At 67.1% G+C, this 57671-nt stretch carries 47 protein-coding genes (1 of these 47 only partly in view); 25 read left to right on the top strand and 22 right to left on the bottom strand.

The window, feature by feature from the left end; translation table 11 throughout:
- Positions 1 to 760, bottom strand: the 5' portion of a protein-coding gene (locus A9975_RS16705) for an alpha/beta fold hydrolase (protein ID WP_183033804.1). Its footprint begins 176 nt before the window's first position; the window shows 760 of its 936 coding nt (coding positions 1–760); the start codon lies at positions 758 to 760; the stop codon falls past the left edge of the window.
- A 240-nt stretch (positions 761 to 1000) separates the two neighbouring features.
- Between A9975_RS16705 and A9975_RS16700 the strand changes: the two genes are divergently transcribed.
- The 7 genes from A9975_RS16700 to A9975_RS16670 all read left to right on the top strand — a co-directional run bounded on the left by A9975_RS16700 (position 1001) and on the right by A9975_RS16670 (position 9508).
- Complete coding sequence (locus tag A9975_RS16700; protein WP_183033803.1) at positions 1001 to 2179, top strand: acyl-CoA dehydrogenase family protein; 1179 nt, start codon at positions 1001 to 1003, stop codon at positions 2177 to 2179.
- A 49-nt stretch (positions 2180 to 2228) separates the two neighbouring features.
- Entirely contained in the window at positions 2229 to 3368 is a 1140-nt protein-coding gene (locus tag A9975_RS16695; RefSeq protein WP_183033802.1) for an acyl-CoA dehydrogenase family protein, read from the top strand.
- A gap of 433 nt (positions 3369 to 3801) precedes the next feature.
- On the top strand, positions 3802 to 4758 hold the full coding sequence (locus A9975_RS16690) for an ABC transporter permease (RefSeq protein WP_183033801.1): 957 nt from the start codon (positions 3802 to 3804) through the stop codon (positions 4756 to 4758).
- Positions 4758 to 5693, top strand: a complete 936-nt coding sequence (locus A9975_RS16685) for an ABC transporter permease (RefSeq protein ID WP_183033800.1) — start codon at positions 4758 to 4760, stop codon at positions 5691 to 5693. Before A9975_RS16690 ends, A9975_RS16685 begins: the two co-directional genes overlap by 1 nt.
- Positions 5694 to 5706: 13 nt before the next feature.
- Positions 5707 to 7416 (top strand): ABC transporter substrate-binding protein, encoded by a 1710-nt coding sequence (locus A9975_RS16680; RefSeq protein WP_370564792.1) that lies wholly within the window; start codon positions 5707 to 5709, stop codon positions 7414 to 7416.
- Between the two features lie 81 nt (positions 7417 to 7497).
- Entirely contained in the window at positions 7498 to 8481 is a 984-nt protein-coding gene (locus A9975_RS16675) for an ABC transporter ATP-binding protein (protein ID WP_183033798.1), read from the top strand.
- On the top strand, positions 8462 to 9508 hold the full coding sequence (locus A9975_RS16670; protein WP_183033797.1) for an ABC transporter ATP-binding protein: 1047 nt from the start codon (positions 8462 to 8464) through the stop codon (positions 9506 to 9508). The genes A9975_RS16675 and A9975_RS16670 overlap by 20 nt, the downstream gene beginning before the upstream one ends.
- 80 nt (positions 9509 to 9588) lie before the next feature.
- Here the strand turns inward: A9975_RS16670 and A9975_RS16665 are convergent, their stop codons facing one another.
- The 11 genes from A9975_RS16665 to A9975_RS16615 all read right to left on the bottom strand — a co-directional run bounded on the left by A9975_RS16665 (position 9589) and on the right by A9975_RS16615 (position 20469).
- The gene (locus A9975_RS16665) at positions 9589 to 10818 is read right to left on the bottom strand and encodes a TetR/AcrR family transcriptional regulator (protein ID WP_183033796.1); all 1230 of its coding nucleotides are present in this window, start codon (positions 10816 to 10818) and stop codon (positions 9589 to 9591) included.
- A 108-nt stretch (positions 10819 to 10926) separates the two neighbouring features.
- Positions 10927 to 12372, bottom strand: coding sequence for an amidase (locus tag A9975_RS16660; RefSeq protein ID WP_183033795.1), 1446 nt, complete (start codon positions 12370 to 12372; stop codon positions 10927 to 10929).
- Positions 12373 to 12379: 7 nt separating this feature from the next.
- Positions 12380 to 12598, bottom strand: a complete 219-nt coding sequence (locus A9975_RS16655; protein ID WP_183033794.1) for a hypothetical protein — start codon at positions 12596 to 12598, stop codon at positions 12380 to 12382.
- Positions 12591 to 13286, bottom strand: coding sequence for an RraA family protein (locus A9975_RS16650; protein WP_255503265.1), 696 nt, complete (start codon positions 13284 to 13286; stop codon positions 12591 to 12593). Before A9975_RS16650 ends, A9975_RS16655 begins: the two co-directional genes overlap by 8 nt.
- Positions 13287 to 13312: 26 nt before the next feature.
- Positions 13313 to 14098 carry an SDR family oxidoreductase gene (locus A9975_RS16645; RefSeq protein WP_183033793.1) on the bottom strand — a complete coding sequence of 262 codons (786 nt, stop codon included), beginning with the start codon at positions 14096 to 14098 and terminating at the stop codon, positions 13313 to 13315.
- A gap of 21 nt (positions 14099 to 14119) precedes the next feature.
- Complete coding sequence (locus tag A9975_RS16640) at positions 14120 to 14935, bottom strand: aspartate dehydrogenase (RefSeq protein ID WP_183033792.1); 816 nt, start codon at positions 14933 to 14935, stop codon at positions 14120 to 14122.
- A 41-nt stretch (positions 14936 to 14976) separates the two neighbouring features.
- Positions 14977 to 15858 carry a polysaccharide deacetylase family protein gene (locus A9975_RS16635; RefSeq protein ID WP_183033791.1) on the bottom strand — a complete coding sequence of 294 codons (882 nt, stop codon included), beginning with the start codon at positions 15856 to 15858 and terminating at the stop codon, positions 14977 to 14979.
- Positions 15859 to 15921: 63 nt separating this feature from the next.
- Positions 15922 to 16890 (bottom strand): TMAO reductase system protein TorT, encoded by a 969-nt coding sequence (locus A9975_RS16630; protein WP_183033790.1) that lies wholly within the window; start codon positions 16888 to 16890, stop codon positions 15922 to 15924.
- A 43-nt stretch (positions 16891 to 16933) separates the two neighbouring features.
- A complete protein-coding gene (locus tag A9975_RS16625; RefSeq protein WP_183033789.1) occupies positions 16934 to 17944 on the bottom strand; it encodes an ABC transporter permease in 1011 nt (336 codons plus the stop codon).
- A 10-nt stretch (positions 17945 to 17954) separates the two neighbouring features.
- Positions 17955 to 18920 carry an ABC transporter permease gene (locus tag A9975_RS16620; protein ID WP_183033788.1) on the bottom strand — a complete coding sequence of 322 codons (966 nt, stop codon included), beginning with the start codon at positions 18918 to 18920 and terminating at the stop codon, positions 17955 to 17957.
- On the bottom strand, positions 18907 to 20469 hold the full coding sequence (locus tag A9975_RS16615) for a sugar ABC transporter ATP-binding protein (protein ID WP_183033787.1): 1563 nt from the start codon (positions 20467 to 20469) through the stop codon (positions 18907 to 18909). Before A9975_RS16615 ends, A9975_RS16620 begins: the two co-directional genes overlap by 14 nt.
- 172 nt (positions 20470 to 20641) lie before the next feature.
- Between A9975_RS16615 and A9975_RS16610 the strand changes: the two genes are divergently transcribed.
- The 11 genes from A9975_RS16610 to A9975_RS16560 all read left to right on the top strand — a co-directional run bounded on the left by A9975_RS16610 (position 20642) and on the right by A9975_RS16560 (position 30438).
- A complete protein-coding gene (locus A9975_RS16610; protein ID WP_183033786.1) occupies positions 20642 to 21592 on the top strand; it encodes a LysR substrate-binding domain-containing protein in 951 nt (316 codons plus the stop codon).
- Positions 21593 to 21807: 215 nt separating this feature from the next.
- Complete coding sequence (locus A9975_RS16605; RefSeq protein ID WP_255503264.1) at positions 21808 to 22353, top strand: RidA family protein; 546 nt, start codon at positions 21808 to 21810, stop codon at positions 22351 to 22353.
- A 78-nt stretch (positions 22354 to 22431) separates the two neighbouring features.
- Complete coding sequence (locus tag A9975_RS16600) at positions 22432 to 23202, top strand: ABC transporter ATP-binding protein (protein ID WP_183033785.1); 771 nt, start codon at positions 22432 to 22434, stop codon at positions 23200 to 23202.
- Positions 23199 to 24503, top strand: coding sequence for an ABC transporter permease (locus A9975_RS16595; RefSeq protein ID WP_183033784.1), 1305 nt, complete (start codon positions 23199 to 23201; stop codon positions 24501 to 24503). Before A9975_RS16600 ends, A9975_RS16595 begins: the two co-directional genes overlap by 4 nt.
- The gene (locus tag A9975_RS16590) at positions 24500 to 25174 is read left to right on the top strand and encodes a DUF3299 domain-containing protein (RefSeq protein ID WP_183033783.1); all 675 of its coding nucleotides are present in this window, start codon (positions 24500 to 24502) and stop codon (positions 25172 to 25174) included. The genes A9975_RS16595 and A9975_RS16590 overlap by 4 nt, the downstream gene beginning before the upstream one ends.
- Before the next feature lie 212 nt (positions 25175 to 25386).
- Entirely contained in the window at positions 25387 to 26289 is a 903-nt protein-coding gene (locus A9975_RS16585; protein ID WP_183033782.1) for an NAD-dependent epimerase/dehydratase family protein, read from the top strand.
- Between the two features lie 84 nt (positions 26290 to 26373).
- Positions 26374 to 27177 (top strand): 2,5-didehydrogluconate reductase DkgB, encoded by an 804-nt coding sequence (gene dkgB, locus A9975_RS16580; protein ID WP_183033781.1) that lies wholly within the window; start codon positions 26374 to 26376, stop codon positions 27175 to 27177.
- A gap of 493 nt (positions 27178 to 27670) precedes the next feature.
- Positions 27671 to 27880, top strand: coding sequence for a hypothetical protein (locus A9975_RS16575; RefSeq protein ID WP_183033780.1), 210 nt, complete (start codon positions 27671 to 27673; stop codon positions 27878 to 27880).
- Positions 27881 to 27890: 10 nt separating this feature from the next.
- Positions 27891 to 28967: a LacI family DNA-binding transcriptional regulator gene (locus A9975_RS16570; protein WP_183033779.1), complete on the top strand. Its 1077-nt coding sequence runs from the start codon at positions 27891 to 27893 to the stop codon at positions 28965 to 28967.
- A 117-nt stretch (positions 28968 to 29084) separates the two neighbouring features.
- A complete protein-coding gene (locus A9975_RS16565; protein ID WP_183033778.1) occupies positions 29085 to 29402 on the top strand; it encodes a hypothetical protein in 318 nt (105 codons plus the stop codon).
- Between the two features lie 181 nt (positions 29403 to 29583).
- Positions 29584 to 30438: a transcriptional regulator gene (locus A9975_RS16560; RefSeq protein WP_255503263.1), complete on the top strand. Its 855-nt coding sequence runs from the start codon at positions 29584 to 29586 to the stop codon at positions 30436 to 30438.
- Positions 30439 to 30466: 28 nt separating this feature from the next.
- On the opposite strand, the gene A9975_RS16555 is transcribed toward A9975_RS16560, so the two are convergent.
- Positions 30467 to 31477 (bottom strand): tripartite tricarboxylate transporter substrate binding protein, encoded by a 1011-nt coding sequence (locus A9975_RS16555; protein WP_183033777.1) that lies wholly within the window; start codon positions 31475 to 31477, stop codon positions 30467 to 30469.
- A gap of 267 nt (positions 31478 to 31744) precedes the next feature.
- Here A9975_RS16555 and A9975_RS16550 point away from each other — a divergent pair, with 267 nt between their 5' ends.
- Complete coding sequence (locus A9975_RS16550; RefSeq protein WP_255503262.1) at positions 31745 to 35953, top strand: CheR family methyltransferase; 4209 nt, start codon at positions 31745 to 31747, stop codon at positions 35951 to 35953.
- A gap of 198 nt (positions 35954 to 36151) precedes the next feature.
- A complete protein-coding gene (locus A9975_RS16545) occupies positions 36152 to 38233 on the top strand; it encodes an NAD(+) synthase (RefSeq protein ID WP_183033776.1) in 2082 nt (693 codons plus the stop codon).
- A 114-nt stretch (positions 38234 to 38347) separates the two neighbouring features.
- Here A9975_RS16545 and A9975_RS16540 read toward each other — a convergent pair whose 3' ends face one another.
- Positions 38348 to 39310, bottom strand: a complete 963-nt coding sequence (locus A9975_RS16540; RefSeq protein WP_255503261.1) for a LysR family transcriptional regulator — start codon at positions 39308 to 39310, stop codon at positions 38348 to 38350.
- A gap of 125 nt (positions 39311 to 39435) precedes the next feature.
- On the opposite strand from A9975_RS16540, the gene A9975_RS16535 reads away from it, so the two are divergent.
- Entirely contained in the window at positions 39436 to 40683 is a 1248-nt protein-coding gene (locus tag A9975_RS16535) for an MFS transporter (protein ID WP_183033775.1), read from the top strand.
- Positions 40684 to 40934: 251 nt separating this feature from the next.
- Here A9975_RS16535 and A9975_RS16530 read toward each other — a convergent pair whose 3' ends face one another.
- The 8 genes from A9975_RS16530 to A9975_RS16495 form a co-directional block, all read right to left on the bottom strand.
- Positions 40935 to 42416 (bottom strand): carboxylesterase family protein, encoded by a 1482-nt coding sequence (locus A9975_RS16530; protein WP_183033774.1) that lies wholly within the window; start codon positions 42414 to 42416, stop codon positions 40935 to 40937.
- A 4-nt stretch (positions 42417 to 42420) separates the two neighbouring features.
- Positions 42421 to 43758 carry an MFS transporter gene (locus A9975_RS16525; protein ID WP_183033773.1) on the bottom strand — a complete coding sequence of 446 codons (1338 nt, stop codon included), beginning with the start codon at positions 43756 to 43758 and terminating at the stop codon, positions 42421 to 42423.
- 18 nt (positions 43759 to 43776) lie between these two features.
- Positions 43777 to 44922, bottom strand: coding sequence for a porin (locus A9975_RS16520; protein WP_183033772.1), 1146 nt, complete (start codon positions 44920 to 44922; stop codon positions 43777 to 43779).
- 326 nt (positions 44923 to 45248) lie between these two features.
- Positions 45249 to 46265 carry a LysR family transcriptional regulator gene (locus A9975_RS16515; protein WP_255503260.1) on the bottom strand — a complete coding sequence of 339 codons (1017 nt, stop codon included), beginning with the start codon at positions 46263 to 46265 and terminating at the stop codon, positions 45249 to 45251.
- A gap of 30 nt (positions 46266 to 46295) precedes the next feature.
- Positions 46296 to 47675, bottom strand: coding sequence for an MFS transporter (locus A9975_RS16510; RefSeq protein ID WP_183033771.1), 1380 nt, complete (start codon positions 47673 to 47675; stop codon positions 46296 to 46298).
- A 460-nt stretch (positions 47676 to 48135) separates the two neighbouring features.
- Positions 48136 to 49707, bottom strand: a complete 1572-nt coding sequence (locus A9975_RS16505; protein ID WP_183033770.1) for a benzoate-CoA ligase family protein — start codon at positions 49705 to 49707, stop codon at positions 48136 to 48138.
- Between the two features lie 100 nt (positions 49708 to 49807).
- Positions 49808 to 51352, bottom strand: coding sequence for a 3,4-dehydroadipyl-CoA semialdehyde dehydrogenase (locus tag A9975_RS16500; protein WP_183033769.1), 1545 nt, complete (start codon positions 51350 to 51352; stop codon positions 49808 to 49810).
- Positions 51353 to 51362: 10 nt separating this feature from the next.
- Positions 51363 to 51827, bottom strand: a complete 465-nt coding sequence (locus A9975_RS16495; RefSeq protein ID WP_183033768.1) for a DUF4863 family protein — start codon at positions 51825 to 51827, stop codon at positions 51363 to 51365.
- A gap of 89 nt (positions 51828 to 51916) precedes the next feature.
- Between A9975_RS16495 and A9975_RS16490 the strand changes: the two genes are divergently transcribed.
- The 4 genes from A9975_RS16490 to boxA all read left to right on the top strand — a co-directional run bounded on the left by A9975_RS16490 (position 51917) and on the right by boxA (position 57631).
- The gene (locus A9975_RS16490) at positions 51917 to 52891 is read left to right on the top strand and encodes a helix-turn-helix transcriptional regulator (RefSeq protein WP_183033767.1); all 975 of its coding nucleotides are present in this window, start codon (positions 51917 to 51919) and stop codon (positions 52889 to 52891) included.
- Between the two features lie 117 nt (positions 52892 to 53008).
- Positions 53009 to 54667: a 2,3-epoxybenzoyl-CoA dihydrolase gene (gene boxC, locus A9975_RS16485; RefSeq protein ID WP_183033766.1), complete on the top strand. Its 1659-nt coding sequence runs from the start codon at positions 53009 to 53011 to the stop codon at positions 54665 to 54667.
- A gap of 137 nt (positions 54668 to 54804) precedes the next feature.
- Positions 54805 to 56232: a benzoyl-CoA 2,3-epoxidase subunit BoxB gene (gene boxB, locus A9975_RS16480; protein ID WP_183033871.1), complete on the top strand. Its 1428-nt coding sequence runs from the start codon at positions 54805 to 54807 to the stop codon at positions 56230 to 56232.
- Positions 56233 to 56350: 118 nt separating this feature from the next.
- Complete coding sequence (gene boxA, locus A9975_RS16475; RefSeq protein WP_183033765.1) at positions 56351 to 57631, top strand: benzoyl-CoA 2,3-epoxidase subunit BoxA; 1281 nt, start codon at positions 56351 to 56353, stop codon at positions 57629 to 57631.
- Positions 57632 to 57671 lie beyond the last annotated feature (40 nt).

The following is a 57671-nucleotide window of genomic DNA, read 5'->3' as shown; positions in this document are numbered from 1 at the left end:
GCATGGGAATGGGAAAGCCTGGCAGGCGGTCGGTCATCCAGCGTGCGCGCATGGGGCCAAAGCCGGAGGAACCGATCACCGGGTCAAGCTTCCAGCGCCAGCCGTCCGCATCCTGCCGCGCGCCGAGCGCTGCCAGGTAGCACAGCCACGCATGGGCCAGCCGCGGGTTCATCCGGGCGCGCCGCCGCGCGAGTTCTTCAAGGGTGCCGGGCTTGCGTGCGAGCCCCGGGCTTTGCCGGCGCGTATCGAGCCACTGCGTGATGATGGGCGCGGTCATCGACTTCTTGTCGCGCACGGCGCTGTCCGCGTGCGGATTGTGAAAGGGCAGGCCATCGATGGCGACAAAGCGGGTGAACCGGTGCGGCAGCGCCTGGATCGCATGCACCAGCAACGAGCCGCCCTTGCTATGGCCGATTGCGATCAGCGGCTCGCGCGTGACCGAGTCGGCCACCGCCAGCAGGTCCCGCTCGTCCGCGACCCAGCTGTACAGGTCGGCATGCTCGGAGTCGCCGTGGCCACGCTGGTCGTAAGACACCACGCGGTAGCCGGCATCGGCCAGCAGCGGCGCGAAGACATCGAAGGTCCGCGCGAAATCCATGGCGCCATGCACCAACAGGACCGGCGTGGCGTCGATCGGGCCCCACTCATGGACGGCGATGCGGATGCCGTCGGCGCTGACGGCGCGCGAGCGATCCGGCGCCCGGGCACCCGGAAAGGCAGGGATGGCACAGCGCGGCGCGCTGCTGGCTTTGGCCTCCACATTGTCTCCTGGTTGCGCCACACGGGCGCAGACCGGCTTGGTGTTCTTGCCGGTTTAGTGGTTACGGTATGTTCCCTGGAATGCTATCACATCGGCGGATAATGCATGATTGTGAGCAATGGAGAGGTTCATGGCAAAGCCATGTCTCCATTTTAGGAAATGGAGTATTGACGTTGCGGGATCGGGCTTATATAACGAATCCAAATCAAAACAAGACAAGCCAAAAAACAGGAGACGAGCGTGGATGACCTGGAAACCTTCCGGCAGGAGGTACGTGCCTGGCTGCAAGCGCAATGCCCGCCCGAAATGCGGCAGCCCGTGCGCAACGAAGACGACATCTGCTGGGGCGGGCGCAAGTTCCGCTTCCAGTCCGAGGCGCAGCGCCTCTGGCTCGCGCGCATGGGGGACAAGGGCTGGACGGTGCCGGAGTGGCCGCGCGAGTATGGCGGCGGCGGCCTCTCCCGCGAGCAGGCCAAGGTGCTGCGCCAGGAAATGCAAGCGCTTGGCTGCCGCGTGCCGTTGCAAAGCTTCGGCATTTGGATGCTTGGCCCGGCCTTGCTCCGGTTTGGCTCGGAGGCGCAGAAGCGCGAGCATCTGCCGAGGATCGCCCGCGGCGAGATCCGCTGGTGCCAGGGGTATTCGGAGCCCAATGCCGGGTCGGACCTGGCCTCGCTGCAAACGCGCGCGGACGAGCGCGGCGATCACTTTGTCGTCAACGGCCAGAAGGTATGGACTTCCTACGCCGACAAGGCGGACTGGATCTTCTGCCTGGTGCGTACCGACTTTTCGGCACAGAAGCACACTGGCATCAGCTTCTTGCTGTTCGACATGGAAACGCCAGGCGTGACGGCCCGGCCCATCGTGCTGATCTCCGGCAAGTCGCCGTTTTGCGAAACCTTCTTTGACGATGTGGTGGTGCCGCGCGCCAACCTGGTGGGCGAGAAAAACGGCGGCTGGGCCATCGCCAAGTACTTGCTGACCCATGAGCGCGAGATGATCAGCGGCATTGGCGGGCGCGGCCAGCGCCCGCCAATGGGCAAGCTGGCGCGCGACACGCTCGGCCAGAACGAGCGCGGTGAAGTCGACGCGCCCATGCTGCGCGCGCAGATCGCCACCTTCGAGATCGATGAGGCGGCATTCGCCCTGGCGGGGGAGCGCGCACTGGACCTGGCCCGGCAGGGCGAGGGCATCGCCGCGTTCTCGTCGGTGCTGAAGTACTACGGGTCGGAGCTGAACAAGCGGCGCTATGAGCTGCTGATGTCGATCGGAGGCAGCGAGGCCCTGGAGTGGGAGAGCGAGCGCAGCAACGACGGCGCCACCGCGCGCGGCTGGCTGCGCAGCAAGGCCAACTCGATCGAGGGCGGCACGAGCGAAGTGCAGCTCAACATTGTTGCCAAGCGCTTGCTCGGCCTGCCCTGACTCCACGCCAGAACGCTTCGAGACCGACAGAGACCGACAGAGACCAACTATGGCCATCGTATTGAATCAGACCCAGGAGATGCTGCGGGACAGCGCCCTGGCATTCCTGCGCGAAAGCGCTCCCATCCCGATGCTGCGCAAGCTGCGCGACACGCGGGACGACACCGGCTTCTCGCCCGCCCTCTGGCGGGAGTTTGCCGAGCTGGGCTTTGCCGGCGTGCTGATCCCCGAACAGTATGGCGGCAGCGAGCTCGGCGTGGTGGAGGCGGGCGTCCTGATGGAGGCGCTTGGCCGCACGCTGGCCCCTACGCCGTTTTTCTCCACCGCCTTGCTGGGCGCTTCGTTGATTTCCCGCGGCGGCAGCGCAGCGCAGAAGGCGCATTTCCTGCCCGCCATCGCGGCTGGCAGGCACCTGACCGCGCTGGCGATCGACGAGGGCGCGGCGCACCGCCCGGAGCGCCAGGCGCTCGCCGCCGTGCAGCAGGACGGCGGGTTCGTGCTCAATGGCGCCAAGGTCTTCGTCATCGACGGACATATCGCCGATACGCTGATCGTGGTGGGCCGCACCAGCGGCAACGCCGACGACCGTGATGGCGTCACGCTCTTCCTGGTGCCACGCGGCGCCGATGGCATTACCGTGGAGCGCACCGTGATGGCGGATGCCCGCAATGCCGCGCGCGTGCAGTTCCGGGATGTGCGCGTGGCGGCGGACGCGGTGCTGGGCGACGCCGGTCGCGGCGCGGCCATGCTTGAGCACGCGCTCGATATCGCCCGCGTGGCGCTGGCGTCCGAGCTGGTCGGCATTGCCGACGAAGCCTTCGAGCGTACGCTGCAATACCTGAAAGAGCGCAAGCAGTTCGGCAAGATCATCGGCGAGTTCCAGGCGCTGCAGCATCGCGCTGCCCATCTGTTCAGCGAGATCGAGATCACGCGCGCAGCGGTGCTGCGCAGCCAGCAACTGCTCGACGACGGCCCGGCGCAGCCAGTCGCGCTGGTATCCGCGGCCAAAGCCCGCGCCGGGTCCACGGCGATGCTCGCGGTGCAGGAGGCCGTGCAGATGCACGGCGGCATTGGCATGACAGACGAGTTCGAGATCGGCTTCTACATGAAGCGTGCCTGCGCCGCGCAGATCCTGCTCGGCGACACCAACTTCCACGCCCAGCGCTGGGCGACCTTGCGCGGCTACTGAGCGCCGCAACGCACCATCCTCAATCGTGTTTGCAGGCCGTCCACGCGCAGGCGTGGCGCCTGCGCTCGCCCTCGCGTTGCCGGCCGTGCGTTTGCGCTGCACAAGCGGCCCGCCACTACGGCGCCGACCTAGGTAAATCCACTAGACATTCAAGGGCCAGTTCGGTTGTCATGAATTAGAACTCTGGGTATGCTGAATGGGCTATCTGCACAAACAGCAGCTCGGTGGAAGGCTCCCAGGGATGTACTCCTGGCTCGCACCAGATATCGCATGATTTACGTGTTAAGCGATGCTTGTCCGGTGTGTTTGGCGACCACGCGAAGCACCGAATAGGAGACGGCATGGTCGGGGCGGCACTCTTTATCGTATCTACGGTATCTTTTTTCAGGGCACGCGGCGTGGCCTGGGCTGGCGTCACGGAAGCGGGCGCGCCATGAGTGCCTACATCCTGCGCCGCCTGCTGGCGCTGCTGCCCACGCTGCTGTTCGCCAGCCTGATCGTCTTCGTGATCGTGCGCATGGTGCCGGGCGATGTGGTCGACCTGATGCTGAGCCAGAACGACATCAGCGCCGACACCAAGAGCCGCGAGGACCTGATCCGCACGCTGGGCCTGGACCAGCCGATGTGGTTCCAGTACGTCCACTGGATCGGCAACATCGTGTTGCACGGGGATCTCGGCCAGTCGCTGTGGCAGGGTGAGCCGGTGCTGAAGATGGTGCTGGCGCGCATGCCCGCCACCTTCTCGCTGGGCGCGCTTGCCCTGTTCGTGGCGCTGTCGGTTGCGTTGCCCGTGGGCGTGCTCTCGGCGATCCGGCAGGACACCGCGGCCGACTATGTGGCGCGCTCGTTCTCCATCCTGATGCTGGCGGTGCCCAGCTTCTGGATGGGCACGATGATCATGGTGTTTCCTTCCGTGTGGTGGGGCTGGTCGCCCGAGGTGCGCTACGTTCCCTTCCTGGAAGACCCGCTCCAGCACATCAGCAACATGCTGGTGCCCGCCATCATCCTTGGCATGGCGCTGTCGGCCATCACCATGCGCATGACGCGCACCATGATGCTGGAGGTGCTGCGCCAGGATTACATCCGCACGGCCTGGGCCAAGGGCTTGAACGAGCGCCTGGTGATCCTGCGCCATGCGCTGCGCAACGCGCTGATCCCGGTGGTGACGCTGATCGGCCTGCAGGCGCCGCTGCTGATCGGCGGGGCCGTGGTGATCGAGCAGATCTTCGCGCTGCCGGGCATGGGGCTGCTCCTGCTGGACGCCGTGAACCAGCGCGACTATCCCGTGATCACCGGCGTGTTTCTGGTGGTCGGGGTGGCCGTCATGCTCATCAACCTGCTCGTGGACCTGAGCTACGGGCTGTTTGACCCAAAAGTGAGGCATCGCTGATGGCACGTCCAATCGCAAACGCCCCGGCGCTCGAGACGGCGCAAGCCGCCCCAGCCGCGCCGCCCACTTCCGGCCCGGGCCGGCTAGGGTCGGCCTTCGCACTCGCGGGCCGCCTGTTCCGCGAGAAGCCGCTGGGCGCCGCCGGCGCGGTGATCTGCATGATCTTCCTGTTCTGCGGCGTCTTTGCCGACTGGCTGGCGCCTTATGGCGTCAACGAGATCAGCATGATGAAGCGGCTGCAGCCGCCGTCGTGGGCGCACCCCTTCGGCACCGACAACCTCGGGCGCGACATGCTCTCGCGCTGCCTGTACGGCGCGCAGCTCTCGGTCATCATCGGGCTGTCGGCCGCCACGCTGGCTACCGCCATCTCGGTGCTGATCGGCATCCTGACCGGCTACCTGGGCGGCAAGTTCGACCTGATCGTGCAGCGCATGGTGGATGCGTGGATGAGCTTTCCCGACCTGGTGATCCTGATCGTGGTGGTGTCCGTGCTCGGCCCGGGCAGCTGGCAGATCATCGGCACGCTAGGCCTGCTGCTGGGCGTGGGCGGCTCGCGCATCATCCGCAGCGCGGTGGTCTCGGTACGCGAGAACATGTATGTGCACGCCGCGCAGTCCATGGGCGCATCCACCGGCCGCATCCTTTGGCGCCATATCCTGCCCAATGTGCTGCCGCCCATCATCGTGCTGTTCACCACGCGCGTGGGCACCGCGATCCTGGCCGAATCCGGCCTGTCTTTCCTCGGGCTGGGCGTGCCGCCGCCCGCGCCGACCTGGGGCGGCATGCTCTCGGGCAACGGCCGCACCTTCATGTTCCAGGGGCCCTGGCTGGCACTGGCCCCCGGCATCTGCCTCACCGTTGTCGTCTATGCCATCAACGTCTACGGCGACGCGCTACGTGACCTGCTTGACCCGCGCATGCGCGGATCGCGATAACCAACAACGGAGGATGACGATGGAGGGACGCGGCTTGAACCGGACAATATCTTCAGTGGTGGCGGGCGTGGCGCTGGCGCTCGCCGCCGGCGCCGCCTGCGCGCAGGCCGAAGCGCCGAAGTACGGCGGCAATCTCGAGATCGGCTCCATGTATCCCACCATCTCCGCCCTGTCGTGGGACCTGGCGGACTGGAACTGGAAGCAGAACTACGACACCGGCCAGGTCTACGAACAGCTCTTCGCCGCCGACCTTTCCAAGGCCAGGCGCAATGGCGGCAAGTATCCGTTCCAGGCCGATGCGTGGCTGCCGGAGGATGCGATTCGTGGCGAGCTGGCCGAGAGCTGGAAGTGGGTCGACCCGCTGACGCTCGAAGTCAAGCTGCGCAAGGGCGTGAAATTCCCCGCCAAGGCGGGCGTCATGGAAGAGCGCGAACTGGTGGCCGACGACGTGGTCTTCAGCTACAACCGCCAGAACACCAGCGCCAAGAAAATCCCCACGTATTACGACCACCTCAACAAGGTGGAGGCAACGGACAAGTACACCGTGGTCTTCCGCTTCAAGGAGTTCAATGCCGAATGGGATTACCGTTTCGGCTGGGGCTACTACTCCGGCATCATGCCCAAGGAGGTAGCGGCCGCCGGGGCCGGCAACTGGAAGAATGTGAACGGCAGCGGGCCGTTCCTGCTGAGCAACTTTGTCCAGGGCACCGCCAGCACTTACACGAAGAACGAGCAATACTGGGATAGCGACAAGATTGCCGGCAAGGACTACAAGCTGCCCTTCGTCGACAAGGTCGTGCTGCGCACGGTCAAGGACGAGTCCACCCGCAACACCATGCTGCGCACCGGCAAGCTGGATGTGCTCGAGTCTGTCCGCTGGACCGCGGTCGATGAGCTCAAGAAGAACGCGCCGGCGCTCAAGTGGTCGCGCTGGCTGTCGACCAATGGCCAGTACGTGGCGCTGCGCGTCGATACCAAGCCGTTCAACGACCTGCGCGTGCGGCGCGCGCTGAACATGGCGGTCAACAAGCAGGAGATCGTCAAGCAGTTCTATGGCGGCAATGCCGAACTGTTCGCCTACCCGCAGCATCCGGATTACACCGGCTACTTCGAGCCGCTAAGCGCCATGCCGGATTCGGTGAAGGAGCTGTTCGCCTACAACCCGGACAAGGCGCGCAAGTTGCTGGCCGAGGCGGGCTACGCGAAGGGCTTCACCTTCAAGGTGCAGGTATGCGCCTGCCAGCCGGAGCACCTGGAGCTGCTGCCGCTGATCGGCGCCTACCTGGAGCAGGTTGGCGTGCGCATCGAGATCCAGCCGATGGAGTACGGCGCGTTCCTGTCGGCCATGACCACCAAGACCAATGCGCCCGGCTACCTGATGAGCAACGGCCATACCAACCCGACCACCACGATCCGCAAGAGCTTCGTGAAGGGCCAGGTCTGGAACGCCGCGCAGTGGGGCGACGCCAAGTACGAGCAGCGCGTGAACGAAGCCTTCCAGATGCGCGACCTAGGCCGCCGGCAAGAGGCCTTGCGCTCGCTGACGCGCGACGTGCTCGCGGATGCGCCGTATATCTGGTTGCCGACCCCTTACGTGTACACCGCATGGTGGCCCTGGGTGAAGAACTACAACGCCGAGCTGCGCGCGGGCGCGGTCCGTCCCGGCCCGATCTACGCGCGGATGTGGATCGACCAGGACATGAAGAAGAAGATGGGGTTCTGATTTCCTTGCCCCCACCTTGCTCCTCGCTTGTCCGCGCATGTCCACACCTGTCCCACGCCCGTCCCTTTCAAGGAGGCCCGCATGACGCAGCCCATCCTGCAGGTGAACCAGCTGACCACGCGCTTTCGCACCGACCGGGGTGTGGTCACGGCGGTGGACCAGGTCTCGTTCGATGTCGCCCCCGGCGAGACACTGGCCATTGTCGGCGAGTCCGGCTCGGGAAAAAGCGTGACCGCGCTGTCCATCCTGGGCTTGATTCCCAGCCCGGCGGGCCGCATCGAATCGGGCGAGATCCTTTTTGATGGGCAGGACCTGCTCAAGCTCAGCCCGGCAAAAATGCGTGCGATCCGCGGCAACCGGATCGCGATGATCTTCCAGGAGCCGATGTCGTCGATGAACCCGGCGCTCACCGTGGGCAAGCAGATCGCCGAGCCGATCAACCTGCACCAGCGCATGCCCTGGAAGACCGCCCTGGGCATTGCCGGCGAGCTGCTTGGCAAGGTGCAGATTCCCGAGCCGCAGAGCCGGCTGGGCGCCTATCCGCACCAGTTCTCGGGCGGCATGCGCCAGCGCGCCATGATCGCCATGGCGCTGGCCTGCAAGCCGCAGTTGATCATCGCGGACGAACCCACCACCGCGCTCGACGTGACGGTGCAAGCGCAGATCCTTGACCTGCTCAAGGACCTGGCCAGCCAGTCCGGCACGGCGCTGGTCCTCATCACGCACGACCTGGGCGTGGTGGCCCGCTATGCCGATCGCGTCGCCGTGATGTACGGCGGCCGCATGGTCGAGACCGCCACGGCGCGCGAGCTCTACGGCCATCCCGCGCACCCGTACACGCGCGGGCTGATGGCCTCGGTGCCGCGCATCGACGGCGATACCCGACAGCCGCTGGTGCCGATCGACGGCCAGCCGCCCGACCTCACCGCGCTGCCGCCAGGGTGCGCTTTCATGCCGCGGTGCAAGCTCGCCACCGATCAATGCGGCCTGTCGCGCCCCGCGCTGCGTGCCGTTCGCCCGAATCACTTCAAGGCATGTTTCCTCCATGACCACGACCACCACTGAAGCACGGGCAGTGCCCGCTGCGCGCCAGCACGGCAAGATCGGCGACGAGATCCTGCGGGTTGAGAACCTCAAGGTGCATTTCCCCGTCACCCGGGGCGTCTTCATCAAGCGGCAGGTGGGCTCGGTCAAGGCGGTGGACGGCGTATCGTTCTCGCTCAGGCGCGGCGAGACACTGGGCCTGGTCGGCGAAAGCGGCTGCGGCAAGTCCACGACCGGCCTCGCCATCATCAAGATGCTGGCCGCCAGCGGCGGGCGGATCGCCTTCGATGGCGACGACTTCGCCACCTTCAGCAAGGCGCAGGAGAAGAACTTCCGCCGCAGCGTGCAGATGGTCTACCAGGATCCGTTCGGCTCGCTGAACCCGCGCATGAAGGTCTGCGACATCATCGGCGAGCCGCTCGAAGTGCACGGCATGGCCAACGACCGCGAGCACTATCGCGCCCGCGTCGCCGAGCTGCTGCAGATGGTCGGCCTGCTGCCCTATATGGCGGACCGCTACCCGCACGAGTTCTCCGGCGGCCAGCGCCAGCGCATCGGCATTGCCCGCGCGCTGGCGGTGGAGCCTAGCCTGATCGTTTGCGATGAACCTGTCTCCGCGCTGGACGTATCGATCCAGGCCCAGGTGGTCAATGTGTTCATGGAACTGCAGCGGCGGCTCGGGCTGACCTATATCTTCATTGCGCACGACCTGGCCGTGGTGCGCCACATCAGCGACCGCATCGCCGTGATGTACCTCGGCCGCATCGTGGAGATCGCCAGCCGGGACGAGCTATATGCGAATCCCCGGCATCCCTACACCAAGGCGCTGCTATCCGCCGTGCCCGTGGCGAGCGTCGAAGCCGAGGAACGGCGCCAGCGCATCGTGCTCAAGGGCGAAGTGCCAAGTCCGCTGAACCCGCCATCCGGCTGCCGCTTTCACCCGCGCTGCGCGCAGGCAACGCAGCGCTGCAAGGTGGAGGATCCGGTGCTGAGGGGGCGGGGGGACGGGCAGATGGTGGCTTGCCATCTCGAGGGTCTGGCGGGGTGATGCGGGGAGCGGAGAGCCGGGCGTCGGCGCATTAAAGCGCATCAGGGCCATTCAAAGCGCGTCAAGGCGCACCCTCGCGCTCACTGCCCTGAAAATATCCCCAGGAACAAAGGCCGGATAAACAAATCCGCCGCGTTCTCCCCGGATGCATCCGGCACCCACCGCCGCAACTCCACCGCGGCATTGATCATCCCGTTTACCTGCAACGAAGCAATCGACTGATCCAGCGCCCGGATCGACCCGTCCTGCATCCCTTGCACCAGGAAACGCGCAAACCGCGCCGACAGCCGGTTCATCGTCAGCATCTTCTCCTTGCGCATCTCCTCGGGCAGCGCGCCGTAGATAGTCAGCCGCAGCAGCGGCCCCTGGCTGGAAAACTGATAGCTGACCAGCGCGCGCGCGATCGCGCACAGCTTGTCCCAGCCGGTGCCCGGGCCGTCCTCCACCTTCGACTGAGCATCGCGGATCACCGCGAACATGCGGTCGAAGCAGGCGGAGATCAGGTCGTCCTTGTTTTCGTTGTGGTGATAGAAGGCCCCCTTGGTGAGATTCAGCCGCGCGGAGATGCGATCGGCGGAAGCGCCCCGATAGCCCAGTTCGTTGAGCAGTTCCGTGGCGGCGCGCAGGAAGGCTTCCTGGGTGGATTCGGCTTTGGAGATCGGCGGCGTCGCGGCCGGGGCGCTGTCCCATCGCGATGACGGTGACGCAAAGCCGTTGAGCAGGATATCCACGACGGTATCCGCCACCTTCGGATAGTCTTCCGGCTCGTAGCGCTCCACCCATGTCATCGCGCCGCTGGTCAGCGACAGCAGCAAGTGCGCCGCCGCGCTCAGGGCGCTGCGTTGCGCCGGGTCCTTGGGTGTGTCGCTGCGCAGCACCTTGCGGATGCGCCGGAACATGTCCGTGTAGGCCGCGAAGGCGACGTCCGCGTGGGTGTCGGGCAGCGAGCGGATCTCGCGAAAGCTCATCAGCTCGGGGCGCTCACCCGTTGCCGTCCTGGCCAGCCGCTGGAAGAAAAGCGCGATGAAGCGGCGCACCCTGGCCTGCGGCAGCGGCACGCCGGCCGTGGCGTCGGCGATGCCCGCGATTTCATCGATGGTGCGCATCAGGCACGCCACCACAAGGTCTTCCTTCTTGCGGTAGTAGTAGGTGATGCTGTTGGTGCTCAGGCCGACTTCCTGCGCCACGTCCGAGAGCGTGGCGCCGCGCAAGCCCTTGCGGTTGAACAGCCGGGCAGCGGCATCGAGGATCGCCTCGCGTTTCTCCACGTACCGGCGTGTCGGGCGGGCTTGCGCTGTTTCCTTGAGCATGAGGCGAGATATCTGCGATGGTTGGCCGGGAGCGCGGATTATAGAGGTGGCCGCACGGGTTGGGGCTGTGGCGAGTCTACCATCGCGCAGGCCTGCCTTTTCAGCGGCTTACCGGTTGGCCGGCTCCGCCGCGATGCCGGCCACATCCAGGCCATTGAGCATGGGTTCGATACAGTGCCAGCTGGTGGCTTGCTGGAATGCGGCGCAGGCGTCAAGCAGGGTACCTTCGGCCCAAGGCCTGCCGATCAGCTGCAAGCCCACTGGAAGGCCGTCGGGCGTGAATCCCACCGGCAGCGATACGGCCGGCAGGCCGAGATAGCTGATGCAGCGGTTGGCACGCAGCAGCGAGGTTGTCACGCGCACCGCTTGCGCGGCGTCTTGCGCCACGCAGGCGATCCGCGGCGTTGGCACGGCAACGCTGGGCGCCACCAGCACATCGCACGCCGAGAAGACGTGATCGACAAAGCGCCGCAGCGCCAGCGGCCGATAGGCCAGGGCGCGCGCGTAATCGTCGGGGCCGGCCGCCAGCGCCATCTCCAGCCGCAGCCGCGTGGCACGGGCCAGGCGATCCGCGTGGCCACGCAGGCGCTCACCGTGGAGCGTTATCGCTTCGCGCCACGTGACCACGGTGGCCGCGGTATCGCAGGCCTCAACGCCGGGCACGGTCTGCTCATGCAAGCTGGCACCCAGCGATTCGAACGCTAGCAACGCACGGGCAATCACCGAGGCGCCGTCGTCATGCGTTATCTCGAAGAACGGGTGCCGGGCAATGCCGATGCGCAGGCCCGCCAGCGGGCTGCGCAGGTTGCTGATGCGATCGAACGTGGTGACCCGCGCGGCCGTCGGATCCAGCGCGTCGAGCACCGCCGCGCAATCCCTGGCGGTCCGGGCGATGACGCCGAGCGTGTCCTGCGACGGCGACAGCGGGACCGCGCCGCGCGTGCAGAGGCGGCCCCAGGTGGGTTTCAGGCCGATTACCCCGCACATCGACGCCGGGATGCGGATCGAGCCACCGGTGTCCGCCGCGATGGCGAACGGCACCGCGCGCGCGGCGACTGCCGCCGCGGCGCCGCCCGACGAGCCACCGGTGATGCAGCGCGGATCCCAGGGATTGCGGCAGTGGCCATAGTGATCGTTCAGGCCGGTGGCGCCGTAGCTGAACTCGTCAAGCGCGGTGGCGCCCAGGCCGATCGCGCCGGACAGGTGCAGGGCTTCGAGCACGGCTGCCGGCCTTCGGGCCGCCGCCGGATCGTCGATCAGGTCGTCGAACAAGGAGCCCGCGCGCGGCGGCCGGGCGGGGTCGGACAGCACGTCCTTATGCGCGAACGGGATGCCCCAGAGGGGCGCCTGGGCCGCGCTGTGCGCGCTGTGCGTCTCCAGTCGGATGGCGCGGGCGAGCGCGCCGGCGTCGTCCAGCGCGGCAAAGCAATGCGTGGCGGCGTGCGCCGCCGCGGCCCGCCGCAGGCAGGCCTGCACCAGCGCCGAGGGTGACAGGCGCCGGTGGGACAGCGCCATGCGCAACTCGGCAACGCTCAGGAGAGTGGGGTCGGTCATCGTCCTCCTAGCGCGCGGTGGCGCACTGCCGCAGCCAGTACGTGTATGGCCGTGGCTGCGCAGCGAGTTCCGCGTCGCCCGCAGGCAAGGCACGGACGGCTTGCAGCACCGGCGCGGCCGCAGCCGCGATCTCGCCGCAGCGGCGGTCATCCAGCCGCAGCCGGAGATCCGCCGCGCGCTGCATCACCTGCGCCGCCACGGCTGCCAATGGCTCCCGCTCAGACATGCCCGTACTTGGCCAGCGCATCGGCCAGGCTGAGCCCTTGCTGCAGTTCCACGCGGATGCTGCGCTCCTGCTCGGTCAGGCGTTCAGCCTCGATCAGCACGGTGTCCAGCACTTCGTGCGGGATCACCAGCACGCCGTCTTCGTCGCCCAGCACGAAGTCGCCTGGGCGCACCTGCACCCATTGTGAGGTGGCGCCGCGAATGCTCACCGGCACCTGCCATCCGTTGACCTTCCAGCGGGCAATCGACTGCACCGGGGTGCGGTAGCGCGCGAACACCGGGAACGCCTGTTCGGCGATCCAGCGGATATCGCGGATGCCGCCATCGATCAGCGAGCCTACGCAGCCGCGCTCCTTCATGCCAATGGCGATCAGCTCGCCGAAGTAGCAGACGCCTTCGCCGTCGCCGCTCCAGACCGTGACGTCGCCGGAGGACACGCCCGCGCAGGCCTTCATCTTGTCCGGGTCGCCGCCGAGCGCGTAGGGCGACATCTGGCCGCGGATGGTGTAGGCCCAGCCGGCCAGCTTGCCGCCATTGGCGGGAAAAGGCGTAAAGGCGGACGAGAGCCCCTGGTCGAACAGGCCGAGCGTGTCGAGCACGTCGGCAACGTTGGAGGTATCGACCAGCAGGAATCGCTGGCGGATCGTCTCGCGCTCGGTGGCGCTGCGGGCTACGTGGGTGGTTTCCATGCTGTGCTTCCTCGGGAGATAAGTGCTCAGATGCTCGGGATCATGCCGCCGTCGACGCGCACGACGGAGCCGGTGACATAGGCGGCGCGCTCGCTGGCCAGGAAGGCCACCACGTCGCCGTACTCCTCGGGCCGGCCGTAGCGCCGGGCTGGAATCGCCCCGGTGCTGGCCGCCACGATGTCTTCATAGGTTTTGCCCTCGCGCCTGGCGCGGGCTTCGTCCAGCGCGCGGATGCGGTCCGTAGCGATGCGCCCGGGCAGCACCACATTGACGCAGATGCCGTCGGCGGCTACCTCGTTGGCCAGTGTCTTCGACCATCCCAGCAACGCCACGCGCAACGTGTTGGACATGCCCAGGTTGGGAATGGGCGCGACCACGCCGGACGAGGTGCTGGTGATGATGCGGCCCCAGCCCTTGCGCTTCATGGCCGGCAGCAGCAGGTCCGTAAGATGCATCAGCGACAGCACCATCGATTCGAACTGCTTGCGCCACTGCTCCGGTGCGACTTGCGCGGCCGTGGAAGGGGGCGGGCCGCCCGAGTTGTTGACCAGGATGTCCGGGTCGCCAAGCGTGCTCCTGACCTGCTCCACCATAGCCGTCACGCTCGCCAGGTCGGCAAGATCGGCGCGCACGCCGTAAGCCTGCCCACCGGCCGCGCGGATGCGGGCCACCGTATCGTCCAGTGCCTCCTGGTTCTGGTCCGACACGGCAACCACTGCGCCTTGCGCCGCGAGCGCCAGCGCGATGGCCGAGCCGAGCCCGCCGCCCGCCGACATGACCAGCGCGACGCGCCCCTTGATGCCTAGATCCATGTTGTCGCTCCTTGATGGTTTTCAGGTGCCCACGCGCAGCGGGCTGCGCAGCTTGCGCAATACAGCCAGCACGCTCTGCGCCGTGATGCGGCCGGTCTTGGGGTTTTCCGTGGGAATGTTCTGGATGCTCATGGAGAACGATGCGGCATCGGAATCCACCACGATCTCGTGGGTGTTGCGGGTCAGCGCCGGGTCCGCCCAGATTTCCAGGTGGGTCCTGTCCGGGCCGACGCCGGCCAGCGCCAGCGCAACCACCACGTTGAGGTTGGCGGGGAAGCCCTTGGCGGCCTCGCGGGCGGTGCCGGAGAAGATCTGGATCGGCGCTGTCACGTCGTCGATGTTGATGTTGTTCTCCACCAGGAACGGCGCCCCAACCAGGCCACGCACCGGCTTGCGCGTGATCATGCGCACGGAGTGGATGACGCCCTCCGATGCCGCCGTCACCGCATCCAGGCCCAGCAACGCGCCGGTCGGCACGATGATCTGGCCGCCGTGCTCACGCGCCAGGTCCACCAGGTCCATGCGGTCAAGCAGCGCCCCGCAGCTGAGCACGATCATGGTCTTGCCCGCGCGCAGCACCGGCTCGGCGATCTCGCCGACGAGTTCGGCCGGCGCGCATTCGATCACCACGTCTGCCAGGCCGGCCAGCTCGCTGAGCCCGACGATGGCCACTTCGTTGCGCAAGCCTTGCAGCGCTTGCGCCGCCTTTTGCTTGTCGCGCACCGCCACCGCGGTCAGCCGCAGGCCGAAGACGCCGGCATCGAGCTGCTTGACGAGCTTCTTGCCGACCGCGCCGAGCCCGGCGACGGCGACCCGCAGTTCTTTGTCGAATGACATTGTGTGATCTCCTGTTTGATGAACTTGTTGTTTGGTCTGGATCAGGCGTCTTGCGCCGGCAGGCCGATGTAGTGCTGCGCGATGGCGCCCGTGGTGGTCAGCCAGATCTGGTTGCGATGGCGCAGGATGTGCTCCATCGCCCGGCGGAACTGCCGTAGCCGGTAGGGCTGGCCGATCAGGAAGGCGTGGATGGAAATGCCATAGACGAGCGGCTGCTCCACGCTTTGCTCCAGCATCTCGTCGAAGTTGTCGATGATGATGTCGGCGAACTCGCTTGCCGTGGCGTCGTGCAGCGCGATGGCGGGGATATCGTTGACCTCGTGCGGGTAGGGGATGCTGAGCAGGCGGCCGCCGCGCGTGTTGATCCACACCGGCTGGTCATCCATCGGCCAGTCGAGGATGTAGCGGTAGCCGGCCTCTTGCAGCAGGTCGGGCGTGACATTGCTGGGATTGACGCCGGGGCTGAGCCAGCCCGCGGGCGGCTTGCCCTCGTGGTGGGCGATGGCTTCGGTCACCTCGCGGATCAGCTCGCACTCCTCGGCTTCGGAGAAGTTGTTCTGCTGCTCCGAGTTGGTGCGCCCATGGCCCAGGATCTCGTCGCCGCGCTTGCGCAGCGCGTCGATCACCTGCGGGCAGTGCGCATAGCATTCGGCGTTGAGCAGCACCGACAGCGGGATGCCGAGCTTGTCGCACAGCGCGATGATGCGCCACACGCCAACCCGGTTGCCGTACTCGCGCCAGCCCCAGTTGTAGGTGTTGGGGTGCGGGATGCCGGGCGAATAGGAGATGCCGCCGCCGGTGTTGTAGGCGAAGTGCTCCAGGTTCAGGCACAGATGCACCGCGAGGCGCTTGCCGCCGGGCCAGTCGAACTGCGGGCGTTCGACGATGGGCGAATAGGGAAATCTGTCGTGAGAAGCAAGCATGGCGTTATTGACCTGGCTGGATACGTGAGTTTGAGCAAGAGGAAATCGAATGGCGGCGCTGCGTCACGGACGATAGTCCTTCGGCGCGGTCACCAGGGAAAGATCGAGCGTGGCGAGGTTGTCGCGCGTGGCCAGGATGGACGGCGTGCGCACGACCGCAGTCGTGCTCTCCTTGCGGGCGGCGGCCACCGCCTGCCTGAGCGCCTCGCGGCCCTGCGTGACGATCTGCTGCACGGACGAGCAGGCCAGCTCGCCGTTCTGCAGCATCTGCTGCGCGGTGGGGCTGAGGTTGGAGGCGCTGATCTTCACGCCCTCGCGGCGGGCGGACTTGACAGCCAGCGCCGCGCCCGCCGCCGAGTCATCCACCGCGGAGTAGATGCCGTCAAGCTCGGGAAAGCGTTGCAGCCAGTCGTCCACCAGGTTGATGGCGCCGTTGCGCGTGACCGCGCTGCGCGACTCCGCGACTACCTTGATGCCGGGGTATTCCGCCTTGATGGTTTCCAGGAAGCCCTGGCGCCGCAGGTCGGCCCAGGTCTGCCCTTGCTGCTGGGAGATCATGCCCACCGCGCCCTTGCCGTTGAGCGCCTTGCCAAGGCACTGCGCCTGCAGGCGGCCCATGTCGTAGTGGTCCGCGCTGATCCTGGAGGCCAGCTTGTCGCTGCTGGGCACGCTGGAGAGACCCACCACCGGGATGCCCTTGCCAATGGCATGCTCCACCGCACTGCGGATGGCATCGCCGTTGGTGGCGCCGACGACGACGGCGTCGACCTTGCGCTGCACGAGGTCCTGCAGCTGCGAGATCTGGATGTTGACGTTGGCATCGCCGCCAGCGTTGAGCTTGACCAGCGCAACGCCGAGTTTCTTCGCTTCATCCTCCACGCCGTAGGTCATGGAGATCCAGAACGACGATGACAAGTCCGGAGTGGCGTAGCCGATCGTCAGCGCTTTTTGCGCCATGGCCGGCCCGCATGCCAGCAGGGCGCCTGCCAGGGCGGCGGCGGCCCGCAGCCGGGGAATGCTGATTCGCTTCATGATTCAAGCTCCTGTTCGATGTCGTTGCAGTGAAGGTAAACGTTCAGCCCTGGCGCGATCCCACCCTGCGCATCAGGTATTCGAGCAAGCCCGCGGATACGATGACCGCGCCCAGTACGATCTCGGAGGCAAAGGGCGAGGTGCCGAGCAGGTTCAGCCCGTTGAGCAATGCCTGGATGAACAGGGTGCCCACCATCACCTGCCACACGGCGCCCTTGCCGCCGCTGAGTGCCACGCCGCCGATCACGCACGCGGCAATGGCTTGCAGCTCCATGCCCGCGCCGTCGACCGCCACCGCCGCGCCGCTGCGCGCCAGCAGGAACACCGCCGCCAGCCCCGCCAGTGCGCCGCACAGTCCATAGGCCAGCACGCCAGCGGTGCGCACCGGCACCCCTACCAGCAAAGCCGCATCGGGATGGCTGCCGATCATGTAGAACCAGCGGCCGAGTGGCAGGCGCGCGCACAGCAGCCAGGCCAGCGCCGCCACCGGCGCGGCCAGCCACACCATCGCCGGCACACCTAGCCATGCCGCGTAGGCCAGCGACTGGATCACCGTTGCGGGCGGCAGCGGCACCGCATCGACGCCACCGGAGACGATGGTCGATAGCCCGCGCACGATCAGCGTCGCGCCCAGCGTGACGACGATGGGCTCCATGCGCCGGCAGGCGATCAGGTAGCCATTGCAGAGCCCCACCGCCAGCCCGGCGCCCGTGCCCAGCAGGATGGCGGGCACTTCGCCGAACTGCGCTGCCGTCTGCGCGATCACGATGGACGACAGCACCGCCACGGCGCCCACCGAGATATCGAAGCCGCGCGTGACCACTACCAGCATCTGGCCGAGTGCGAGCAACAGCAGCACGGCACTCTGCGAAACGATGTTGGCCAGGTTGTCCGAGGTGGCGAAGCCGGGCGAGATCACGCCCATCACCAGCCACAGGCCAGCGCAGGCGAACAGGCCGGTGGATTTGCGCAGCGCAGGCACGGAGCGCGGCGAGAAAGCGGATAGGGCGGCGCCGGTGCGAGCCTGCAGGGACATCAGTCGTTGCGTGTTCATGTTCGTGCGCTCAAGATGCGTTGGCAGGAAGGCTGGGCAGCGGGCGCGCGCGCAGTGAGCGCCCGCGCAGTTGCTGGAGCAGCACGGCCGCGAGGATCAGCACGCCAAGCAGGACGCTCTGGATATAGCTGGGGAAATTGACCAGCACGAGCGCATTGCCGACCATGGCCAGGATCAGGCAGCCAAACAGCGCGTGCAGCGGGCCGCCCTTGCCGCCGGTGAGCGGAATGCCGCCGATGGCGCACGCGGCGATCGCCTCGAAGGGCAGGTTGGGATAGAGGTTGGGCTGGCCCGAGCCGAGCCGCGAGGTCAGCACCGCGCCGGCTATCGCCACCAGCACGGCATTGGCCAGATAGGCCTGCAGCACGCGTGGCTTCACCGCGATGCCCGCCAGGTGCGCGGCCTCCGGGTTGCTGCCCACCAGATACCATTCGCGGCCCGGCGCCGTGTAGCGCGTGAGCGCGCCCACGACCAGCAGCGCGGCGCCGGCCAGCCACAGCGGCAACGGCAGGCCCAGCCACTGTCCCCGGCCCAGCGCGGAGAAGTCCACGCTGGACGGGGCATCCAGCGGCACGCCGCCCACCAGCACGCCGCACAAGCCGTGCACTGCAATCATGGTGCCGAGCGTGGCAAGAAAGGCGGGGATGCGCAAGACACCAACCAGCGTGCCATTGAGCACGCCCAGAGCCAGCACCGCCAGCGCGCCGGCGGCAAACGCGCCACCCACGCCGATGGCCGGCATGCTCAGCACGGCCACCACGCTGAACAGCGCCACCCCGGACCCCACGGAAAAATCCAGCCCGCGCACCACGATCACCAGCCCCTGGCCGATCGCCACCAGCAGCAGCACCGCCAGCACGCGCGCCAGATTGAAGATGTTGCCGCTGGTGCCAAAGCGCGGCACCGCGATCACGCAGACCACGAACAGCGCCAGGCAGACCCAGGCCGATGCCGGCCACTTCCTAAGCCAGGCCATGATGTGCCTCCTCGCGCGTGGGTTGCAGGCTGTCATCGCCATCGCTGGCGCCGGTGGTGCACGCAATCACCTGCTGCAACGCCACCCCGCGCGCAAACACCCTGGCCATGCGGCCGTGGCGCATCACCACGATGCGGTGCGACAAGGCCACCACCTCGTCGATGTCGCTGGACGCCACGATCACGCACACGCCACGGCGCGCCGCGTCCACCAGCGCATCGTGGATGGCCTCACGGGCGTTCACGTCAACCCCGCGCGTGGGCTCGATCACCACCAGCACCTTCAGCCCGGGCAGCAGCAGGTTGCGGATCACCAGCAGCTTTTGCTGGTTGCCGCCGCTCAACGCGCTGACGTCCAGCGCCGGATCGCCCGGGCGCACCCGCAGCGACGCGAACAAGCGCTCGCTGGCGCCCACCTCCATGGCATCGGAGACGAAGAGGTGATCCGAGATGGATGCGTAGGTGGAGGCCACCGCGTTGGCGGCGCAATTGAGCCCCGGGAAAATGCCGTCGCTGCTGCGGTCGGCCGGGATCAGCCCGACTCCGCCTTGCTTGAAGCGCCGGCGCGACATCGCCGTCAGGTCCAGCTCGTCGACCCGGATGGTACCGGCGCTAGGGGGCCGGCTGCCGCTCAGCACTTCGCCCAGCTCGATCGCACCCGAGCCGATCAGGCCGGCCAGCCCGACGACCTCGCCTCGCCCCACTGACAGCGTGACGTCGCGCAGCAGATCGCCGCAGGCGATGCCTTCAACCCGCAGCCGCGTGTTGCCCACGACGGGGAGCTCGCGCGCGGGGCGCTCGGCCACCGGCCCCACCATGGCCTCGACGATCTCGTGCGGCGTCATGGCGGCCACCGGTGCCGCATCCACCACGGTAAAGCCATCGCGCAGCACGGTGATGGTGTCGCAGACTTGCTTGATCTCGCCCAGCTTGTGGCTGATGAAGAGGATGCCCTTGCCTTCTTCCTTGAGGCGCGCGACAGCGGCGAACAGGCGGTCGGCTTCATGCGCGTTAAGCGCGGCGGTGGGCTCGTCGAGGATCAGCACCTCGCACTTGCGCGCCACGCCGCGTGCGATCTCCAGCAACTGCCGCTCGGCCATCGACAGGCCGGACACCAGCTGGCGCGGGTTGAGCGCCAGCCCGATGCGCCGCGCCGTGTCCAGATAGCATTGCAGGGGCAGGCGGGTGCCAGCGTGCAGCGCGCCGGCCCGGGCTACGTCGAACGCATGCAGGTTTTGTTCCACCGTCAGGTCCGGGAACACGGTGGCATGCTGGTACACGGGAATCACGCCGGCCGCGATGGCGTCGCGCACCGAGCCAAAGGCAACCGGCTGGCCGCGCAGCGCGATGGTGCCGGTATCCGGGCGCAGCGCGCCGACGAGCATCTTCACCAGCGTGCTCTTGCCTGCACCATTTTCGCCCATCAACGCATGCACCTCGCCGGGGCGCACGGTGAGATCGGCGCCGCGCAATGCGCAGGTCGCTCCAAATCGCTTGGAAATACCGGATACCGAGAGCAGGGGGCGCTCCTCGCCGGGCGTGGTTGTCATGTGGGCTCCTTTTCCTGGCTTTGTCTTTTGTCTGGGTCTTTGTTTTTTGCAGATGCTCTTTTTCTTGCCTGAGAGGAATACTCGACGTCGCGGATCTTTTCAGCAAACGACTTGATTGCACATACGCATGACTTATACTTATGCGTCCATCGCCCTCGCCCCCAGGTGCCGCATGAAACGTTCGCTTCCTCCGCTGGTTTCGCTGCGCGCTTTCGAGGCGGCCGCTCGGCACATGAGTTTCACGCTGGCCGCGGACGAACTGTGCGTGACCCAGAGCGCGATCAGCCGGCATATCAAGAACCTGGAAACGCACTACGGGCTCAAACTGTTCAACCGCCTGACGCGCGCCATCGAACTCACCCCGCAGGGCGCGCGCTTGTTCGACGTGGTGACGCGCTCGCTCGACCAGATCGAGACCGTTGCCCGCGAGCTCACAGGGGCCAGGAACTCGCGCAGCCTGCTGGTCAGCATCCTGCCCACGCTGGCGTCCACCTGGCTGATGCCGAGGCTGGTCAACTTCACGCAGGCGCACCAGGCCATCGAGATCCGGCTGATCACGTCGATCGATCCGGTTTCGTTCGATCGCGACAAAGTGGACGTGGCCATCCGCGTGGGCAAGCCGCCTGGCAAGCGGGCACGCAAGGGTGCGCCGCGCATCGACCTGGTGATGACGGATGAGTGGAAGGGCGTGGCCACGGAGCCGTTGTTTCCCGACAGCCTGGTGCCCGTATGCAAGCCTGGGCTGGTGAAGGGCCGGCTGCCCGCCGGCCCGGCCGCGCTGGCGCGGCTGCCGCTGATTCACACCGACTCCCGCGCGCATGCGTGGCCCGACTGGTTTGCCGCGCTGGACGTGCCCTACGCGGCCGGCGCGCAGGCCCTGCATTTCGGGCATTTCTTCATGTCGGTGCGGGCCGCCATCGAAGGCCGCGGCATCGCGCTGGTGCCCGATGTGCTGGTGGCCGAGGAGATCGCCTCCGGCAGGCTGGCCGTGCCGGTGCGCGAGCGCATCACCAGCGGCGGCGACTACTGCTTGCTGTACCGCAAGGAGCGGGCCGACGACTACGCCATTGCGGCGTTCCGCAACTGGCTGCACGCCGAGGTGGCGGCGATGCCGTCGATCTGAGCAGTCGTTGGACCCACGCATGACCTCAGGGCATGCATGCGGCGCAAGGAGTCATTTGTCCGCGCACAGGGGCGGCTACTAGCATGGTGTCGTGACAATCGCGAACGCGTTCGGTGTTCCGTGTCGAGTGTTCTGCGTCCCGCGTTTGCACGGTCCGGCAAGGCAATGCCGCGTTGCCCGGATCCTACCCCCTTGCTTCTACCGACAGGCCCCCCATGCGCGCAACACGCTTGCTATCGTGTATTTCCATTGCCACCCTTGTCGCTCCGGCATTTTGCATCGCCACGGCCAACGCCGCCGAGCAGATCGTCCGGCATCGCAACCCGGCGCACATGACCGAACCCTGGGCGCGCGAGTTCGCCGAGGCGATCGAGATTCCCGCCGGCGCGGAGCAACTCGTGCTCAGCGGCGTGGGGCCCACCGTGGCGAATGCCTCCGCGCCGCCCGATACCGCGGCCTCCTATGGCGACACCGCAACCCAGACCCGCAACGTGCTCGGCCAGATCGAGCACATCCTCAAGGACCGCGGCTACCAGATGGGCGACATCGTCTCCATGCAGGCGCTGATCGTGGCGGACCCGGCGACCGGCAAGCCGGATTTCACCGGTTTCTCGGGCGTCTATAACCAGTACTTCGGAACCGGCAAGCAGCCCAACGTGCCGGTGCGCACGCGCGCCGAAGTGTTGCGCCTGGTGCCGCCGGGATGGCTGGTCGAGGTCACGGTCACCGCGAGCCGCGTGCCGGCGCGCCCGGCAAGATAGACGCCGGGGCCGCTTGCCATCTTTTGCCAGGTCGCAGCATAATGCAACACTGTTGCATTATGCTTGGCGAGGTTCTGGATGGCGATTGGTATCGGCGAACGTAGCGCACATAGCGAGGCCAGCAAGGCGGGCGGCGATGCCGTCATCGACCTGCGGGACATCGCATTCACCTGGCCCGCGCAGGCGGCGCCCGGCCTGCGGCTTGACCGGCTCCGGGTGGGCGCGGGCGAGCAGGTGTTCGTGTGCGGCCCCAGCGGCTGTGGCAAGAGCACCTTGCTGTCGATGCTGGCCGGCGTGCTGCTGCCACAGCAAGGCACCGTGCGCGTGCTGGGCACCGCGCTCGGCGCGTTGTCGGCCTCGCGGCGCGACCGCTTCCGCGCCGATCATATCGGCCTGGTCTTCCAGCAGTTCAACCTGCTGCCCTACCTGTCGGTCGTGGACAACGTGCTGCTGCCTTGCCGCTTCTCGCCCGCCCGGCGCAAGCGTACGGCGGCGCAGGGCGAAACGCCGGAAGCCGCCGCGCAGGCGCTGCTCAGGCAGCTCGACCTGTCGCCGGCCCTGTGGCAGCGCCCTGTCACCCAGCTCTCGGTTGGCCAGCAGCAGCGCGTGGCCGCGGCGCGTGCGCTGATCGGCTGCCCGCAGGTGGTGCTGGCCGATGAGCCCACCTCGGCGCTGGACGCGCCGCGCCAGCAGGCCTTCATGGCATTGCTGCAGCGCGAGTGCGGCATCGCTGGCGCCAGCCTGGTGTTTGTCAGCCATGACGAGCGCTTGTCGGCGGGCTTCGCGCAGAGGCTGCTGCTGCCGGCGATCGACACGATGGACGCGACCGGCGCGATGGAGCCGGCATGATGCTGATGCTATCGATGGCGGCGCGCAGCGCGTGGAACCGCCGCTTCAACCTGCTGCTGATGCTGCTCGCGATTGCCCTGTCCGTTGCCATGCTGCTGGGCGTGGAGCGTATCCGGCATGCGGTGCGGGCGAGCTTTGCGCAGTCGGTGTCCGGCACCGACCTGGTGGTCGGCGCGCGCACCAGCCCGATCCAGCTGATGCTCTACACCGTGTTCCACCTTGGCGGGGCCACCAACAATATGCGCTGGGACAGCGTAGAGCGGCTGGCGCGGCATCCAGCGGTGGCGTGGACCATTCCGCTCTCGCTGGGCGACTCGCACCGCGGCTTCCCGGTGCTGGCGACCACGGCCAGCTACTTCACCCACTACCGCTACGGGGATCGCCGTGCGCTGGAACTGGCGCAGGGCAGGATCTTCCCGTCGCTGTTCGATGCGGTGCTTGGCGCCGAGGTGGCGAGCCGGCTGGGCTACCGCGTGGGCGACCGCATCGTGCTTAGCCACGGCGACAGCGGTGACAGCGGTGACGATGGGCCACATGCCGATCATGCCGATCCTGCCAGCCATCATGAACATGCCGACAAGCCCTTTGTGGTCAGCGGCATCCTGGCGCGCACCGGCACGCCGGTGGACCGCACCGTGCATATCGGCCTGGATGCCATGCAAGCCATCCACCTGGGCTGGGAGGGCGGCGTGCCGCTGCCGGGCCTGGCGATCCTGCCGGAGCAGGTGCGCAAGTTCGACCTGACACCGCCAAGCGTGACGGGCGTGCTGGTCGGGCTGAAGCTGCGGTCGCAGGCCTTTGCCGTGCAGCGCGAGATTGCCGAGGACCCGCACGAGCCGCTGACGGCGGTGTTGCCGGGCGTAGCGCTGGACGACCTGTGGCGCGTCATTGGCGTGGCCGAGCGCGCCATGCTGCTGGTGTCGGCGCTAGTGGTGGTGGTCGGGCTGGCGGGGCTGGCGTCCTCCATCCTTGCCGCGCTGGGCGAGCGGCGGCGCGAGCTGGCCATCCTGCGTGCCGTCGGCGCCCGCCCGCGTGACCTGCTGGCATTGCTTGCGCTGGAGGGGCTGGTGGTGATGGCCGCCGGTGCCCTGCTCGGGCTCCTGTTGTTGAGCGCGCTGGCAGCGGGGCTAGGGCCCCACCTGGAAGCCACGTACGGCGTGGCCTTGCAAGCGGTCTGGCCCACGCCGGGCGAGTGGCCGCTGCTTGGCGCTGCGGTGGCCGCCGGCTTTTGCGTGAGCCTGCTGCCCGGGTGGCGCGCTTACCGCCTCAGCCTGGCCGATGGGCTGATGCCGACCACATGATGATGACGATGATGAAGAAGCCCGGCGTGAGCTCACGCGTGCGGCGTGCCTTGTTTGTGCTCGCCATCGTCGGAGTGGCCATTGCGGGCGCAGCATATGTCTTCCGGCCGCCGCCCCCGCAAGCCCAAGCGGATGCAGCCACTGCCGAGCCGCCCGTCTATGCGATAGGCGAGGCGCTGCAACCCGCGCCCGCCGCACCCGACCCCGCCTTGCGCGAGATCGGCTGGCAGGCCTTGCTGCCCAAAGGCTGGGATCCGCTGGCGCCGTTCAAGGGCCTGCGGCTCGATGAACTCGAGGACGCCGACCCGCGTGCGCAGATCGCCCTGTACAAGGCTCGTCAATACTGGAAGAACGCACCGGTGGAGCCCTCGCTCGATGGCGCGGCGGTGCGCATTGCCGGCTTTGTCGTCTCGCTCGATGGCGAGGGCGAGGCGATCCGCGAGTTCCTGCTGGTGCCGTACTTTGGCGCATGCATCCATGTGCCGCCGCCGCCCGCCAACCAGGTCATCCATGTGCGCACGGACAAGCCGCTGGCGGGGCTGCGCAGCATGGATACCGTGTGGATCAGCGGCGCGATGCGGGTGGAGCGGGCGGACACCATGATGGGCTATGCCGGCTATGCCATGCCGGCGGCGAGCGTGCAGCCCTATCTAGCGTCGCCGCGCCGTTAACCGGTGACGACGATCCGCGCGCACCACATATTGCATGCGCGCTGCGTATTCTTGCGCCGGAATCAAATATGTTCTGCTCGCCGCACGGTTTTTCTCCGCATGGGTAGCGCGGATACTCGGGTCATGTTCATCCGGCCATGGCTACCGTCTCACGGTCTCACGGCCCCGCCCCAATCCGGCGCGCTTCGCAAGCCCGCTTTCAGGAGCAATCCATGCAAATCTTCATCACCGGCGCGGCCGGCTTTATCGGCGGCTCTGTCGCGGCGCATCTGATCGCCGCCGGGCATAGCGTGCGCGGCCTGGTCCGCAACCCGGCGCAGGCCGCGCAGCTGGCCATGCGAGGCGTCGTGCCCGTGCAGGGCACGCTCGACGACGCCGCCCTGCTGACGCGCGAAGCCGCGCAGGCCGATGGCGTGATCAACGCCGCCAGCAGCGATCACCGCGCCGCGGTAGAGGCGCTGCTGGCCGGATTGCGCGGCTCGGGCAAGCCATTGCTGCATACCAGCGGCTCCAGCGTGATCGGCGACGACGCCGGCGGCAATGCCTTGTCGCCGCGCATCTTCGATGAACAGACGCCGTTCGTGGTGGAGCCGGGCAAGCAGGCGCGCCACGCCATCGACCAGATGGTGCTGGCGGCCGCCGCGCAAGACGTGCGCAGCGCCGTGTTGTGCAACAGCATGATCTACGGCGTCGGTGCCGGGCTGCATGCCGACAGCGTGCAGATTCCGCCGCTGGTGGCGCAGGCCAGGCAAAGCGGCGTGGTGCGCATCGTCGGCGCAGGCGTGAACCGCTGGTCCAACGTGCATATCGCCGATGTGGTGGACCTCTATGCGCGCGTGCTCGACAGCGCGCCCGCGGGCGCCTTTTATTTCGTCGAGAACGGCGAGGCTTCGTACGCGGAGATCGGCGCCGCCATTGCCCGGCGGCTCGGCCTCGGGGCCGTGCAGTCCTGGTCGGTCGAAGAGGCCACGCCGGTCTGGGGCGAGGGCCAGTCGCGCTACTCCTTCGGCTCCAACAGCCGCGTGCGCGCCCGGCGCGCGCGCTCGGAGCTGGGCTGGCAGCCCCGGCACGCGTCGGTGACGGCGTGGATCGAGAACGAGATGCCGCTCGCCTGACGCCCACCTGAAGCGCGGATTCATTCAAGCCATGGCCGCAGCCGGCCGTGGCCGCCAACGCATGACCTGATATAGGAAAACACAATGTCCATTCCCGCCATTGGCCTGGGTACCTTCCGCCTGCAAGGCCAGACCGTCATCGACTCCGTGCGCAACGGCCTTGACGTTGGCTACCGTGCCATCGATACCGCGCAGATCTACGGCAACGAGGCCGAGGTCGGCCAGGCCATCGCCGAGAGCGGCGTGGCGCGCTCGGCGCTGTTCCTGACGACCAAGATCTGGACCGAGAACCTCTCGCGCGACAAGCTGGTGCCCAGCCTCAAGGACAGCCTTGCCAAGCTGCGTACGGACCATGTCGACCTGACGCTGATCCACTGGCCGTCGCCAGGTGACGGGGTGCCGGTTGCCGAGTTCATGGGTGCGCTGGCCGATGCTCGCGAGCAGGGGCTGACGCGTCAGATCGGGGTGTCCAATTTCACGGTCGGGCTGATGCAGCAGGCGATCGACGTGGTGGGGGCGGGTGCCATCGCGACCAACCAGATCGAGTTGCATCCGTTCCTGCAGAATCGCAAGGTGGCTGACTTTGCCCGCAGCCAGGGGATTCCGATCACTTCCTATATGACGCTGGGCTACGGCAAGGCGTTGCAGGATCCGGTGGTTCAGGAGATTGCGCAGCGCAACGGGGCTACGCCCGCGCAGGTGGTGCTGGCGTGGGCCATGCAGCTTGGGTATGCGGTGATTCCTTCCTCTACCAAGCGTGCGAACCTGGAGAGCAACCTGGGTGCGCTTGCGGTGCGGCTGTCCGAGCAGGACATGGCTGCCATCGGCGCACTGGACCGGGGCGCACGCCTGACCAGCCCGCAGGGCTTGGCGCCTGCCTGGGATTGAGGGCGGTGGGCGGGTTGCTCTAGTTCCCGTAGTTGCCCGAGTCGATCAGCGCGCCCGGATGGATTGCAGATGGCGCGCAACACTTGCCTGAACGCGGCCGGCATCGCCGGGCGCATCTTCCCAGTCCCCTTGGCGCGATGAAAGTTGCCCGCGCCAAGGCGGCCACAGCCTGAATCACTCCCTTCACAATGCGCAGCCGGGTACCGCCGCGATGGCGGCGGTACCCGGCAAGGCGTCACCCTTGCATTTGTCTCACGACCACCTATGCTTTGTAAAACGATTTAGTAAATCGTTTTACGGAAACGCTTAATACTTGGTGGCGAGTGCTGAGTACCAAGTGCGCAAGCGCGGCAATCATGGCGTCAGACGACGTGCAGCGCGACGCGTCCCGCCGCAGGCTGGTGCCGTCCTCCCTGGGCTTTGCCGCCGGCGCCGATCCTGTTCGGCCCGCTGCTCGTGCCTGCGGCTCATCGCCATTGGCCAGCAGGCCGGCGTGCATCCGCTACACTTCGGCACGGTGATGGTGATCTCCATGGGCTTTGGCCTGGGGCCGGTCGCCACTTGTGCGATGGCCGGCACGCGCACGGAGCAGGTGGCGGGGCCGTTGCTGAAATACCTCGCCTTGCTGCTGCTGGTCTTGCTGTTGACGATCCTGTTGCCATCGCTGACGCCATGGCTATCCCGCCTGATGACGCTGGCATGAGATCCCGATAATGGCAACCATACAAGATGTCGCCAGACTGGCGAACGTATCCGTGAGCTCCGTTTCCAATGTGCTCAACGGACGCACCGAACGGCTCAATCCCGCCACGTTCGAGCGGGTGCGGGAGGCCATCCGCACGCTCGGCTTCCGGCCCAGCCAGGTCGCGCGCCAGCTCAAGACCGGCCAGACGCCGATGCTGGGGTTGCTGGTGCCATCCACCGCCAACCCCATGTACGGCCAGTTCGCGCTGAAGATCGAGGCCGAGGCACAGCGCCAGACCGGCTACCGCGTGCTGCTGGGCAATACCAACCGGGACCGGGAGCAGGAGTCGCGCATGCTCGACGACTTGCTCTCGTTCGGCGTGCACGGTGTGATCATCGTGTCGTCGCTCACCGGCGAGCAGCATTTCGAGGTGGCGACCCGGCAGGGGCTGGCCATGGTCAGCTACGACGGTGGCGCCGACCCGAACATGCCGGCGTGCATCGATCATGTGGCGCCCGACAACTACCAGGCGGGCCACCTGGCCGCGTCGCACCTGCTCGAACTGGGCCACCGGCGCATCGCCTTTGTCATGCCCGCCGGGCGCACGGTGAGCCGCGCGAGCAAGATCGCCGGTTTCCAGGCGGCGGTGAAAGAGGCCGGGCTGGGCGACGCAGTGGTGATAGAGTGCCCGCCCACCGCGCATTACGGCGATGCCGAACTGGCAGAACTGGGCCAGGTCCTGGCGGGGCAGCTGGCGCAGGTCAGCACGCGCCCCACCGGGCTGGTCGCCGTCAACGACATGATGGCGATCGGGCTGATGTCCGGCCTGCACCAGGCTGGCTTGTCGGTGCCGGCCGATGTCTCGGTGATCGGCATGGACGACATCAGCATGTGCTCGTACACCAATCCCGCGCTGACCTCCGTGGCCATGCCTTTTGGCGAGATGGCGCAAGCCATGGTGCGGCGGGTCATGCTGCGGCTGGCGCAACCGGACGAAGCGCCGGTCCGCCTGTGCTTTCCCAGCGGGCTGGTGGTGCGCCATTCCACCGCGAAGCCGCCGGCCGCTAACCGGCTGGCGGGCGCGCTCGCGCCAAGGCGCGGCTGACGCACGCGTTGCATGCCCATGGCCGCGGGGGGAGCCCGCCGCCATGGGCCGATGGGGCCACGCACGCCGTGCGTGGCCGTGGTTGTCTCAAATCGACCTGAATCGTGGAGGAACGAGATGGTGCTCGACAAACCGGAACGCCGGCTGGCAGGCCCGGCCAGGACGTATATCGAGGCCGGATATGCCATCGAGGTGGATATCCTGCGGGTGGAGGATGGCAGCTGGGGAGCGCTGGTCCGCCTGTCAAAGCTGGCCGACGGCCAGGTGCCTGCCGCGCACTTCATGCTCAATCGCACGTTCGAGGACCGCGCCATGGCGTTCTCGTACACGCTGGCGCTGACGCGCTCCTGCGTAGCGCAATTCGCACCGGCCTCCGCGATCGAGATTGCCGAGATGCTCAAGACCGGTAAGGCGGACCCACAGGCAAGCCGATAGCCAAGGCTAGCCAGCACGCAGCAGACACGGCGTACCACCAATGCCCGGAACGATTCAGCGCCAGCCCTGGCCGGCGTGGGATATCCGGCGAACGATCGCAACGGCACGCGCGGCCCCATGGACGCCGGCACGCTGCGGCAAGAGCTGAAGAGGGGACCCACCAGGCAATCAGGGGGGCAGCATGGAAAATACAACGGTGTTCACAAGAGAGGAACTAGACACTTACTTTGCTTCATATGTGGGGATGGAGGGGGGCAATCCGCGGGCCTCGGTCTGGTTTTGCGACAGGAGCCCGCATCCCTGGTCCGAGCACCTGCGCGCGCCACTCAAGCCGCGCCTGGCGCCGCTGGCCTGGGACGCGGCGTTTCGCGCCGCGCACCGCGCCAGCATGGGCAAATGGCTTAGCCACCAGCGCATTGCCCGCATCATGGCCGCCGCCCGCGCCGAGGTGCTGGGCTTGCGCGATGACGATGCCGATGCCGACTGGAAGCCTTACTACGAGCACCACCTGTATGCCGCCTGCGGGGCCGAGTTCAAGCTCAACCTGTTTCCCCTGCCCATGCAGCTCGATGGCCTGACTCCCTGGTCCAGGGTGTTCCGCGGCCAGCCGGCGCTGGTGCCCAAGGAGCGCTACCTGGATCTGTGCCGGCACGGCGGACGCTTCCGCTTCCTGGCGGAGATGTGCGCGCGCTGGCGGCCCAAGGTGGTGGTGTGCCTGGGCCACCGGCATACGGACGATTTCGTCAACGCGTTCGCCCTGGACTACGCGGCGGTGCGGGACGAGAAACTGCAGCCCGCCGACCTGGTGAAATCACTGCGGATGTTCACGCGTGACGACACCACCTGGATCATCTGCCCGGCCCTGGCGGGCCCCTCCGGGCTGACCTCCGATGTCTTGCTGAACGCCTTCGGCAAGCTGCTGGCCGAAAGCCTGGCCGCGAGCGACTTCGGCGCTGTGCAGGCAGGCCGCAAGGCCGTGGGCTTCAGGCCATGGCCGCAGGCCGCGGCTTACCTGCAGGCCGAGCCCTTGTGCTGAAGTCGTCCTGTCCTTGCATCGATTTGCATCAGTCAGCCTTGAGGCCGATCCGCAGGGCCAGCTTGGTCCACCGCGTGATATCCGCGTTCACGACCCGCTGGAATTGCGCTGGCGTGCTGTGGGTGGTGGCGAATCCCAGGTTCGCCAGGTTGGCCCTGACTTCCGGCCTGGCAATGACCCTGGCGATTTCCTGGTTGAGCTTTTGCACGACCTCGGGCGACGTGCCCGCTGGCGCCAGGATGCCGAACCACTGGTCGACGTCGTAGCCCGGCTGGCCAAGCTCGCTGACCGCCGGCACCTCAGGCAGGAACGGCGAGCGGCCACGGGACGTGACCGCCAGCGCGCGCAGCTTGCCGGTCTTTAGGTAGGGCAGGGTGTTGGTGAGTGTGTTGATGCTGACGTCCGCCTGGCCGCCCAGCACGTCGGTCATGGCGGGTGCGCAGCCCTTGTAGGGAATGTGCAGCAGATCGATCCTTGCCGAGATCTTCAGCAACTCGCCCGCCAGGTGCTGCGGCGTGCCGTTGCCGCACGACGCATAGCTTGGCGGCTTGCCCGAGCGGCCGGCAGCGATCAGGTCCTTGAAGCTATGGATCGGGGAGTGTTCCGGCACGGCGATCACGGACGGCACCGACGCAAACGCGATGACCGCGCTGAAGTCCTTGCCCGGATCGAAGGGCAGCTTGCGGAACACGCCGGGATTGATGGCGAAGCTGCTGTTGACCACCAGCAGGGTATAGCCATCGGCCGGGCTCCTTGCCACCAGCTCCGCGCCGATATTGCCGCTGGCGCCGGGCCGGTTGTCCACCACCACGGCCTGCCCGAGGCTGCGCCCAAGTTCCGTGCCGATCACCCGCGCCAGGGTATCGGTGCCGCCCCCCGGCGGAAAGGTCACGACCAGGCGGATTGGCCGCTGCGGGAAGTCGCCGCCGGGGGTGGTGCCGGCATTGGCATTGGCATTGGCCCGGGCCGGCATGCCTGCCAGCGCCGCCCCAAGCCACGAGATCGCCGCGAGGCAGCGTACGACGGATGAGAGTTTCATGTGAAGTCATCTTCGGATGCCCGACATGATAGTGCAGCGTGCGCGCACACACGGCGGCAGGGTTATTGCCGCAGCCGTGCGGCGCTTGCGGCTTCGGCTCCTTTCGTCCTGGCTCGCGCCGCATCCTACAATCACATGGTGTGACGCCGTCGCTGCTCGCGGCCGGCAGCGCGGTATGGGGACAGGTTGCCGCGCCGCGCTTCGCTTTCCCGCCTGTGGCTGGATACAATGCACCGCCTGCAGCGTCGCGGCGACAGAGGACGGACAATGACAGAGACTCACGCCGGGACACCGGGGTCGGAGGGCGATGCGTCTATCGCTCCGGATACGCCAGCCCCGGCGGCCTGCCCAATGCCGGTCGTGGGCATCGGCGCGTCCGCAGGCGGTGTCGAAGCCATCTTGCAGGTGCTGGCCGGCTTGTCCGAGGCCCCCGGGGCCGCGTTCGTGGTGGCGATGCACCTGGCACCGGACCAGCCGAGCAACGCCGCTGCCGTGTTCCAGAGCGCTACCCGGATGCCGGTGACCCAGGTCGACCAGCCCATGCCGCTGCAAGCTGACCATGTCTACCTGATTGCGCCCGGCACCATCCTCACGGTCAGCGAAGGGCGGCTCGAGCTGGAGGCGGCAACTCGCCGCCCCGCGCGTCCGGTTGCCATCGACAAGCTGTTCGAGAGCCTGGCCGCCGCGTACCGGGAGCGCGCCGTGGCCGTGGTGCTGTCCGGCACCGGCACGGACGGCACCCTGGGCGCCAGGCATATCCGCGCCCAGGGCGGCATCGTCCTGGCGCAGCGCCCGGCGGATAGCAAACATCCGGAAATGCCGCAGAGCGCCATCGATGCCCAGGTGGTGGACCTGACCCTGGACGCGGTCGCCATTGCCGGCGAGCTGGAGCGCTTGTGGCGCGGCCAGCGCGCCCTGCCCGCCGCGCCGGATGCGAACGAAGACAGCGCGAAGGCACCCGCCGCCAGCGATGCCCCCGGCGCTGGCCAGGCCGATGCCGCCGGCACGGATGCGCAGGCGGTGAGCGATATCCTGCTCACGCTGCGCACCCGTACCAACCACGATTTCCGGCACTACAAGCCGCCCACTGTGCTGCGGCGCATCCAGCGGCGCATGCATATCCACGCGCTGACCTGCCTGGCCGACTACCGCGACATGCTCGACACCGATCGTGCCGAGGCGCAGGCGCTGCTGCAGGACATGTTGATTGGCGTGACGGGGTTCTTCCGCGACACCAAGGCTTTCGCCGCACTGGAAGAGACCGTGGTGCCCCGCCTGTTCGAGCACAAGGACGAGAACGAGCAGGTCCGGGCGTGGGTGGCGGGTTGCTCGACCGGCGAAGAGGCTTACTCGATCGCCATGCTGCTGCATGAGCAGCTTGAACGGCTGGAGGGCCGGGCCCGGCCGGGCATCCAGGTGTTCGCCACCGATATCGACGAACGCGCCATCGCGATGGCGCGCGCCGGGCACTATGGCGCAGCCAGCGTCGACAGTATTTCGCCTGCGCGGATGCGGCAGTTTTTCCTGCCTGCCCAGCAGGGCGCGAAGATCAACAAGCAGATACGCGAGTCGATGCTGTTCGCGCTGCATAACGTGCTGCGCGATCCGCCCTTCTCTCGGCTCGACCTGATCTCCTGCCGCAACCTGTTGATCTATCTTGACCGCGACGCACAGAGGCAGGCGCTGGAGACGTTCCACTTCGCGCTACAGCCCAACGGCTACCTGCTGCTCGGCAGTTCCGAGTCGGCCGATGGCCTTGAGCGTCTTTTTGTGCCGGTGGACAAGCGGCAGCGGATCTACCAGGCCAAGGCCGTGGCGCGCAGCAGTGCCGCGCCGTACCGGCGGGTCGCCCAGCAGCCGCCTGCCGCGCTGCCCACGCCAGGCGCGGCGCGGCATGGGGCGGCGGTGCGGCCGTTCACGTTTGCCGGGCTGCACCAGCGCGTGCTGGAGCAATATGCCCCGCCCAGCGTCATCATCAACGAAGTCGGCGATGTCGTGCACATGTCCGAGCACGCCGGGCGTTTCCTGCGCTACGTGGGTGGCGAACCCACGCGCAACCTGCTGGCGCTGGTGCATCCGCCGCTGCGCACCGAGCTGCAGGCGGCGTTGTACCAGGCTGTGCGCACGGGCCGCAGCGTGCAAGCGCGCAGGGTCAGGTTGGCTAGCGGCGACGGCCAGGCCGCCCCGTTCGTCAACATGACCGTGCGGCCGTTTCGCGAGCCGAGCGCGGGTGCCAGTTTTGTGCTGGTTCTGTTCGACGAGGTGCAGGACGCGATCGCCGATTTCCAGCTCGACGCGGCCGCGGCCGATGCCCCCGACGGTCTGGACGCGGTCATCAAGCATATGGAAGACGAGCTGCGCTTCACGCGCGACCAGCTGCAGATCACCATCGAGGAATCCGAGGCTTCCGGGCAGGAACTGAAGGCCTCCAACGAAGAACTGCAGGCCATGAACGAGGAGTTGCGCTCGGCCACCGAGGAGCTCGAAGCCAGCAAGGAAGAAGCGCAATCGATCAACGAAGAGCTGGTGACGCTCAACGCGGAGTTGCGCGAGCGGATCGAGGAAGCCGCCAAGGTCAGCGACGATCTGCTGAACCTGATTTCGGCGACCGAGATTGCGAGCCTGTTCGTGGACCGGCAGATGCGCATCAAGCGCTATACGCCGAAGGTGGTGGAGCTCTTCAATATCATTCCCACCGACCTGGGCCGGCCGCTGCTCGATTTGACGCACCGGCTGCAGTATCCGGCGCTGGCGGACGACGCACGCAGCGCGTTCGAGACGCTGGGCACGGTCGAGCGCGAGGTCTGCAGCGTGGACAATCGCTGGTTCCTGACCCGCGTGGCGCCGTATCGCACGGTGGACGACCGCATCGACGGGGCGGTCGCGACCTTTGTCGATATCACGGCCCGCCGCGCCGCGGAGCAACGCGCGCGCGACAGCATCGCCAAGCTGCAGCTCGCCGCGCAAAGCACGCGCGACTACGCCATCATCGTGCAGGACCCTTTGGGGAGGGTGGTGAGCTGGAACTCCGGCGCCGAGCGCTTGTTCGGCTATGCCGCCAGCGAGATGATCGGCCAGTCCGCCGACGCGATCTTTTCCGCGCCCGACCGCGAGCAGGGCATCCCGGCGGCGGAACGCGCCCGGGCCAGCCGCGAAGGGCGGGCCGAAGACCAGCGCTGGATGGCGCGCAAGAACGGCACGCTGCTGTACTGCAGCGGCATCATGACCCCTGTTGCCAGCAATGACTTCCAGGGCTTCGCCAAGATCTCGCAGGACCTGACCGCGCAGCGCGAAGCCGAGCACCTGCATCAACGGCAGCTCACGCAGGAGCGCAGTTCGCGCGAACAGGCGGAGGCGCTGATGCGCGCCAAGGACGATTTCCTGGCCATGGTCAGCCATGAGCTGAAGAACCCGCTCAACATGATCCAGCTCAAGGCCGAGACCCTGCTGCGCAGCAAGGAGGCCCAGGAGAGCCCCGGCATCCTGGATGGCGCGATGGCCATCGTGCGCGCGGTCGGCATGCAGGGCCGCATCATCGACGACCTGCTCGACCTTTCCCGTCTGCGCACCGGCAAGCTTGCGCTGGCCGCCGCGCGGGTCAACCTGCGCGCCATCGCGATGCAGGTCATTGCCGCTTTCCGGCAGCCGGCGGCGCAACGGGGCCTGCAGCTAGGCATGGACTCGGCGTCGCCCGATTGCATGGTCTGGGCCGACCCGGTCCGGGTCGAGCAGATCCTCTGGAACCTGGTTGGCAATGCGGTCAAGTTCACCAGCCGCGGCGGGCATGTGCTGGTCGGCGTGACGGTGGATGCCGACTGTGCGCGCATCAGGGTGGAGGACGACGGCGAAGGCATCGATCCCGGCGCGCTGGCCCACATCTTCGACATGTTCCGGCAGGGGAGCGATGCGCGCCGTCACGCGGGGCAAGGGCTTGGCATTGGCCTGTCGCTGGTCCGGCAACTGGTTGAGCTGCAGGGCGGCACGGTCAGCGCGGCGTCGGCCGGGCCCGGGCACGGCGCATGTTTCACCGTGACGTTGCCGTTGCGGCCGGTTCCGGCGCAGGGTGCCGGTGGCCGTGCCGCCGGGCCGCTGCTCGCGGGGGTGCGGATCCTGCTGGTGGATGACAACCTCGATCTGCTTGATGCGCTGAGCGCCCTGCTCAAGGCGGAGGGCGCCGTGGCGCGCGTGGCGGCAGGTGCCGCCAGCGCCCTGATGGCCGCCGAGACGGATGACTTCGATGTGCTGATCACCGATATCCAGATGCCCGGCACGAATGGCTATGATCTGCTCAAGGCGCTGCGCGCGTTGCCCCGCACGGCCCGCTTGCCCGCGATCGCCTGCACGGGCTTGTCGGCATCGAGCGATCCGGCGCGCGCGGCGCAGGCGGGCTTCGATGCCTTCCTGACCAAGCCGCTCAAGCTCGATCAACTGGTGCAGGCGATCCGCCGCGTTTGCGCCGCGCCCGCGCAGGGCTGACTGGGAGGGGCGGACGCCGGCTTGACGACGCCGAGGCGCCTTGCGAGCGCAACTGGAAACAGGCTGCCGGCCCCCTCCGAACACACGCCAGCACCGCCAGCCGCGCGCGTCGTAGAATTGCGCCATATACCGCACAACCCACTTTCCCGCCCGGCTTGCGCCGCAAGCGCCGCACCGCGCAGTGCAAGGATGATTGACATGACTGACACGACTGACACGACTGACAAGAAGAACCCGTTCCTCAATATCTACGCCCATGGCTTTGTCCGCGTGGCCGTGGGCGTGCCGGTGTGCCGCGTGGCCGATCCGGCCTTCAATGCCGCCGAGACAATCGCGCTGGCCAGGGATGCCGCCAGCCAGGGTGCGGCGCTGGTGGCCTTTCCGGAGCTGGGCTTGTCCGCCTACACCTGCGACGACCTGTTCCATCAGCGCGCCTTGCTCGACGCCTGCGAGGCGGCGCTTGGCGCTATCGTCGACGCGTCCAGGTCGATTGCCGCGACGCTGGTGGTGGGGCTGCCGCTGCGGGTCGAGCATCAACTGTTCAACTGCGCGGCGGTGGTAGCCGGCGGGCGCATCCTTGGCGTGGTGCCAAAGACGTACCTGCCGAACTACTGGGAGTTCTACGAGGCGCGGCAGTTTAGTTCGGCCGATAGTGCGGTAGCCACCGAGGTGCCGCTTTGCGGCAGCAAGGTGCCCTTTGGCGCCGGCCTGCTGTTCGAGGCGCAAGACGTGCCGTTCTTGCGCTTCCATGTGGAGATCTGCGAGGACGTGTGGGTGCCGATTCCGCCGTCGTCGTTCGCGGCGCTGGCGGGCGCGACCGTGCTGGTGAACCTGTCGGCCTCCAACATCGTGGTCGGCAAGTCCGGCTACCGGCATCAGCTGGTCAGCCAGCAGTCGGCGCGCTGCCTGGCGGCGTACCTGTACAGCTCGGCGGGCAAGGGCGAGTCGTCGACCGACCTGGCGTGGGACGGGCAGGCGCTGATTTACGAGAACGGCGAGCTGCTGGCGGAGTCCGAGCGCTTTGCGGACCGCTCGCACCTGACCTTTGCGGATGTCGACCTCGAGCGCCTGTCGCGCGAGCGCATGCACCAGACCACGTTCGGCCACTCGGTGCGGCGCCATGGCGCGGAGGTGGCGAAGTTCAAGGTGATCCCCTTCGCCATGAACCCGGCGCTGGACAAGCCATTGCCGCTGCGCAGGACGGTGGAGCGGTTCCCCTACGTGCCGTCGGACGCGCGGCGGCGCGACGAGCGCTGCAGCGAGGTCTACAACATCCAGGTGCAGGCGCTGGTCCAGCGGCTGTCGTCCAGCGGCATCTCCAAGGTGGTGATCGGCGTCTCCGGCGGGCTGGATTCCACGCACGCGCTGCTGGTGTGCGCCAAGGCCATGGATCGGCTGAAGCTGCCGCGCACCAACATCATCGGCATCACCATGCCGGGCTTTGCCACCAGCGAGCGCACGCTGCTCCAGGCGCGCAAGCTGATGGAGGTGGTGGGCTGCGTGGCCAAGGAGATCGACATCCGGCCAAGCTGCGTCGAGATGCTCAAGGACCTCGAGCACCCCTATGCGTCCGGCAAGCCTGTGTACGACGTCACGTTCGAGAACGTGCAGGCCGGCGAGCGCACCAACCATCTGTTCCGCTTCGCCAATCACAGCCACGCCATCGTGATCGGCACCGGCGACCTGAGCGAGCTGGCCCTGGGCTGGTGCACGTATGGCGTGGGCGACCACATGTCGCATTACAACGTGAACGCCAGCGTGCCCAAGACGTTGATTTCGCACCTGGTCCGCTGGGTGGCGGAGACCGGGCAGATCGGCAATGCCGGCTCGGACGTGCTGCTCGACGTGCTTGGCACGGAGATCAGCCCGGAACTGGTGCCGGGCGCCTCCGCCGACGCGCCCCAGCAAAAGACCGAGAATTTCATCGGTCCGTATGAGCTGCAGGATTTCAACCTGTACTACACGCTGCGCTTCGGCTTTACGCCGACCAAGATCGCTTTCCTTGCCCTGAGCGCATGGGGCGAGCGCGACAAGGGCAACTGGCCCGACGGGCTGGACGTGGTGCGCAACGTGTACACGGTGGCCGACATCAAGCGCAATCTGCGCATCTTCCTCGACCGTTTTTTCCGGACCAGCCAGTTCAAGCGTTCGTGCGTGCCCAACGGGCCCAAGGTGGGGTCGGGTGGCTCGCTGTCGCCGCGCGGAGACTGGCGGGCACCGAGCGATTCGGAGTCCGTGGTGTGGATGAAGGACCTGGACCGGGTGCCGGACGAGATCTGATGGGGCCGGGGTGGCTCCGGGCTTTGGCTATGGCTCGAAGCGGCCCGGCAGGTCGATGCCGAGCCCCTCGATCTTGAGCCTGCCGCCCGGCGGCAGCTTGCGCTCGGCCTGGATTCAGCCTGCCATGGTCGCCGGCACGCATTGCCGCATCGTCTCCACAAAGCGGCGCAGCTTGGCGGGGTAAAAGCTCGCATAGGGATAGATCAGGTACATCGGCAGCGACGATGCCTGCCACTCGGGCACCAGGTGCAGCAGCCGGCCCTGTGCAATATCCTCGGCCATCAGCCAGGCCGACGCCACGGCCACGCCCAGTCCCAGCGCCGCCGCGCTGCGCAACGCATACAGGCTGTCGGTGCCCAGGCGCGGGCGGAACGTCAGCCGCTGGCTCTCGCCTGTCACCGCATGGGTCAGCGTCACCTCATTGCGATAGAAGGTGCGCAGGGAAAGCCAGGGCAGCATGGCCAGCTCGTTCGGGTGCGAGGGCATCGCCGAGCCTTCCAGCACGGCAGGGGCGGCAACGACGATGCGGGGCACCTCGGCAAGCCGGATCGCCACCACCGACGGGTCGCTCACCTCGCCAACGTGGATGGCGCAGTCGATGCCGTCGGCAATGAATTCCGGTGTCCGGTCATACAACAGCCACTCTACCGTCACCCGCGAGTGACGGCGCAGGAACTCCGCCAGCGGCCCCACCAGCTGCTGCTGCCCGAAGGCATGCGGCACCACGACCCGCAGCGTGCCTTCGGGCTCGTCACCGGCGCCGCGCAGGTCCGCTTCGAAAGCCTCCCATCCCGCTACCAGCTCCTTGGCGCGCCCAAAGCAGCGCTCGCCATCCTCGGTGAGCTTCATCGCATGGGTCGAGCGCTGCAGCAGGCGCAGGCCAAGCGAGCGCTCCAGGCTTTGCAGGCGGCGGCTGATGGTGGGCTGGGTGGTGCCTAGCTGCGCGGCGGCCGCCGACAGGCTGCCGGCCTCGACGATCCGCACGAAGGTCTGCATCAGCTCGACGCGGTCGGCGGAAGGCGTCGAGGAGGTGACCGGAGCGACTGGGGCGGTTGGAGCGGAGGGCTGGGTTTTCATGGTTTCCGGCATGGCGGCTGTTGGTCATGCGTCTGGCGTATAGCCATTGTGCGAAGTGTAGTACTACCACGTGCCGAGGGCCACCGGCAAACTCCAGCCATGTTTTCCAACCGAGGGCTAACGCAATGTCTTCCATTCAAGCCACACATACCACCGCTGCCGCGCGCGCAGCGCAAACGGCGGATTCCCCTGCCAGCGGCCTGCCCGCACGGCTGGTCCTGCTGCTTGCCGCGGGCGCTGGCCTGGCGGTGGCGTCGCTGTACTACAGCCAGCCCATGCTCGGCGTGCTGGGCCCGGACATCGGCGCGTCCGATGCGGCGGTCGGCCTGGTGCCCACGCTCACGCAGCTTGGCTATGCGCTGGGCATCCTGCTGCTGGCGCCGCTAGGCGACCGCTACGACCGCCGGCGCATCATCCTGGCCAAGGCTGCCGTGCTCAGCGTCGCGCTGCTGGCCAGCGGCGCCGCCTCCGGCATCGGGCTGCTGCTGGCCACCAGCCTGGCGATCGGGCTGGCTGCGACGATGGCGCAAGACATCGTGCCAGCCGCCGCCACGCTGGCGCCAGAGTCGCACCGGGGCAAGGTCGTCGGCACAGTGATGACGGGGCTGCTGCTCGGCATCCTGCTCTCGCGCGTGCTCAGCGGGTTTGTGGCCGAGCACTTCGGCTGGCGCATCATGTTCGTGATCGCAGCGGCCAGCATTGCGCTGATCGGCGTGGTGGCCGCGCGCGGCCTGCCGCGCTTCAAGCCCACTACCCATCTTGCGTACAGCGCGCTGCTGGGCTCGCTCGGCAAGCTGTGGCAGAAGCACGGCGCGCTGCGCCGGGCGACGCTGTCGCAAGGGCTGCTGTCGGTTGGCTTCAGCGCATTCTGGTCGACCCTGGCCGTGATGCTCCACGGCGCGCCGTTCCACCTGGGCAGCGCGGCTGCTGGCGCATTCGGCCTGGCCGGTGCCGCCGGCGCGCTCGCCGCACCGCTGGCCGGCCGCCTGGCAGACCGCAAGGGCCCGGAGCTCGTCACCCGCTTGGGCATCGCGCTGACCGCGATCTCGTTCGCCGGGATGCTGCTCTCGCCGCTGCTCGCACCGCACGCACGGCTGTGGCTGATTGGCGCCAGCGCGCTGGGCTTCGACCTTGGTGTGCAAGTGACGCTGGTAGCGCACCAGACCATCGTCTACGGCATCGAGCCTGGCGCCCGCAGCCGCCTCAATGCGGTGTTGTTTGTCGGCATGTTCGTGGGCATGGCGGCCGGCGCCGCGCTGGGCAGCGTGCTGCTGGCGCGCTGGGGCTGGATGGCGGTGACGCTGTTGTCGACCGCGACGGCCGTCGGGGCCCTGGTGGTACGGATGTGGCCGGGGGCACGGCTGGCCCGGTGATGGCATCGGTGGCTTGACTTGACGACTCTCGACGCTCCTGCCGGAGCGCAAAGGAGCCCCGCCAGCCTGGGAAAGGGCATGGCGGGGCGAAGGTACGGTGCTAGGGGCCAGTCACGTACATGGATGAGTCTGGGACCAGGAGATGGCTGCGAATGTCTGCCGCCACACAGAGCGGGGCGGCTGTTGTCAGCCGGAGACGAATGCCCCAAGGTTCAGGTCCACGCAATGCCCGCGCCGGCTCATGGCTGGCATTACGTGGCAAGCAGGGGATGCCACGGCTTCCAGGAGATGCCGGCATCCGCGATGTCCGCGATGCCCGGCTCGGCGACATCGAAGGGCCGCCAGGCAGCACCGGACAGCGTGGCTGGCTTGCCCGTCGTGACAAAGCTGGATATGGCCAGGCGGAATGCGGTGCCCACGTTCTCGTATGTCTCATCTGGGATATCGGCAATCATGGGCGCATCGAGCCAGTTGCCGCGGTTGCCGAACAGGAAGGGCAGTTCCAGGCAGTGCGGGCTCATGAGGTTTGGCACGCGGCTCTGTACGCTGAACCGGTATGGATAGACAGGCTTGGCCGCGCTGGCGAGAGCGCTGGCGATCTCGCGTGCCGTCGCGCCGAACAGCTTGTACCCGCTCGCATCGACGATCTGGGTGTACGGCGTGTGAGCCGGGCGCGCGGCGGCAAAGGCGGCATAGTACTTCATCGCATCCGTCCCGAATTCGGCTTCGAACCAGGCTTTGACCCGGGGCTCGGTGGCTTGCACCACCTCGGGCGCCGCCGCCATGAAGGCGCTACTCTCGTCAGCCGTAAAGCCTAGCAGGGACGCTGACACGTGCGCTTGCCTGGCCGCGCGCGGCAGGTCGAAGAGCCACTCGGGGACAAGGCCTTCTTCTGCCACCGGCCGGAAGCCGACCGAGACTTCACCGAAACTGGCGCGCGAGCGCATCAACTGGCCCTGCGCGGCAAGCATGTCATTGACCGACAACGCGCCGATGTCTTGCGCGCCTGCGGCGTCGAGCAACGCGAGGCTCGTGCGATGCGCGTCGTCCGGCGACAGCGGCGGCAGGGCCGGCAGGCTGAACATGGCGTTGCGCTGGAGCAGCCCCTTCGACGCGGGGCTGACGCCGAGCAACCAGGCGTAGTAGGCCCCGGCCGACTGGCCGCCCACCGTGACGCGCGCCGGATCGCCGCCAAACCGGCTGATATGCTCCTGCACCCATTCCAGGGCGCGAATCAGGTCGCGAACGGCGCGATTGGCGCCGCGCGCATCGCTGGCGTCGGTGAAATGTCCCAGCGCGCCAAGCCGGTAGTTGACCGTAACCACTACCATCCCGCTCTCCCTGGCCAAGCGTTCGCCGTCATACCAGGCAGCGGTGCCACCGCCGGTGAGAAAGCCGCCACCGTGAATAAACACCAGCACCGGCCGGCGCTGCGCATCCCGCGGCGCCCACACATTGAGGAGGAATGCGTCTTCGGATTGCGGGTTACGGTCGATGCCGTTGCCCATGACCGTGGCCAGGCGCGAAGGCGCTTGCGGAAAGACCGCGCCGAGCGCGGTGGCATCGCGTTCGCCAGTCCATGCGGATGGGGGCATCACTTCGGATAGCCGGCTCCCTGGATGGGCTCGCTCGCCATAAGGCACCCCGCGAAATGCAAGGACGCCATCGGTCGCCTCGCCACGGAGGGCGCCGATGGACAAGGACACCACAACGGATTTCTCTTTGACAGGCATTGGATCAGACTCCAGGTTCACGCAACTTGCGGATAAGGAACGGTACGATCACGGCGCACACCAGCACCGCGGCGCTGACAGCGGCGATGATCTCGGGCAGCCCCACGCCGGACTTGATCAACAGCCCGACGCAGCCCGCGCCCGCCAGCGATCCCACGCGGCCGAGCGCGCTGGCCCAGCCCGCGCCCACGGAACGTATCTGCGTGGGGTAGGCCGCAACCGCGACGGCGTTGAGCACGACGATGGGCCCGCTGATCAGGAAGCCCGAGCAGAACACGGCGATGGCGTACCCTGCCGTGGCATCGGGCGAGGCGATCAGAAGCGGGCTGGCGGCACCGGCCAGCAAGGCGATCCCGACAAAATTCAGCGGCGTGATGCGCCGGATGGCGAAGGCACCGACCACCGCGCCGGCCAGGCCGCCAAACTGGAACAGGGAGGCTGTCCTGGAGGCCATGGCAACGCTTTCCCCGGTACTCTTGATCAATGTCGGGAGCCAGCTCGCGATGACATAGAAACTGCCCAGTATCAGGAACATCAGTAGCCAGAGCAGCACCGTGGTTGACCGGTACTGCGTACTGAAGAGCTGCGCCACGCTGCCCTTCTTGATCTCGGCCGGCGGCGCGGGGGCCTTGAACACCGCTGCGCCAGGCTGGGGCGCGCCCAGCTTGGCCAGGGCGGCGCATACCTGGCCCGAACCGGCCCCGGTTTGCACCAGGAAGGCTGGCGACTCGGGCAAGAGCGCAAGGATGGCGGGAACGAGCAGCAGCGGCCCGATGCCGCCGAGGAGAAACAGCCCCTGCCAGCCGATGCCATCGATCAGGTGCCCCGTCAGGAAGCCCGCCGCGGCAGAGCCGAACAGGAATCCGCAGAACACGCCGGAGAGCGCGGAGGCGCGCCGGCGGGCGGGCAGCAGTTCCGCCAGCAGCGCGGCAACGGCGGGCATCGCCACGCCAACGCCCACGCCGGTCAGGCATCGCCATGCCACCAGCTGGAATAGCGACGCGCTGAACGCAGAGGCGAGGGTGGCTAGTGCAAACGCGAGCGTGCCGGCCACAAGCACAGGCTTTCGTCCTCGCGTATCGGCAACGCTTCCCGCGGTGATGTAGCCGAGCAGCAGCCCGAACATGCCCGCTGCGATGGCAGCGGAGATCTCGGCAGGCTTCGCGCCGAAGTGCGTGGCGACCTGCGGCGCAATGAATCCAATGATGGCCGCATCGAAGCCCTCGAGCGCAACCACGGCAAAGCAGATGGCGATGATGCGGCGGCGTTGTCGATTGGGCGGGATGTTGTCGATCACCTCGGAGATGTCCAGGGGATCGGCACGCAATGGGGGATTTTTCATGGTAGGCGCTCGTTCCGCTCAGAATGCGTGCTCGACAAAGAGCCCGGACAGTACTTGCTTGTTGCTGTCCGACGGGCCGGCAGCGCCGTTGATAAAGGCCTTGGCGTCCGCGGTGCCCCCCGCCTTCTGGAACGCGGCTTGCAGGTAGACATGGGTTCTCAGCGACAGCGCCTTGTCCAGTTTCAGCAGGACCTGATGCGCGTAGCGATCCTGCAGCGCCGCGTTGCCCTTCATGTACTGGTAGTGGAGGTTGATCGTGTAGCTCTCGCCCACAGGCACTGTCGCGCCAGCGCCGAACGTGTCGATCGCGCCATTGGTGAGCGCGTTTCTCACGCGGGTGTAAGACCCGGCAATCGTCGACTCTCCGATGTTCCACTTCGCCCCCAGGCCCATCGTCTGGAAGTGCGCACGGCTGGTCGGCGTGCTGCTATCCCTGAAATCCGTGTAGGCGACGGCGGCGCCATAGCGCGGGGTTTCGTAGAGTGCGCCGAGGCTATAGGTGCTTCCGTCGTTGATCGAGGTGGTGCGCTCGCCAAGGGCGTACATCGCGCCGAGCTTGAGCGGCCCGAACTGCTTGGTGTACTTGGCCGCGTTGGCCAGCGCTTCGCCGTTGGTCCGGTCGGCGTCGAACGAACCCACGCGAGCCGGGCTATAGACGCCGCCAAAATTCAGGAACGGCCCCTGCGGGCTGCCCCAGATGCCGCCGAACCACGAGCCGCTGAAGCCCGGGATCGTCAGGAAATCGAACATGAAGTCCCGCGTGTATCCCAGGGCGAGGTCGCCCAGCGAACCGCGCAGGCCAACGATCGCGTTGGTGTTGAAGAGCTGCCCGACCGTCTGGCCGTTATCCGCAAAGAACCGGCCGGCCAGCCTGAAGTACGCCGCCATGTCCGGCGAGAGCGTCTCGGAACCGTTCATGGCGATGTAGTTGGGCCGGTACGGGCCGGAGTCGACGCCATAGCGGGAAGCCCCTCCGACATTCGACGTCACCGTGGGGCCTGCCGTAACCAGGCCGCTGAGTGAGACCCCGTCGGGCTGCGCTGCCGATGCATTGGCCGCCATGCCCAGCGCGGTTGTCGCCAGGCTTGCCAGGCAAAGCCGGCGCAGATGAATTCGTGGAAATGCACTTCCCGTGATGGCAGACCTGCGGCCTTTCTTCCTCATTGCTTCCTCCTTTTGCGGTTTCGGTTGGAGCGCTCACGTTCAGCAGTACAAGGTGGCGATCTCTCTGATATCCGGCGAAGACTTGCCGCGTGGGCGATGTCTTTGGCCTGTGACCGATACCGATGGTAGAGCGAAGGTGGCGCGGCAAGGCATGACGAATTTGAGAAGCGCCATGCGTAGGTCGCATGGCCTGTGCCAGCGCCTGGAGGCAGTTGAAAAAGCATGGCGGACGCGGGCCACGGCACGGGAAAACGCAGTGGCACAAGCGCGGTGCGGACGGCTTTGAAGGGGTGTGCGATTGCCCGCGAATGGGGCAAGCCGCAGGCTCAGTGGCTGCCTGCGTCCCAGGAGGATTCGACGACGCGCCGCAGGCTGAGGATAAGGCTGCGCGTCTGCCGCGTGCTGGTCCGGTCGCGCCGCCAGATGGCCGATAGCGGACCAAGACTGAGGTTGAACGTCAGCGGGAGGATGCAAACCTCGCCGCGCGCGGCCATGAAGCGTGCAACGCTTTCGGGGAGCTGCCACAGGAAGTGGCCGCGCGACATCAGTTCGCGCCCTAGTTCCAGCGAGAGCGCGCCCACGATTTCCGGCGCAGGGAGACCGGCTTCCCGGATTTCATGCACCAGCATTTCCCGCAGGATGCTTCCTGGTGGCGCGGAGATCCAGGGGTACTGGACGCACGTCGCGATATCGACATCCTGCCTGGCCAGCGGATGATCCGGTGCGCACGCAAGCACAATGCTGTCATGCACCAGCGCGGCGGTCCGGTAGGTTTCCGCGCTCTGGCTTCTCGGGGCGCGGCTGATGAGCAGGTCGATCGCGCCCGCATCCAGTTTCTCGATCAGGGCCTCGTGCGATCCGACTTCCACCGTGATCTCCACGCGCGGATTCGCCTGGCGGAACAGGAGAATGGCCTCCGCCAGCGGCCACCGGCTGAACATCGAGAAGCAGCCCAGGATCATGTTGCCGAGATCGCCCCTGGCGATGGCGCCCAGATCCGCCTCGGCCTTGTGGAAGTCGCTCAGGAGCAAGGCCGCATGGCGGCACATGGCGGCCCCGAGCGCGGTGGCCATCATGCCCTTTGCGGATCGCTCGAACAGCTTCCCGGCAACGATCTCCTCGACCTCGGCAACCGCCCGCGAGAGCCCGGACTGCGTCATGTGCAATTGCTCGGCGGCCTTGGACAGGTTCCCAAGTTCCGCGACGGAGAGAATGATCTCCAGATGGCGCGTCCGGAGTTTTCCGCGAAATGGGGTCATCGTTTGTGGATTTGAATGAACTTTCGGGATGCGCCCCTCGACCGGGCAGGTCGGAGCGAACCGCGATCTTACCCGTAAGTGCATGCGTGGCGGCGCCTGCGCCGCACGCCCCCCTTATGATGTTGTGTGTGACCCCGCCGCCAGCGCGACGGGTGCTGCATGCCCGGTCTTGCCCTCGGCATGCTGCGCCGAAGCCGAGCGCCGATGATCGATCAGCAACACCGCAATCATCGCGATCACCGCCGGAATGGCGATGGCCACGAAATTCTGCCGCAGCGGCAGCGACATGCCCACCAGCGCGCCGATCACGATCGGCGCCAGGATGGCCCCGCTGCGCCCGATGCCCGACGCCCAGCCGATGCCGGTCGCGCGGACCGCCATCGGATAGAACTGACCCACATAGGCGTAGGTGACGATCTGCGTGCCGATGGTCGAGGCGCCGGCCAGCGCCACCAGCACGAACAGCAGCGCGGTGGGCACCGGGTAGCCCAGCAGCGTGATCGATACCGCGGCCAGGGCGTACATGCCCACCAGCACGTACTTGATATTGAAACGGTCCGCCAGCCAGCCACCGCCGATGGCGCCGATCATGGCGCCGAAGTTCAGCACCAGCACGAAGGTGAGCGCCGAGCCCAGGCTATAGCCTGCGCCGGCCATCAGCTTGGCCAGCCAGGAACTGAGCGCGTAGACCATGAACAGGCACATGAAGAACGCCACCCAGAACATCACCGTGGAAAAGCCGCGTCCGTCCTGGAACAGCTTGCCGATGGGCGCGTCGCCCGCTTTCTCGCCGGCGGGCAGTGCAAACCGGTCGCCGGGCTGGGGCTGGTAGCCTGGCTCCAGGCGCGAGGCGATATGCTTGAGCGCGTCGATCTGGCCCGATTTGAGCAGGAAGGGCATGGACTCCGGCAAGGACTTCAGGATGACCGGGATCAGCAGTGCCGGCAGGCCGGCGGCAAGGAAGACTGATTGCCAGCCGTAGCTTTCAATCATGCCTTTGCCCAGCAGCGCGGCCAGCATGCCACCCACCGAGTAGCCGCTGAACATCAGCGTGACCATGGTCCCGCGAATCCTGCGCGGCGAGTACTCGGTCATCTGCGCCACCACGTTCGGCATGACGCCGCCGATGCCCAGGCCGGCCAGGAAGCGTGTCACGCTGAACGTTACGGGATCGCTGGTGAAGCCGGCCGCCGCGGTGAAGACGCTGAACAGCAGGATGCAGATGGCGATGGCGCGGCGCCGCCCGATGCGGTCGGCCACGGTGCCCATGAAGATGGCGCCGAACATCATGCCGAACAGCGCCGCGCTGACCATGAAGCCGGCGCTGGTGGCGTCCACGCCCATGCCCTTCATGATCGACGGCAGCGCGATGCCGACCACGGCCAAGTCGTAGCCGTCGAAGATGATGATGAGGGCGCACCAGAGGAGGATTTGGGCGTGGAAGCGGTTGAAGCGGGCTTCGTCGGCTAGTTTGTGGATGTCGATGTGGGGCATGGGGGGCTCCTTTTGGGTTTTGTTTTTTTGGTGGGGGTGCTAAACGTCAAAGTCAAAGGCGGTTTCACCACCCCTGCGGGGCGGCGACCTACTTTCTTGTCTTGCCAAGAAAGTAGGCAAAGAAGGCGCGCCGGATGGGGCGACTACCTCCTCGGGCTTCGGCGAAAAGAGCGGCCGGGACCCAAACTCGCATCGCCTTAGGGCGATACTCAGACATGGGTCCCTCTTTTCCGCTCTTTTCGCCGAAGCCCGAGGCGCCCCATACGGCCTTGGCACACCTTCACGGCTCGCTTCGCATCGCGTTGGGGTGTGGCCCGCCCTTCGGGCGCTTCACACGGCTACACCAATCGGTTGATCTTGCCGTCGGTTGGCTCCCCTCTCCCACTTGTGGGAGAGGGGTGGGGGGAGAGGGCGGGCGCCTGTTATGCCGTTGGGCGCTGGCGTGCTCCCGCATTGTTTCTCACGCCGGCGCGCCTTCCATCTCCCGCAGCCTGAAGCGCTGGATCTTCCCCGTGGCCGTCTTTGGCAGCGCATCCATGAATTCGATGATGCGCGGGTATTTGTATGGCGCCAGCCGTTCCTTGACGAAGGCTTTCAGCTCTGTCTCGCTGACCTGCGTGCCGGGTTTGAGCACCACGAAGGCCTTGGTCTTGGTGAGGCCGGCGTCGTCGGGGACGCCGATCACGGCGGCTTCGAGTACCGCGGGGTGCTGGGCCAGTGTGGCTTCCACCTCGAACGGGGAGACATAGATGCCGCTGACCTTGAGCATGTCGTCGCTGCGCCCGGCGTAGCTGTAGCTGCCGTCGGCATTGCGCGCGTATTTGTCGCCGCTCTTGGTCCAGCCGCCGCGGAAGGTCTCGCGCGATTTTTCGCGGTTGCCCCAGTACATCAGTGCTGCGCTCGGGCCCTGGATATAGAGGTCGCCCACATCGCCGTCGGGCACGGCGTGGCCGTCTTCGTCGCGCAGTTCCACCGCGTAGCCCGGCACCGGCCAGCCCGTGGTGCCGTAGCGAACCTGCCCGGGGCGGTTGGACAGGAAGATATGCAGCATCTCGGTCGAGCCGATGCCGTCGATGATTTCGCAGCCGAAATGCGCGGTGAAACGCTCGCCCAGGTCGGCGGGCAAGGCCTCGCCGGCGGAGGAGCACAGGCGCAGCGAGACTTGCTCGCGCGTGGGCAGCCCGGGCGCGGCAAGCATGCCCGCGTAGCCGGTCGGCGCGCCGAAGAACACGGTCGGCTGATAATCCAGCCAGCGCCTGAACGTGGCCTCGGGGGTTGGCCGCTCGGCCATCAGCACGACGGTGGCGCCCACGCTCAGCGGGAAGGTCAGGGCATTGCCGAGCCCATAGGCAAAGTAGAGCTTGGCAGCCGAGAAGCAGATGTCGGCCTCGCCCAGTGACAGCACCGGCTTGGCATAGAGCTCGGCGGTCCAGTACGGGTTGCCCTGGCTGTGCAGCACGCCCTTGGGGCGCCCGGTGGAGCCTGACGAATAGAGCCAGAAGCCGGGATCGTCGGGGCCGGTGCCGGCCGGCGCGGCTAGCGGCGCATTGCGCTCGATCCACGCTTCGAGGGCGATCGTGCCATCGGGCAGCGGACCGGCGGGCCGCGAGACGATCACGGTCCCGGCTTCGTGGCTGCCCTGGGCCATGGCCTGCCGCAGCACGGGCAGCAGTGCGCCCGATACCAGCACGGCCTGCGCGCGGCTGTGCTGCAGCATATAGGCGTAGTCGTCGGCGGTGAGCAGCGTGTTGACCGCCACCGGCACGATGCCGGCATACATCGCGCCGAGGAAGCACACCGGCCAGTCGTTGCCATCGTGCATCAGCAGTAGCACGCGTTCTTCCCGGTGGATGCCGCAGGCCTGCAGCGCGGCGGCAACACGGCGGATGCGCTCGGCCAGTTCGCCGTAGCTCATCGTGCCGTGGTCGTCGACGTAGGCGGTCTTGCCGGGGCGCTGCGCGTTGCACGCGATCAGGTGCTGGGCGAAGTTGAACGGCGTGCCGGGTGGCTGGACTTGTGGTTTGGCTGTCATGCTTGTCTCCCCCTATCGACGGATCGATGGATCGATGTTCTGGTGGGTTTGCCGTGGCGGTGCTGGTGCTGGTGCTGGTGCCGGTGCTGCTGCTGGTGCATTAAAGCTGTGCCAGCACGCTGGTGCTTGCCTGCACGGCGCTGCGCCGGTGATAGAAATTCAGCGCGCGCAAGCCGCCCAGCTCTTCGCCACCGCCTGCGCGGCCCGGGCCGCCGTGCAGCGATTGCGGCATGACGTTGCCGTGGCCGGTATGCAACTGGGCAACTTCGGGTGAGATCACGTGGACGCGGCCATGGCTGTCGGACAGTTCCACGGCGGCTTTGGCCAGCGCATCGGCATCGCTGCCGTAGAGCGATGCCACCAGCGAGCCCTGGCCCCGGCGCACGAGCGCCAGTGCATGAGCGCTATCGCGGTAGGGCACCAGCGTGGCCACGGGGCCGAACACCTCGGTGTCGTGCACGCGGTCGGCGGCGTCCGCATCGCGCGTACCTAGCAGCGTGGGCCCGACGCAGCAGGCCACGGCCGGATCGGCATCGACCAGCGCATGCGTCGCCCCGTCGTGCAGCACCTCGGCCTGCGCTTGCAAGTAACCCAGCCCTTCGCGCACCGAGGCGAGTTGCGCCCGGCTGACCAGCGCGCCCATGCGCACCGCTTCATGGCGGGGATTGCCCACGGGGACCTTGGCCAGCCGCGCGCCGACGGCGTCGGCGGCAGCGCCATACAGCGCCTCGGGCACGAAGATGCGGCGGATGGCCGTGCATTTCTGCCCGGACTTGACCGTCATCTCACGCGCGGCTTCCCTGGCCAGCAGGTCGAACGCTTCGCTGCCGGCGGCTTCGCCGGGCAGCAGCAGGGCCGAGTTGACGCTGTCGGCCTCGATATTGACGCGCACCGAGCGCTGCGTCACCGCCGCATGCGAGCGGATCAGCGCGGCGGTCTGGGCCGAGCCGGTGAACGAGACCACATCGAACGGCTGCAGCTGGTCCAGCAGTCCGGCCGCGCTGCCGCACACCACCGACAGCGCGCCGGGCGGCAACACGCCAGCATCCACCACATCCCTGACCATGCGCTGGGTCAGCCAGGCGGTGGCCGTCGCGGGCTTCACGATCACGGGCACGCCCGCCAGCAGTGCCGGCGCGGCCTTTTCCCACAAGCCCCAGCTCGGGAAGTTGAAGGCATTGATCAATAGCGCCACGCCGCGCGTGGGCACCAGCACGTGCTGCGACTGGAACAGCGGGTCCTTGCCGAGCCGCGCGGCATCGCCGTCGATCAGGTGGCGCCGCTCTCCCAGCGCGTCGCCGAGCTTGGCATAGGTGCCAAGCGTGAAGATGCCGCCATCGATATCCACGGCGGAATCTTTGTGCACGGTGCCGCTGTTGGCGGTGGCGATCTCGTAATAGGCATCGCGGCTGGCCTGCAGGATCTTGACGATGGCGGCCAGCATGGCGGCGCGTTCGCGGTAGGTCATGGCGCGCAAGGCGGCGCCGCCTTGCGCGCGCGCAAAGGCAAAGCCGGCGGCAAGGTCGAGCCCGGTGGCGTCCACGCGCACCAGCGCATCGCCCAGCACCGGGTCGGACAGCGTTGCGCCGGCACCAGAGCCGGCTTGCCAGCGGCCGCCAAGATAGTTGGAAAGCAGTTCGGTCATGAAGGAAATCTCAGCGGGTGAAGTCGATGCGGCCGTCGGGCAGCAGGTAAAGCACGAGCGCGCGGCCGTGGCTGACGGTGGGCCGGTGTGCGCTGCCCGGCGGACAGACCAGCCAGCCGGCGGGGCGGCCGTCGAATTCGGCGGTGGCGTCGATCGGCACGATCAGGTCGATCTCGCCATTGGGGTGCGTGTGATGCGGCCCGGCGATGTCTTGCATGTCGACCACGTCGACGGAGAACCCGTGCAGGTCCTCGGCCGGCTTGAAGATGCGGCCATAGCGGATGCCGCCGCCCTCGCGGTCGCACAGCCAGCCCTCGGCCACGCCGGCCTGGCAGGCCGCCTTGAGTTCGTTGTATGTGGTGCTGCCTGCGCCATGCTCGGCATTCAGCCAGGCATCCAGGGCGGCATCGAGTGGGCGGCCGGCAATGCGGGCCGTGAGCCGCGCGATCTGCTCGCGCAATTCGGTGGGGGACATGGAAGGGGCTCCGTTAGACTCAGCCGGGTTGCATACCCGCGCCTCATGCATTATTGTGCATGTGTGAAACATAGAGCCACCAAGAAACCATGTCAAGCACTATATTGCATGTTCCCGGGTTAACGCGGGAGGCTGCCGGCGAGCAGGACGTCGATGCCGTGCCAGGCAACGGTGGCGCCGCGGAAGCCGGCGGGGTGGAGAAAAACGCCTTTCTCGCCGCATTGGGCGAGCGCGTGCGTGAGCTCCGCTCGCGCCGGGGGCTGACCCGCAAGGCCACGGCGCTGGCTGCCGGGGTTTCGGAGCGGCACCTGGCCAACCTGGAATATGGCAGCGGCAATGCTTCCATCCTGGTGCTGCTGCAGATCGCCTCGGCGCTGCACTGCTCGCTGGCCGAATTGCTTGGCGATGTGTCCACCTCATCGCCGGAATGGCTGCTGATCCGGGAGCTGCTGGAACACCGCGATGAAGGCACGTTGCGCCGCGTGCGCATTGCCGTGGGCGAGATGCTTGGCACCGGCGGCGGCAACGCCGCGCGCAGTCCGCGCGTGGCGCTGATCGGGCTGCGCGGCGCCGGCAAGTCCACGCTGGGGGCCATGCTGGCCGAAGACCTGGGCTTTCCCTTTGTGGAACTCAGCCGCGAGATCGAGAAGTTCGCCGGCTGCAGCATCTCCGAAATCCAGGGCCTGTACGGCATGAACGCCTACCGCCGCTATGAGCGGCGCGCGCTGGAGGAAGCCATCCAGATCTATCCCGAAGCAGTGATCGCCACGCCCGGCGGCCTGGTGTCCGACCCCGCCACCTTCAACCTGCTGCTGGCCCATTGCACGACGGTGTGGCTGCAGGCAAGCCCGGAAGATCACATGAACCGCGTGCGCGCCCAGGGCGACTTCCGCCCGATGGCCGCCAGCAAGGAGGCCATGGAAGACTTGCGCCATATCCTGGCTGGCCGCGCGGCCTTCTATTCCAAGGCGGAGTTCAGCGTCGACACCAGCGCCGAGCCGCTGGAACCCACCTTCCTGGCGCTGCGGGAGCGCGTGCGCTACGCATTGCAACTGCCGCTCTGACGCCTTGGCGATTAGATGCACAATATTGCTTGACTGAGTTTTTATGTATGAACTATAGTTCTTTCACCAACACCCGATCAATGCACTATTGTGCTTCATTGCTGAGGAGACACAGCCATGACTACCGCCCCCCGCGTCGAATACCAGACTGATCCGTCCCGGTACAAGCACCTCAAGCTGAGCTTCGACGGCCCCATAGCGACGCTGGCGGTAGACATCGATGAGAACGCCGGCCTGCGTCCCGGCTACAAGCTCAAGCTCAACAGCTATGACCTCGGCGTGGACATCGAGTTGAACGATGCGGTCAACCGCATCCGCTTCGAGCATCCCGAGGTGCGTACCGTGGTGGTCACCAGCGGTAAGGACAAGGTGTTCTGCTCCGGCGCCAATATCTTCATGCTGGGCGTCTCCAGCCATTCCTGGAAAGTGAACTTCTGCAAGTTCACCAACGAGACGCGCAACGGGCTGGAGGATTCGTCGAAGCACAGCGGCCTGAAGTTCCTCGCCGCGGTCAATGGCGCCTGCGCCGGCGGCGGCTACGAGCTGGCGCTGGCCTGCGACGAAATCATCCTCGTCGACGACCGCTCCTCCGCCGTGAGCCTGCCCGAAGTGCCGCTGCTGGGCGTGCTGCCCGGCACCGGCGGCCTGACCCGCGTGACCGACAAGCGCCACGTGCGCCACGACCTTGCGGATATCTTCTGCACCACCACCGAAGGTGTGCGCGGCCAGCGCGCCAAGGACTGGCGCCTGGTGGACGACATCGCCAAGCCCGCCGTCTTTGCGCAAAAAGTGCAGGAGCGCGCCCAGGCCCTGGCCGCGCAGAGTGACCGCCCGGCCAACGCACGCGGCGTGGCGTTGACCCCGCTCGCACGCACGCTGGAAGCCGACGCACTGCGCTACACCCACGTCACCGTAGAGATCGACCGCGCGGGCCGCAAGGCGACCTTCACCGTGAAGGGCCCAGCCGCCACGCAGCCGACGAGCGTCGCCGCCATCGCCGAGGCCGGCGCTGCCTGGTATCCGCTGCAACTGGCGCGCGAACTCGAAGACGCGATTCTGTCGATGCGCACCAACGAACTGGATATCGGCACCTGGCTGATCAAGACCGAAGGCGACGCCGCCAACGTGCTGGCGATGGACGCCACGTTGCTCGCCAACCGGGATCACTGGCTGGTGCGCGAAACCATCGGCCTGCTGCGCCGCACGTTCTCCCGCCTGGATGTGTCCTCGCGCAGCCTGTTCGCGCTGATCGAGCCGGGCTCGTGCTTTGCCGGCACCTTCCTGGAGCTGGCGCTGGCGTGCGACCGCAGCTACCACCTCGCGCTGCCGGACGACGAGGCGCGCGCGCCCAGGATCACCGTGGCCGAGACCAATTTCGGGCTGTACCCGATGGTGACCGGGCAGAGCCGTCTGGGACGGCGCTTCTACGACGAGCAACCGGCGCTGGAAGCGGTGCGCGCCAAGGCCGGCCAGCCGCTGGACGCCGACGCCGCATTCGCGGTGGGCCTGGTTACCGCCAACCCCGACGATATCGACTGGACCGATGAAGTGCGCATCGCGCTGGAAGAGCGCGCGGCCATGTCGCCGGATGCGCTCACCGGCATGGAAGCCAACCTGCGCTTCAACGGCCAGGAAAACATGTTCACCCGCATCTTCGGGCGGCTCACCGCCTGGCAGAACTGGATCTTCCAGCGCCCCAACGCGGTGGGCGAGAAGGGCGCGCTCAAGGTCTACGGCAAGGGCGACAAGGCCGCGTTCGACTGGAACCGCGTCTGACCTGACATCCCCGATATCGCCGATCCGGGTGATATCGCACCCGAAGCCGCAGCCGCAGCCGCAGCCGTACCCGAACCCGAACCCGAACCCGAACCCGAACACGCCGCATCCAACGCATAGCCAGCCCGGAGACCATGATGTCCAGCATCAACTACAGCGACAAGATCCCCAACAACGTCAACCTCAGCGAAGACCGCACGCTGCAGCGCGCGCTCGAGCAATGGCAGCCCAACTACCTGAGCTGGTGGAACGACATGGGCCCGGATGGCTCGCAAGACTTCGACATCTACCTGCGCACCGCCATCAGCGTCGACCCGCAAGGCTGGGCGCACTTTGGCCACGTGAAGATGCCGGACTATCGCTGGGGCATTTTCCTGAACCCCGCCGAGGCCAACCGCAAGATCCACTTTGGCGACCACAAGGGTGAAGACGCCTGGCAGGACGTGCCCGGCGAATACCGCGCCAACCTGCGCCGCATCATCGTCACGCAGGGCGATACAGAGCCCGCATCGGTGGAACAGCAGCGCCACCTCGGCCTGACCGCGCCGAGCATGTACGACCTGCGCAACCTGTTCCAGGTCAACGTGGAAGAAGGCCGCCACCTGTGGGCCATGGTCTACCTGCTGCACAAGTACTTCGGCCGCGACGGCCGCGAAGAAGGCGAAGCGCTGCTGGAGCGCCGCAGCGGCCAGCAAGACAACCCACGCATCCTGCAGGCGTTCAACGAGCAGACGCCGGACTGGCTGTCGTTCTTCATGTTCACCTATTTCACCGACCGCGACGGCAAGTTCCAGTTGTGCGCGCTGGCCGAGAGCTCATTCGATCCGCTCGCCCGCACCACCAAGTTCATGCTGACGGAGGAAGCGCACCACATGTTCGTGGGCGAGAGCGGCGTCTCGCGTGTGATCCAGCGCACCTGCCAGGTGATGAACGAGCTCAAGACCGACGACCCGGCCCGCCTGCGCGCCGCCGGCGTGATCGACCTGCCGACCATCCAGCGCTACCTGAACTTCCACTACAGCGTGACCATCGACCTGTTCGGCGCGGATGAGTCGAGCAACGCCGCGACCTTCTACAGCACCGGCCTGAAGGGCCGCTACGAAGAAGGCAAGCGCACCGACGACCATGTGCTCAAGGGCCAGACCTACAAGGTCCTGCAGGCCAGCGGCGGCCAGCTCATCGAAAAGGAAGTGCCGATGCTCAACGCGCTCAACGAAGTGCTGCGAGACGACTACATCAAGGACAGCGTGGCCGGCGTGGAGCGCTGGAACCGCGTGATCGACAAGGCCGGCATCCCTTTGCGCCTGAAGGTTCCGCACAAAGCCTTCCATCGCAATATCGGCGCGCTCTCCGGCGTGAAGATCTCGCCGGATGGCCGGGTGATCTCGGACGCGGAATGGAAAGCCAACGTCGACCAGTGGCTGCCTAGCGAGACCGACCGTGCCTATGTGGCCAGCCTGATGGGCCGCGTGGTCGAGCCCGGCAAGTTTGCCGGCTGGATCGCGCCGCCGGTAATGGGCATCAACCGCCAGCCGGTGGATTTCGAGTACGTGCGCTTCAACTGAGCGCCGCGAGCCGAAAACCGAAAATCGAAAGTCAAGAATCGCAAGAAGGCGGGGGCCCGGTGGGCTCCCGCGGCAAAAGGCCCCGGCCACAGGGGTCGCATCACCCCCGGAGTTCGCCATGGACATGTCCGACATCCAGGTCATCAGGCAGCACCTGATCGACCCCGAGATCTGCATCCGCTGCAATACCTGCGAGGCCACCTGCCCGGTCGCGGCCATCACCCACGATGCGCGCAACTATGTGGTCGACGCGGACAAGTGCAACGGCTGCATGGCCTGCATCTCGCCATGCCCTACCGGCTCGATCGACAACTGGCGCACCATGCCGCGCGCCAAGGCCTACGGCATCGTGGAGCAGTTTGGCTGGGACACGTTGCCTGACGAACTCTCCTCCGAGCAGCTTGCCGCGCAAGGCGTGGCGGTGGATGCCGAGCCGGTTCTCGAAGCCGCCCCGGCGTCATCGCTGGCGGCCGTCACCGGCGAAGACGGTTTCAACAGCGCCCAGTACGGCGCCACCGTGCCGCCGTGGTCGGCCGCGCACGCCTATACCAACCTCTATGGCGCCAAGGCCGCCGCCCGCTGCGTCACGGCCACCGTGGTGGGCAATGCGCGCGTCACCGAGGTCGGGCGCGACTACGATACGCACCATATCGTGCTGGACTTCGGCACCGCGCCGTTTCCGGTGCTGGAAGGCCAATCGATCGGCATCGTGCCGCCGGGCGTGGATGCCAGCGGCCGCCAGCACCATGCGCGCCAGTATTCGCTGGCCAGCCCGCGCAATGGCGAGCGGCCGGGCTACAACAACATCTCGCTCACCATCAAGCGCGTGCTGGAAGACCACCAAGGCAACCCCGTGCGCGGCGTGGCATCGAACTATATGTGCGACCTGCAGGTGGGCGACAAGGTGGAAGTGATCGGGCCCTTTGGCGCGAGCTTCCTGATGCCCAACCATCCGCGCTCCCATATCGTGATGATCTGCACGGGCACCGGCAGCGCGCCGATGCGCGCGATGACGGAATGGCGCCGGCGGCTGCGCAAGTCCGGCAAGTTCGAGGGCGGCAAGCTGATGCTGTTCTTCGGCGCGCGCACGCAGGAGGAGCTGCCTTACTTCGGCCCGCTGCAAAGCCTGCCCAAGGACTTTATCGATATCAACTTCGCGTTCTCGCGCACCCCGGGGCAGCCCAAGCGCTATGTGCAGGACGTGATGCGCGAGCGCGCGGCCGACCTTGGGCAACTACTGGCGGACCCAAACACCTGCTTCTACGTCTGCGGGCTCAAGAGCATGGAGGAGGGCGTGGTGCTGGCCTTGCGGGACGTGGCGCAGCAGGCGGGTTTGTCGTGGGACACGGTGGGCGCCGCGCTCAAGAAGGACGGGCGGCTGCACCTGGAGACGTACTGATTCTCTGAAGATGCGCGCCGCCGCCGAGCCTTGGCGCGGG

Origin of the sequence: Cupriavidus sp. UME77 (assembly GCF_014170355.1) — a bacterium.
Classification (GTDB): Bacteria; Pseudomonadota; Gammaproteobacteria; order Burkholderiales; family Burkholderiaceae; genus Cupriavidus; species Cupriavidus basilensis.
The sequence above is the reverse complement of the archived record's forward strand: the minus strand, read 5'-3'. Positions and strand labels throughout refer to the sequence as shown.

Bases quoted from the DNA above. Each gene is read 5' to 3' on its own strand.
- A9975_RS16695 (WP_183033802.1), top strand. From the start codon at position 2,229: ATGGCCATCGTATTGAATCAGACCCAGGAGATGCTGCGGGACAGCGCC.
- A9975_RS16690 (WP_183033801.1), top strand. From the start codon at position 3,802: ATGAGTGCCTACATCCTGCGCCGCCTGCTGGCGCTGCTGCCCACGCTG.
- A9975_RS16685 (WP_183033800.1), top strand. From the start codon at position 4,758: ATGGCACGTCCAATCGCAAACGCCCCGGCGCTCGAGACGGCGCAAGCC.
- A9975_RS16680 (WP_370564792.1), top strand. From the start codon at position 5,707: ATGACGATGGAGGGACGCGGCTTGAACCGGACAATATCTTCAGTGGTG.
- A9975_RS16675 (WP_183033798.1), top strand. From the start codon at position 7,498: ATGACGCAGCCCATCCTGCAGGTGAACCAGCTGACCACGCGCTTTCGC.
- A9975_RS16670 (WP_183033797.1), top strand. From the start codon at position 8,462: ATGACCACGACCACCACTGAAGCACGGGCAGTGCCCGCTGCGCGCCAG.
- A9975_RS16665 (WP_183033796.1), bottom strand. From the start codon at position 10,818: ATGCTCAAGGAAACAGCGCAAGCCCGCCCGACACGCCGGTACGTGGAG.
- A9975_RS16660 (WP_183033795.1), bottom strand. From the start codon at position 12,372: ATGACCGACCCCACTCTCCTGAGCGTTGCCGAGTTGCGCATGGCGCTG.
- A9975_RS16655 (WP_183033794.1), bottom strand. From the start codon at position 12,598: ATGTCTGAGCGGGAGCCATTGGCAGCCGTGGCGGCGCAGGTGATGCAG.
- A9975_RS16650 (WP_255503265.1), bottom strand. From the start codon at position 13,286: ATGGAAACCACCCACGTAGCCCGCAGCGCCACCGAGCGCGAGACGATC.
- A9975_RS16645 (WP_183033793.1), bottom strand. From the start codon at position 14,098: ATGGATCTAGGCATCAAGGGGCGCGTCGCGCTGGTCATGTCGGCGGGC.
- A9975_RS16640 (WP_183033792.1), bottom strand. From the start codon at position 14,935: ATGTCATTCGACAAAGAACTGCGGGTCGCCGTCGCCGGGCTCGGCGCG.
- A9975_RS16635 (WP_183033791.1), bottom strand. From the start codon at position 15,858: ATGCTTGCTTCTCACGACAGATTTCCCTATTCGCCCATCGTCGAACGC.
- A9975_RS16630 (WP_183033790.1), bottom strand. From the start codon at position 16,890: ATGAAGCGAATCAGCATTCCCCGGCTGCGGGCCGCCGCCGCCCTGGCA.
- A9975_RS16625 (WP_183033789.1), bottom strand. From the start codon at position 17,944: ATGAACACGCAACGACTGATGTCCCTGCAGGCTCGCACCGGCGCCGCC.
- A9975_RS16620 (WP_183033788.1), bottom strand. From the start codon at position 18,920: ATGGCCTGGCTTAGGAAGTGGCCGGCATCGGCCTGGGTCTGCCTGGCG.
- A9975_RS16615 (WP_183033787.1), bottom strand. From the start codon at position 20,469: ATGACAACCACGCCCGGCGAGGAGCGCCCCCTGCTCTCGGTATCCGGT.
- A9975_RS16610 (WP_183033786.1), top strand. From the start codon at position 20,642: ATGAAACGTTCGCTTCCTCCGCTGGTTTCGCTGCGCGCTTTCGAGGCG.
- A9975_RS16605 (WP_255503264.1), top strand. From the start codon at position 21,808: ATGCGCGCAACACGCTTGCTATCGTGTATTTCCATTGCCACCCTTGTC.
- A9975_RS16600 (WP_183033785.1), top strand. From the start codon at position 22,432: ATGGCGATTGGTATCGGCGAACGTAGCGCACATAGCGAGGCCAGCAAG.
- A9975_RS16595 (WP_183033784.1), top strand. From the start codon at position 23,199: ATGATGCTGATGCTATCGATGGCGGCGCGCAGCGCGTGGAACCGCCGC.
- A9975_RS16590 (WP_183033783.1), top strand. From the start codon at position 24,500: ATGATGATGACGATGATGAAGAAGCCCGGCGTGAGCTCACGCGTGCGG.
- A9975_RS16585 (WP_183033782.1), top strand. From the start codon at position 25,387: ATGCAAATCTTCATCACCGGCGCGGCCGGCTTTATCGGCGGCTCTGTC.
- dkgB (WP_183033781.1), top strand. From the start codon at position 26,374: ATGTCCATTCCCGCCATTGGCCTGGGTACCTTCCGCCTGCAAGGCCAG.
- A9975_RS16570 (WP_183033779.1), top strand. From the start codon at position 27,891: ATGGCAACCATACAAGATGTCGCCAGACTGGCGAACGTATCCGTGAGC.
- A9975_RS16565 (WP_183033778.1), top strand. From the start codon at position 29,085: ATGGTGCTCGACAAACCGGAACGCCGGCTGGCAGGCCCGGCCAGGACG.
- A9975_RS16560 (WP_255503263.1), top strand. From the start codon at position 29,584: ATGGAAAATACAACGGTGTTCACAAGAGAGGAACTAGACACTTACTTT.
- A9975_RS16555 (WP_183033777.1), bottom strand. From the start codon at position 31,477: ATGAAACTCTCATCCGTCGTACGCTGCCTCGCGGCGATCTCGTGGCTT.
- A9975_RS16550 (WP_255503262.1), top strand. From the start codon at position 31,745: ATGACAGAGACTCACGCCGGGACACCGGGGTCGGAGGGCGATGCGTCT.
- A9975_RS16545 (WP_183033776.1), top strand. From the start codon at position 36,152: ATGACTGACACGACTGACACGACTGACAAGAAGAACCCGTTCCTCAAT.
- A9975_RS16540 (WP_255503261.1), bottom strand. From the start codon at position 39,310: ATGAAAACCCAGCCCTCCGCTCCAACCGCCCCAGTCGCTCCGGTCACC.
- A9975_RS16535 (WP_183033775.1), top strand. From the start codon at position 39,436: ATGTCTTCCATTCAAGCCACACATACCACCGCTGCCGCGCGCGCAGCG.
- A9975_RS16530 (WP_183033774.1), bottom strand. From the start codon at position 42,416: ATGCCTGTCAAAGAGAAATCCGTTGTGGTGTCCTTGTCCATCGGCGCC.
- A9975_RS16525 (WP_183033773.1), bottom strand. From the start codon at position 43,758: ATGAAAAATCCCCCATTGCGTGCCGATCCCCTGGACATCTCCGAGGTG.
- A9975_RS16520 (WP_183033772.1), bottom strand. From the start codon at position 44,922: ATGAGGAAGAAAGGCCGCAGGTCTGCCATCACGGGAAGTGCATTTCCA.
- A9975_RS16515 (WP_255503260.1), bottom strand. From the start codon at position 46,265: ATGCACTTACGGGTAAGATCGCGGTTCGCTCCGACCTGCCCGGTCGAG.
- A9975_RS16510 (WP_183033771.1), bottom strand. From the start codon at position 47,675: ATGCCCCACATCGACATCCACAAACTAGCCGACGAAGCCCGCTTCAAC.
- A9975_RS16505 (WP_183033770.1), bottom strand. From the start codon at position 49,707: ATGACAGCCAAACCACAAGTCCAGCCACCCGGCACGCCGTTCAACTTC.
- A9975_RS16500 (WP_183033769.1), bottom strand. From the start codon at position 51,352: ATGACCGAACTGCTTTCCAACTATCTTGGCGGCCGCTGGCAAGCCGGC.
- A9975_RS16495 (WP_183033768.1), bottom strand. From the start codon at position 51,827: ATGTCCCCCACCGAATTGCGCGAGCAGATCGCGCGGCTCACGGCCCGC.
- A9975_RS16490 (WP_183033767.1), top strand. From the start codon at position 51,917: ATGTCAAGCACTATATTGCATGTTCCCGGGTTAACGCGGGAGGCTGCC.
- boxC (WP_183033766.1), top strand. From the start codon at position 53,009: ATGACTACCGCCCCCCGCGTCGAATACCAGACTGATCCGTCCCGGTAC.
- boxB (WP_183033871.1), top strand. From the start codon at position 54,805: ATGTCCAGCATCAACTACAGCGACAAGATCCCCAACAACGTCAACCTC.
- boxA (WP_183033765.1), top strand. From the start codon at position 56,351: ATGGACATGTCCGACATCCAGGTCATCAGGCAGCACCTGATCGACCCC.